The sequence below is a fragment of the Leekyejoonella antrihumi genome (genome assembly GCF_007845645.1).
GTDB classification, from domain to species: Bacteria; Actinomycetota; Actinomycetes; order Actinomycetales; family Dermatophilaceae; genus Leekyejoonella; species Leekyejoonella antrihumi.
Genome location: NZ_VCQV01000041.1, coordinates 1 through 41,150 on the forward strand (window position 1 = coordinate 1; position 41,150 = coordinate 41,150).

36 protein-coding genes, 1 tRNA gene and 1 rRNA gene are annotated in these 41,150 nt (G+C 65.3%); 18 read left to right on the plus strand and 20 right to left on the minus strand.

Annotated features, from left to right (window positions below; translation table 11 throughout):
* Both FGL98_RS21095 and FGL98_RS21100 read right to left on the minus strand, forming a co-directional pair.
* Window positions 1-120, minus strand: a 16S ribosomal RNA gene (locus FGL98_RS21095); the annotation flags it as partial.
* Between the two features lie 485 nt (window positions 121-605).
* Complete coding sequence (locus FGL98_RS21100; RefSeq protein WP_146320224.1) at window positions 606-1,982, minus strand: cystathionine beta-synthase; 1,377 nt, start codon at window positions 1,980-1,982, stop codon at window positions 606-608.
* Between the two features lie 105 nt (window positions 1,983-2,087).
* On the opposite strand from FGL98_RS21100, the gene FGL98_RS21105 reads away from it, so the two are divergent.
* Both FGL98_RS21105 and FGL98_RS21110 read left to right on the plus strand, forming a co-directional pair.
* Window positions 2,088-3,140: an SGNH/GDSL hydrolase family protein gene (locus FGL98_RS21105; protein ID WP_146320226.1), complete on the plus strand. Its 1,053-nt coding sequence runs from the start codon at window positions 2,088-2,090 to the stop codon at window positions 3,138-3,140.
* 92 nt (window positions 3,141-3,232) lie between these two features.
* Complete coding sequence (locus FGL98_RS21110) at window positions 3,233-4,456, plus strand: acetyl-CoA C-acetyltransferase (RefSeq protein WP_146320228.1); 1,224 nt, start codon at window positions 3,233-3,235, stop codon at window positions 4,454-4,456.
* Between the two features lie 105 nt (window positions 4,457-4,561).
* On the opposite strand, the gene FGL98_RS21115 is transcribed toward FGL98_RS21110, so the two are convergent.
* Complete coding sequence (locus FGL98_RS21115; RefSeq protein ID WP_146320230.1) at window positions 4,562-4,810, minus strand: hypothetical protein; 249 nt, start codon at window positions 4,808-4,810, stop codon at window positions 4,562-4,564.
* 44 nt (window positions 4,811-4,854) lie between these two features.
* The gene (locus tag FGL98_RS21120; protein WP_146320232.1) at window positions 4,855-5,802 is read right to left on the minus strand and encodes a Bax inhibitor-1/YccA family membrane protein; all 948 of its coding nucleotides are present in this window, start codon (window positions 5,800-5,802) and stop codon (window positions 4,855-4,857) included.
* 206 nt (window positions 5,803-6,008) lie between these two features.
* Between FGL98_RS21120 and FGL98_RS21125 the strand changes: the two genes are divergently transcribed.
* Entirely contained in the window at window positions 6,009-6,608 is a 600-nt protein-coding gene (locus FGL98_RS21125; protein ID WP_146320234.1) for a dihydrofolate reductase family protein, read from the plus strand.
* A 171-nt stretch (window positions 6,609-6,779) separates the two neighbouring features.
* On the opposite strand, the gene FGL98_RS21130 is transcribed toward FGL98_RS21125, so the two are convergent.
* From FGL98_RS21130 to eno, 5 genes are all read right to left on the minus strand, one after another.
* Window positions 6,780-6,853 (minus strand) — tRNA-Leu (locus FGL98_RS21130).
* Window positions 6,854-6,857: 4 nt separating this feature from the next.
* The gene (locus FGL98_RS21135; protein WP_146320236.1) at window positions 6,858-7,805 is read right to left on the minus strand and encodes a Ppx/GppA phosphatase family protein; all 948 of its coding nucleotides are present in this window, start codon (window positions 7,803-7,805) and stop codon (window positions 6,858-6,860) included.
* Window positions 7,802-8,332 carry a DUF501 domain-containing protein gene (locus tag FGL98_RS21140; protein WP_146320238.1) on the minus strand — a complete coding sequence of 177 codons (531 nt, stop codon included), beginning with the start codon at window positions 8,330-8,332 and terminating at the stop codon, window positions 7,802-7,804. The genes FGL98_RS21135 and FGL98_RS21140 overlap by 4 nt, the downstream gene beginning before the upstream one ends.
* Entirely contained in the window at window positions 8,329-8,847 is a 519-nt protein-coding gene (locus tag FGL98_RS21145) for an FtsB family cell division protein (protein WP_146320240.1), read from the minus strand. The genes FGL98_RS21140 and FGL98_RS21145 overlap by 4 nt, the downstream gene beginning before the upstream one ends.
* A gap of 20 nt (window positions 8,848-8,867) precedes the next feature.
* Window positions 8,868-10,154 carry a phosphopyruvate hydratase gene (eno, locus tag FGL98_RS21150; protein WP_146320243.1) on the minus strand — a complete coding sequence of 429 codons (1,287 nt, stop codon included), beginning with the start codon at window positions 10,152-10,154 and terminating at the stop codon, window positions 8,868-8,870.
* Between the two features lie 164 nt (window positions 10,155-10,318).
* Here eno and FGL98_RS21155 point away from each other — a divergent pair, with 164 nt between their 5' ends.
* Window positions 10,319-10,972 carry a GAF and ANTAR domain-containing protein gene (locus tag FGL98_RS21155; RefSeq protein WP_146320245.1) on the plus strand — a complete coding sequence of 218 codons (654 nt, stop codon included), beginning with the start codon at window positions 10,319-10,321 and terminating at the stop codon, window positions 10,970-10,972.
* A 274-nt stretch (window positions 10,973-11,246) separates the two neighbouring features.
* Window positions 11,247-11,828, plus strand: a complete 582-nt coding sequence (locus tag FGL98_RS21160) for a GAF and ANTAR domain-containing protein (RefSeq protein WP_222432317.1) — start codon at window positions 11,247-11,249, stop codon at window positions 11,826-11,828.
* Between the two features lie 37 nt (window positions 11,829-11,865).
* Here the strand turns inward: FGL98_RS21160 and FGL98_RS21165 are convergent, their stop codons facing one another.
* From FGL98_RS21165 to mfd, 5 genes are all read right to left on the minus strand, one after another.
* Window positions 11,866-12,225: a hypothetical protein gene (locus FGL98_RS21165; RefSeq protein WP_146320247.1), complete on the minus strand. Its 360-nt coding sequence runs from the start codon at window positions 12,223-12,225 to the stop codon at window positions 11,866-11,868.
* Between the two features lie 75 nt (window positions 12,226-12,300).
* Entirely contained in the window at window positions 12,301-13,434 is a 1,134-nt protein-coding gene (locus FGL98_RS21170) for a hypothetical protein (protein WP_146320249.1), read from the minus strand.
* 443 nt (window positions 13,435-13,877) lie between these two features.
* The gene (locus FGL98_RS21175; protein WP_146320251.1) at window positions 13,878-14,846 is read right to left on the minus strand and encodes a nucleoside triphosphate pyrophosphohydrolase; all 969 of its coding nucleotides are present in this window, start codon (window positions 14,844-14,846) and stop codon (window positions 13,878-13,880) included.
* Between the two features lie 24 nt (window positions 14,847-14,870).
* A complete protein-coding gene (locus FGL98_RS21180; RefSeq protein ID WP_146320253.1) occupies window positions 14,871-15,419 on the minus strand; it encodes a hypothetical protein in 549 nt (182 codons plus the stop codon).
* 53 nt (window positions 15,420-15,472) lie between these two features.
* The gene (gene mfd / locus FGL98_RS21185) at window positions 15,473-19,087 is read right to left on the minus strand and encodes a transcription-repair coupling factor (protein WP_146320255.1); all 3,615 of its coding nucleotides are present in this window, start codon (window positions 19,085-19,087) and stop codon (window positions 15,473-15,475) included.
* Between the two features lie 287 nt (window positions 19,088-19,374).
* Between mfd and FGL98_RS21190 the strand changes: the two genes are divergently transcribed.
* The 4 genes from FGL98_RS21190 (at window position 19,375) to FGL98_RS21200 (ending at window position 22,283) form a co-directional block, all read left to right on the plus strand.
* Complete coding sequence (locus tag FGL98_RS21190; protein ID WP_186526297.1) at window positions 19,375-19,947, plus strand: glycosyltransferase family 2 protein; 573 nt, start codon at window positions 19,375-19,377, stop codon at window positions 19,945-19,947.
* Between the two features lie 216 nt (window positions 19,948-20,163).
* On the plus strand, window positions 20,164-20,418 hold the full coding sequence (locus FGL98_RS21195; RefSeq protein WP_146320259.1) for a hypothetical protein: 255 nt from the start codon (window positions 20,164-20,166) through the stop codon (window positions 20,416-20,418).
* A gap of 47 nt (window positions 20,419-20,465) precedes the next feature.
* A complete protein-coding gene (locus FGL98_RS25555; protein WP_186526298.1) occupies window positions 20,466-20,621 on the plus strand; it encodes a hypothetical protein in 156 nt (51 codons plus the stop codon).
* A 747-nt stretch (window positions 20,622-21,368) separates the two neighbouring features.
* Entirely contained in the window at window positions 21,369-22,283 is a 915-nt protein-coding gene (locus FGL98_RS21200; RefSeq protein ID WP_146320261.1) for a hypothetical protein, read from the plus strand.
* Between the two features lie 30 nt (window positions 22,284-22,313).
* Here the strand turns inward: FGL98_RS21200 and FGL98_RS21205 are convergent, their stop codons facing one another.
* The 3 genes from FGL98_RS21205 to cysD form a co-directional block, all read right to left on the minus strand.
* Window positions 22,314-23,852 (minus strand): metallophosphoesterase, encoded by a 1,539-nt coding sequence (locus FGL98_RS21205; RefSeq protein WP_342779991.1) that lies wholly within the window; start codon window positions 23,850-23,852, stop codon window positions 22,314-22,316.
* A gap of 120 nt (window positions 23,853-23,972) precedes the next feature.
* Complete coding sequence (locus tag FGL98_RS21210; protein ID WP_146320266.1) at window positions 23,973-25,217, minus strand: sulfate adenylyltransferase subunit 1; 1,245 nt, start codon at window positions 25,215-25,217, stop codon at window positions 23,973-23,975.
* Between the two features lie 20 nt (window positions 25,218-25,237).
* Complete coding sequence (cysD, locus tag FGL98_RS21215; protein ID WP_146320268.1) at window positions 25,238-26,149, minus strand: sulfate adenylyltransferase subunit CysD; 912 nt, start codon at window positions 26,147-26,149, stop codon at window positions 25,238-25,240.
* A gap of 246 nt (window positions 26,150-26,395) precedes the next feature.
* Here cysD and FGL98_RS21220 point away from each other — a divergent pair, with 246 nt between their 5' ends.
* The 6 genes from FGL98_RS21220 to FGL98_RS21240 all read left to right on the plus strand — a co-directional run bounded on the left by FGL98_RS21220 (window position 26,396) and on the right by FGL98_RS21240 (window position 33,346).
* Entirely contained in the window at window positions 26,396-27,346 is a 951-nt protein-coding gene (locus tag FGL98_RS21220) for a sulfite exporter TauE/SafE family protein (RefSeq protein ID WP_146320270.1), read from the plus strand.
* Window positions 27,347-27,433: 87 nt separating this feature from the next.
* A complete protein-coding gene (locus FGL98_RS21225; RefSeq protein WP_146320272.1) occupies window positions 27,434-28,342 on the plus strand; it encodes a sulfotransferase in 909 nt (302 codons plus the stop codon).
* 251 nt (window positions 28,343-28,593) lie between these two features.
* Window positions 28,594-29,298, plus strand: coding sequence for a phosphotransferase (locus FGL98_RS27250; RefSeq protein ID WP_425461017.1), 705 nt, complete (start codon window positions 28,594-28,596; stop codon window positions 29,296-29,298).
* Window positions 29,299-29,324: 26 nt separating this feature from the next.
* On the plus strand, window positions 29,325-30,611 hold the full coding sequence (locus tag FGL98_RS21230; protein WP_146320274.1) for an O-antigen ligase family protein: 1,287 nt from the start codon (window positions 29,325-29,327) through the stop codon (window positions 30,609-30,611).
* Window positions 30,612-30,677: 66 nt separating this feature from the next.
* Window positions 30,678-31,394 carry an acyltransferase gene (locus tag FGL98_RS21235; protein ID WP_222432318.1) on the plus strand — a complete coding sequence of 239 codons (717 nt, stop codon included), beginning with the start codon at window positions 30,678-30,680 and terminating at the stop codon, window positions 31,392-31,394.
* Window positions 31,395-31,750: 356 nt separating this feature from the next.
* Window positions 31,751-33,346 (plus strand): tyrosine-protein kinase domain-containing protein, encoded by a 1,596-nt coding sequence (locus FGL98_RS21240; protein WP_186526299.1) that lies wholly within the window; start codon window positions 31,751-31,753, stop codon window positions 33,344-33,346.
* A gap of 389 nt (window positions 33,347-33,735) precedes the next feature.
* Here FGL98_RS21240 and FGL98_RS21245 read toward each other — a convergent pair whose 3' ends face one another.
* The 3 genes from FGL98_RS21245 to FGL98_RS21255 form a co-directional block, all read right to left on the minus strand.
* Window positions 33,736-34,449: an arsenate reductase/protein-tyrosine-phosphatase family protein gene (locus FGL98_RS21245; protein WP_146320278.1), complete on the minus strand. Its 714-nt coding sequence runs from the start codon at window positions 34,447-34,449 to the stop codon at window positions 33,736-33,738.
* A gap of 87 nt (window positions 34,450-34,536) precedes the next feature.
* On the minus strand, window positions 34,537-35,580 hold the full coding sequence (locus FGL98_RS21250; RefSeq protein WP_146320280.1) for a hypothetical protein: 1,044 nt from the start codon (window positions 35,578-35,580) through the stop codon (window positions 34,537-34,539).
* A gap of 414 nt (window positions 35,581-35,994) precedes the next feature.
* Complete coding sequence (locus FGL98_RS21255) at window positions 35,995-37,191, minus strand: DUF1972 domain-containing protein (RefSeq protein ID WP_342779992.1); 1,197 nt, start codon at window positions 37,189-37,191, stop codon at window positions 35,995-35,997.
* A gap of 236 nt (window positions 37,192-37,427) precedes the next feature.
* Here FGL98_RS21255 and FGL98_RS21260 point away from each other — a divergent pair, with 236 nt between their 5' ends.
* The 3 genes from FGL98_RS21260 to FGL98_RS21270 all read left to right on the plus strand — a co-directional run bounded on the left by FGL98_RS21260 (window position 37,428) and on the right by FGL98_RS21270 (window position 40,985).
* The gene (locus FGL98_RS21260; RefSeq protein WP_281289200.1) at window positions 37,428-38,918 is read left to right on the plus strand and encodes a flippase; all 1,491 of its coding nucleotides are present in this window, start codon (window positions 37,428-37,430) and stop codon (window positions 38,916-38,918) included.
* A gap of 37 nt (window positions 38,919-38,955) precedes the next feature.
* Entirely contained in the window at window positions 38,956-39,771 is an 816-nt protein-coding gene (locus tag FGL98_RS21265; protein WP_146320286.1) for a phosphatase PAP2 family protein, read from the plus strand.
* 110 nt (window positions 39,772-39,881) lie between these two features.
* Window positions 39,882-40,985, plus strand: a complete 1,104-nt coding sequence (locus FGL98_RS21270) for a glycosyltransferase family 4 protein (protein ID WP_146320288.1) — start codon at window positions 39,882-39,884, stop codon at window positions 40,983-40,985.
* Window positions 40,986-41,150: the final 165 nt, after the last annotated feature.

Genomic DNA, 41,150 nt, shown 5'->3' on the forward strand with positions numbered 1-41,150 from the left:
CGTGTTACTCACCCGTTCGCCACTAATCCCCCAAAGCAAGCTTTGAGATCATCGTTCGACTTGCATGTGTTAAGCACGCCGCCAGCGTTCGTCCTGAGCCAGGATCAAACTCTCCAAAAAAAAACCAAAAAACCCAATCCCAGCCGAAATCAACAAAAGCAAAAAATGCTATCCATCGAAATCAACCAAACAAAAAATCTGGCATCAATCACTCGACACGCTGTTGAGTTCTCAAGAAACGATCAGACACCACTACCAACGATCCCAAATCTGGGAGGGTCAACCGTGGGCTGGAACCATCTCGTTATTTACCACTCGACTCTTGGGCGTCAAACTCCGGTGGCCGCAACCACCAGACGTTCTCGCGCACTTGGCTTCGAGCGGATCCTCAGCCTAACAGAACCGGGTGGCTCCGTCCAACTGAAGGCGATCAGTCTTCCGCGGGAGGTTCCGGGCCGATTTCCCGGCCTGGCGCCTGCCCCGTTGGGCTGACAGGGAAAACAGTAAGGCACAGATGCCCGCAAAGACAAATCCGCTGGTCAGCGCCCTGCGAGTGCCGTGCAGACAGTTCGCCTCGTGCATCGTCGAGACCGGCGGGGTGATGCCTATTCGACCAGCATCGACAGCAGATCGGCTCGGGTCAGGACGCCGATCGGCTTGCCACCGTCGACGACCATCACGGCGTCCTGCGCGGACAACTCGTCGCGCACGTCGGACACCTGCGCTCCGGCGCCGATCAGGGGCAGCGACTTCTCCATGTGCTTGGCCACCGGATCGGCGAGATGCGCGTGCCCCGTGTAGAGGGCGTCCATGAGCTCGCGTTCACTCACCGAGCCCACGACCTCGCCGGCCATGATCGGCGGCTCCGCGTTGACGACCGGCATCTGGGAGACGCCGTACTCGCGCAGGATCTCGATGGCGTCCCGGACCGTCTCGTTCGGGTGCGTGTGCACCAGGGCCGGCAGCGCCCCGGTCTTGGCGGCCAGCACCTCCCCTACTGTGCGCTCACTACCCTGGTGCAGGAACCCGTAGGAGCTCATCCAGCGGTCATCGAAGATCTTGGACATGTAGCCGCGGCCCGAGTCGGGCAGCAGGACGACGACGGTCGCCTCGGCCGGCAGCGTGGCGGCATGTCGCAGCGCCGCGACGACCGCCATGCCGCAGGAGCCGCCGACCAGCAGGCCCTCCTCACGAGCGAGCCGTCGGGTCATGTCGAAGGAGTCCGCGTCACTGACCGCGATGACCTCATCCACGACGCTGGGGTCGTAGGCCTTGGGCCAGATGTCCTCGCCGACCCCCTCGACCAGGTAGGGACGTCCGGTGCCGCCGGAGTACACCGACCCCTCCGGGTCGGCGCCGATGATCGTCACCCGGCCGCCGACGCGGTCGGCGGACTTCTCCCGAAGGAACCGGCCGGTGCCGCTGATCGTGCCGCCGGTGCCGATGCCGGTGACGAACGCGGTCAGCGCCCCGTCGGTGTCCGCCCAGATCTCCGGGCCGGTGGTCAGGTAGTGGGAGTTGGGGCCCTCGGGGTTGGAGTACTGGTCGGGCTTCCACCCACCGGGTGTCTCCTTCGCCAGCCGGTCGGACACCGAGTAGTAGCTGTCCGGGTGGTCCGGCGCGACCGCGCTCGGGCACACGACGACCTGCGCGCCATACGCCCGCAGCACGTTGCACTTGTCCTCGCTGACCTTGTCGGGGCAGACGAAGATGCACTGGTACCCCTTTCGCTGCGCGATCAGCGCCAGGCCGACACCGGTGTTGCCCGAGGTCGGCTCGACGATGGTGCCGCCCGACCGCAGCTCACCCGACTTCTCGGCGGCCTCGATCATGCGCAGCGCGATCCGGTCCTTCACCGAACCACCCGGGTTGAGATACTCGACCTTCGCGAGGACCGTGCAGGCGACGTCCTGTGTGACGTGATTCAGCTTGACCAACGGTGTTCCACCGACGAGATCGGCGATGTGCTCGGCATACTTCATGTGAGCATGATCTCAGAGCGTGCGACCGGACGGGGACGCGACGGGTGGGGCGGGCCGACACGGATGGTGAGACGATCGACGTGCGAGCGTGAAGGAGCGTGAGGGATGGGCCGAGCACGACGTGCGCGCAAGATCGCTGCCAGGGCTGCGTTCGGCGGTGGGCTCGGCGCGGCCGGGCTGGCCGTCGGAGGCCTGGGCACCTGGGGGCTGCTGCGCGGCGAGGCCGCGGTCGCCCGCCGGCTGGTCGGCAACCCCTTCGACGGAGAACCCGACGACGACGGCGTCTACGGTGCGGGCCCGGGGGAATCGCTCCAGATGCTGGTGGTCGGTGACTCCACCGCGAAGGGTCTCGGCGTCGACGACCCCAGGCAGACCGTCGGTGCCATCATCGCCACCGCCGTTGCCGCCCTCGCGGGCCGATCCGTGCAGCTGACGAACCTGGCCGTCGTGGGAGCGGCCTCGGCGGACCTCGGCCAGCAGGTCGAGCATGCGCTGGAGCGGGTGCCACACCCGGACATCACCGTGATCATGGTCGGCGCGAACGACATCACCCAGCGGGTCTCCCGCACTGAGGCGGTGCGGCACCTGTCGGCCGCCGTGTTCACTCTGCGCGAGGCCGGCTCACCCGTCGTGGTCGGCACCTGCCCGGACCTCGGCGTCATCGAACCGGTGCCTCAGCCTCTTCGGCTCCTGGCCCGACGCTGGTCGCGTGATCTGGCGGCGGCGCAGACCGTCGCCGTGATCGAGCAGGGCGGGCGTACCGTGTCGCTGGGCGACCTGCTCGGACCGGAGTTCCAGGAGACCCCGAAGGTGATGTTCAGCGCCGACCGCTTCCACCCCTCGGCGGCCGGGTATGCCCGCGCCGCCTCGGCCCTGCTGCCGAGCGTGCTCGACGCGCTCGGCCACTCCAGCGCCGACACCGGCCGGGCACCCGACCTGCGCCGTGGCGAGGGGATCGGCCCGGTCTCGGTCGCGGCGACCCGAGCGGTGCGTGACCCGGGCACCGAGGTCAGCGGAACGGCCTACGACGGGGACGAACACGGCCGCCAGGGACGGTGGGCGATCCTGCTGCGGCGGCACCGCACCCCGATCCCCCGCCAGGGCGCCTCGGACGAGGTCGAGCAGCCTCCCCCTGCGGTGGACGAACCGCTGCCCTGAACGTCGCGCCGAGGGCCTACTTCGTCGTAGGTAGACTCGCAAGTGGTCCAGCGCACATCGCGGTGCGTCCCGATCCTCAATGGAGGTTCCCCATGCCCGAAGCAGTCATTGTCTCCACCGCCCGCAGCCCGATCGGTCGGGCGTTCAAGGGTTCACTGAAGGACCTGCGCCCCGACGACCTCGCCGCCCAGATCGTGCAGGCCGCACTGGCGAAGGTGCCCCAGCTGGATCCCACCCTGATCGAGGACCTCTACCTGGGATGCGCCGAGCCGTGGGCCGAGCAGGGCAGCAACATGGCCCGAGTCGTCTCGATCCTCAGCGGGCTGGACCACCTGCCGGGAGCCACCGTCAACCGCTTCTGCGCATCGTCCGTGCAGACCATCCGCATGGCCGCCCACGCCATCAAGGCCGGCGAGGGTGACATCTTCCTTTCCGGTGGCGTCGAGTGCGTCTCGCGCTACGCGGACTTCTCCGGAGCCGGCGGCTCCAAGGCCGACTGGCAGAACCCCCGCTTCGCCGATGCGACCGCCCGCACCGACGAGACCGCGAAGACCAACTCAACCTGGTCCGATCCCCGTGCGCACGGCGACCTGCCCGACATCTACATCGCCATGGGGCAGACAGCGGAGAACGTCGCGACCTACCGCGGCGTCTCCCGCGAACGCCAGGACGAGTGGGGTGTGCGCAGCCAGAACCGGGCCGAGAAGGCCATCGCGGACGGCTTCTTCGAGCGCGAGATCAGCCCGGTGACGCTGCCGGACGGCACCAAGGTGGCCACGGACGACGGGCCGCGTCCCGGCGTCACGCTGGAGAAGGTGCGGAGCCTGCAGCCGGTCTTCCGCGAGAACGGCACCGTCACCGCCGGCAACTGCTGCCCGCTGAACGACGGCGCCGCGGCGGTCGTCGTGATGAGCGACATCAAGGCCAAGGAGCTCGGGCTCACCCCGTTGGCGCGCGTGGTCGCCACGGGTGTCTCCGCACTGTCACCCGAGATCATGGGCCTGGGTCCGGTCGAGGCCTCGAAGCAGGCGCTGAAGCGCGCCGGCATGAGCATCAACGACATGGACCTCTACGAGATCAACGAGGCCTTCGCCGCGCAGGTGCTGCCGTCCGCCGACGACCTGGGCATGGATCTGGACAAGCTCAACGTGCACGGTGGCGCGATCGCCCTCGGCCACCCGTTCGGGTCGACCGGTGCACGCATCGCCACCACGCTGCTCAACGGCCTGCAGACCCACGACGGACAGCTCGGTCTCGAGACGATGTGCGTCGGTGGCGGCCAGGGCATGGCCATCATCTTCGAACGCCTGTCCTAGCAGCACTCCCTCCCGCCGAGTGGAGTAGACAACCTTCGAGTGGAGCACTTCGAGTGGAGCACATATTTGTGCTCCACTCGAAGTGTTTGTGCTCCACTCGGCGGGTCAGGCGATGTCGCGCAGTAGACCGGTCAGCCGCTCGTCCAGGTGAGCGGACTGACCGGCCTGCTGCGCGTCATACACCGTCACCACCAGCTGGTCCAGTGCGGTCGCCGGGCCCAGATCGGGTAGGTCGGTGCGCGACCGGCCGGCCGCGTCGGCCACCCGGTCCGCCAGCTCCTGGGCGAGCGCGTGCACCGGCGCGGACGCGCGCAGCGCGTGGTCGAGCGGTAGCAGTTGCCACCGTCGAACCACGCGCTGCAGTGCGAGCCGGAGCCGCTCGCTCGAGTCGTCGCCGCTCAGTTGCGCATCCGAGCAAACAGGCGCAGCAGCTCGATGTAGAGCCACACGACCGAGACGATCAGGCCGTGCGCCATGAGCCAGGAGTACTTCTGCGGCAGGCCGGCGTTGATGCCGCGACCGATGCTGTCGAAGTCGATGGCCAGGGAGTAGGAGGCCAGTCCGACCGCGATGATGCTGATCACGATCCCGAGTGGTCCGCTGCCGCCGACGCCGAACGGGTTGCTGAGGACGCCGGTCATCACCAGCAGGAAGTTGACCATCGCAAACAGGAAGTAGCCCATGATCGCGAAACCGAAGATCTTGCGGGATCGCTCGGTCACCCGGATGATGCCGAACTTCCAGCCGGCGAACATTCCGACGAAGACGCAGATCGTCGCCAGCACCGCCTGGGCGACGACACCGGGCCAGATGGTGTTGAAGAACTGGCTGACGGCGCCGAGGAAGAGTCCTTCGACGGCTGCATACCCGACGATCAGCGGCACCGACACGACGCGCTTGAACGAGATGATGAAGCCGATGGCCAGCCCGACGATCATCCCGCCGATCCACAGCCCCATACCCACGGGCTGGCTGTCCTTGGCGACGAACCAGGAGATCGCGCCGGTGACGAGCATGATGCCGAAGAGACCGAGCGTCTTGGTGACGACGTCATCCAGCGTCATCTTGCGCGACTGCACCGCGCTCGCCGACGGCTTCTGGTACATCGACTCCAGCGGGTCGCGGCCCTGCGGGTAACCCTGCGGCCCGCCATACTGCCGGCCGCCCTGGGGCGGCTGGTAGGCCTGCTGCGCACCGGTGTTCGGGTAGCCCTGCGGCGCGCCGTACTGCTGCTGCTGTTGCTGGTCGGGCGTCGCGTACTGGCCGTACTGCGGCTTGCCGATCGAGGCGTAGCGCCCCTTAGACAGGTCATCGTTGAACCGGTTGAAGACCGGGTTGTTCGCCATGGATCCCTCCGTTGCCGCCGGACCCCTTGGCCCGGTTTCTGCCTGAAGTCTAGGTCGGTGCTCTGTGCTTATCCAATGAAACCGCCGGAGCCGCAGAAAAGTGCCCTTGCCCGCGGCGGCGACCATGTGCTGCCCTGTTACCAGAGGGTCGGCCCCGCGACCGTGCCGAAACGGCCGCCCGCACCTCGCACCACTCGGGAGGACACATGCCGGGACGCTTCGTGTACTGGATGAACGTCTCACTCGACCTGCGGATCGAGCGCGATCCCGGCGAGCAGGGCGGCGGTGACTGGATGCGTATCGGGGAGCCGTTGCACCGCGAGTTCAACACGCGAGCACGCGCGCTGTCGCTCATGGTCGAGGGCCGCACGATCTACGAGACCATGGAGCGGTTCTGGCCGGGCGCGCGCGACGACGAGTCGCTGCCCGGCTACGCGCGTGAGTATGGCGAGATCTGGACCTCGGCGCCGAAGGTGCTCGTCTCGCGCACGCGAACGAGCGCGAGCCACAACACGCGGATCGTCGGCGGATCGGGCGATGCGATCGAGCAGCTCGCAATGCTGCGCGAACACACCGAGGGCGACATCGGCGTAGGCGGTGCCACCCTCGCGACGCACCTGCTGCGGGCGGGTCTGCTCGACGAGCTGCTGCTCTTCACCCATCCGGTGATCCTGGGCTCCGGCCGGCCGCTCTTCGACGACTACGTCGCCCCGGTGCGGCTCGACCTGCTCGAGCACCGGTCGTTCGACGAGGGCGTCACCATGCATCGATACGCCGTCCGGCCTCGACAGGGTGCACCTTCGTAGAGAGTTTGAGAACTCATGGCTATCCATCTGAGCGGACTTGGGTAGGACAGGTGGGCGATACGTCCGGGCCTCACCTGGGTCGGGCTGCGCCTTGATGACCGAGCGGGATGGGGCGGCACGTCTCCGGGAGCCGCAACCATCCACCAAGGGCTCCAAGCCTTCTGCGTTGGGTGCCCCCGACGGGACTCGAACCCGCACTTGAGCGATTTTAAGTCGCCTGCCTCTGCCGATTGGGCTACGGGGGCAGGCCTAGGGTACGACGAGCGAGCGCGCGATGCCGTCCAGGATGTCCTTCTCGCTCGACACGACCCGCTCGATACCGCTCTCGGCGGCGACGCGCTGCACGATGCAGCGCCAGATCAGGGCGCCGGACCCGATCACGTCGACCCGCCCCGGGTGCATGAAGCCGAGCGCCGCGCGCTCCGCCCGCGTCGCGTGCAGCAGCCCCTCGCAGGCGGCGACGACCTGCGAGACCGACAGCGCGCTGCCGTGGATGCGCTCCGAGTCATAGCGGCTCAAACCCAGCGCGTAGGCCGTGATGGTCGTCACCGAACCGGCGAGCCCGATCAGTGTGCCGACCTGGTCGAGCGGGACCACATCGGCAGCCTTGTCTATCGCGGCGTGAATGTCGGCCTCCGCCGCGGCGATCTCGGTGGTCGACGGCGGATCGGAGTGCAGGTGCCGTTCGGTAAAGCGGACGCAGCCCATCCGGACCGACCGGGCCCGCTCGACGTGGTCAGTGCCGAGCACGAACTCGGTGGAGCCGCCACCGAGGTCGATCACGAGGTAGGGCGCATCGACACCGTCGGTGCGCAGGTCGCCGGTGGCCCCGCTGAAGCTCAGGCTCGCCTCCTCGTCGCCACTGATCACCTCGGGCGACACGTCCAGGTCACCGAACGCCTTACGCACACCCGCTTGGAAGTCTGCCGAGTTGTCGGCGTCACGAGAGGCCGAGGTCGCCACGAAACGCACCCGTTCGGCCCCGAGCTCCCGGCACTGCGCCGCATACTCGTGGGCGACCCGCAGCGTGCGCTCCATCGACTCGGGCGCGATGCGACCGGTCGTGTCGACGCCCTGGCCGAGCCGGACGATCTCCATCCGGCGCAGCACGTCCGTGAGAGCGCCGGCTGCGTCAATGTCCGCCACCAGCACGCGGATCGAGTTGGTGCCACAGTCGATCGCGGCGACGCGAGTCACAGTGTGCTCTCCTCTTTGGCGTCTTCCAGCAGGTCCTCGCAGCACCCGCCGTCCCACCAGTGCGGCAGTGCGGCAAGCGCCTCATCACCGAGCGGGTTGACGCCGGGGCCGACCGCGAGGCTGTGCGCGACCAGCGCATGCAGGCACTTGACCCGATCGGGCATGCCACCGGCCGAGACCCCCTCGATCTCGCTCACGTCGCCGAGCTCGGCACGTCGGGCCAGGTAGTCCGCGTGTGCGGCGCGGTAGGCCGCGGCCAATTCGTCGTCTGCGCCGAGTCGCCGGGTCATCTCCGCCATCAGCCCCTGCGACTCGAGGGTGCTGATCGCGCCGGTGAGCCGGGGACAGGTGGCGTAGAACGAGGTGGGAAACGGTGTGCCGTCCGGGAGCCGTGGCAGCGTGCGCAGCACGGTCGGGCAGCCACACGGGCACCGATGTGCGACCGCCACCACGCCGCGCGGCACCCGGCCAAGCTGGGCCTGCACCCAGTCCAGATCTGCCTGAGCGACGCGCGGTTGACCGGTCACTGCGTCGCAGGGTGCTTGTCGGCGTTGACCGTGGACTGCCAGATCTTGCCGTACCAGGGCCGCTTCACAGAGACATCGTTGCCGGTGGTCGACGCGTCATGCGCAACATTGTTCTTGTCGACGTACACCGTCAGAGTGGACCCCGGCATGGCGAACCCGAGACGGGTGGCGGCCTGCTGCTCGATGTACTTCGGGTCCTGCCACTTCGTGCGCAGCGCCTGCTTGGCCGCGACATCGGCCCGCTGGGCAGTGATCTGCCGGTTGAGGTCGTTGATGGTGGACCGGCCCTGCAGGTAGGAGTGCAGCGTCGGCGTGATCAGGACCGCGAGGAAGACCACCAGGGCGCCGACGATCGTCATGCGTCGCATCGACCGCGGGCTGCGCTTGGCCCGGGCCGCGCGAACCCGAGCCACCGCACCCTTCTTGATGTCGGGACGCGTCGAGACCCGCGTGGACGGTCCACCGGACCGCGGCCGAGACGTCGGCCGACCCTTGGTCCGCATGTCACGTGGCATCGATGAACTCCCCTGTCCGCTCAGGCCTTCGGCGAGAAGCGCGGGAACGCGCTCGCCCCGGCATACCTGGCCGCATCGTCCAGCTCCTCCTCGATGCGCAGCAGCTGGTTGTACTTCGCGACCCGGTCGGAGCGTGCCGGGGCACCGGTCTTGATCTGACCGCAGCCCGCGGCGACCGCAAGGTCGGCGATCGTGGTGTCCTCGGTCTCACCACTGCGATGGCTCATCATGCACCGGAACCCGTTGCTCTGCGCCAGGTTGACGGCGTCGAGAGTCTCACTGAGGGAGCCGATCTGGTTGACCTTCACCAGCAGGGCGTTGGCAGTGCGGGCGTCGATGCCACGCTGCAGCCGCTCCGGGTTCGTCACGAAGATGTCGTCGCCGACGATCTGCACCCTGTCCCCGAGCTGTTCGGTGAGCAGCGCCCAGCCGTCCCAGTCCTCCTCGTCCAGCGGGTCCTCGAGAGACACCAGCGGGTAGTCCGCCACGAGCTGCGCGTAGTAGTCCGTCATCTCCTTGACGGACTTCTTCGCACCCTCGAAGGTGTAGCTGCCGCCCTCGGCGAACTCACTGGCGGCGGCATCGAGCGCAAGTGCGATCTGCGAGCCCGGCTCGTAGCCGGCCTTCTTGATGGCCTCGATGATCAGGTCGAGGGCTGCCCGGTTGGACTCGAGACTGGGTGCGAATCCGCCCTCGTCGCCCAGCCCGGTCGCGAGGCCCTTCTCCTGCAGCACACCCTTGAGTGTGTGGTAGACCTCGGCGCCCCAGCGCAGCGCCTCGCGGAAGGACTCGGCGCCGATCGGCGCGATCATGAACTCCTGGATGTCGACGTTGGAGTCGGCGTGCGCGCCACCGTTGAGGATGTTCATCATCGGGACCGGCAGCAGGTGCGCGTTGGGTCCACCGATGTAGCGGAAGAGCGGCAAGTCGGCCGAGTCCGCCGCGGCCTTGGCGACCGCAAGAGAGACGCCGAGGATCGCGTTGGCGCCGAGCTTGCCCTTGTTGTCCGTGCCGTCCAGATCGATCATGACCTGGTCGACCAGGCGCTGCTCGCTCGCGTCGTAGCCCAGCAGGTGCGGGGTGATCTCCTCGGAGACCGCGTCGACCGCGTCTTGGACACCCTTGCCCTGGTAGCGCTTCTTGTCACCGTCCCTGCGCTCGACGGCCTCGAACTGGCCGGTCGATGCACCGGAGGGCACGGCCGCGCGACCGACGACACCATCGTCGAGCGCAACCTCCACCTCGATCGTCGGGTTGCCGCGTGAGTCGAGAATTTCACGGGCAATGATTGCGTCGATACTGGCCACGAAAGCTCCTGCACAGGGGTATTGGAGGCGTACATGCCGACCTTATCCGCTCGGGCCTGTCCCCGCAGTGAGCGACCCGCGTCCTGGACGGCCGCATTCGAGAGGGTCGTCGTGCAGTCCGCGGTAAAGTTGGTGGTACCGATAGTCATGAAGGGCAGGTCACCGTGGTCGATGCGGCGACCGCCGCCCTCGGCGAAGCGTTTCTGGCGCAGGCGCCGCTCACCGGCGCCGCGTTCACCATGGGTGCATCGGATGTTGCCCGCGAGACAGTCTGGGCGAGCGACCCTGTTGCCCGCGCGATCGCTGAGGTGCAGTACTCACTTGGGGAGGGTCCGGCGACCACTGCGGTCGCAGCGCACCGACCGGTGCTGGTCAATGATGTGTCCGCGCCGGACCAGATGCAGCGGTGGCCGATCTTCGCCCAGCAGATCAGCGAGCTGCCGGTCCGCGCCCTGTTCGCCTTTCCCCTGCATGTTGGCGCGGCGACGATCGGGGTCTGTGACTGCTACCGCAGCCAACCCGGGCCGCCAAGTCGGTCCGACCTGAGGATGCTGCTCCTGGGGCTCGACCGGGTGACAGTGACCTTGCTGACGCGCACTGCCGACGCGATACGGGGCGATGCCCTGCCCGGTGACACCCACTTGAACCGTGCTGTGGTCCATCAGGCCACCGGGATGCTGGCCGTGCAGCTCCAGGTCAGCATCCCAGTGGCCTTCGCGCGCTTACGCGCGCACGCATACTCACGTGGCGAAGACCTCGAACGGGTGTCCCGCGGTATTGTGAGCAACCGGCAGGTTCTGGACCCTGAGCCGCCATGAGAGCCGACTTTTGTCGTCTGATCGAGTGGCATCTGCCCTGCCCGGCTCTAGAATGAGACCGTCGCGTCGGCCCGCGCGGTGACCGGCTGCAAGATGAGGTGATGGGCTGTGGCGAACAACGAACAAGTATCTGAGGTATTCGTTGACCTGACCGATGCGCTCGTATCGGAATATGACGTGACCGACCTGATCTACCGACTGGTCCAGCACAGTGTGACCCTGCTGGACGTCAACGCGTCCGGCCTACTCCTGACCGACCAGCGCGGCGGACTGCATGTCATGGCCTCCTCGTCCGAGCGCACTCGGCTGCTCGAGCTTCCAGCTGCAGTCCGACCAGGGCCCGTGCCTCGACTGCTACCGCACGGGACAACCGGTCAATGTGCCCGACCTGCGTCACCAGATGGAGCGCTGGCCGATGTTCGTACCGGCCGCGCTCGAGCAGGGTTACACGGCCGTGCACGCCGTGCCGCTACGGCTGCGGGGGGAGGTCCTCGGCGCCCTGAATCTCTTCAGCACGCGCACGGGCGCCCTCAGCCCCTCCAGCCTGAGCCTGGCGAGAGCGCTGGCCGACGGCGCGAGCATCGCCATCCTCTATGACCAGGCGGCTCAGCGACGGGACCTGGTCATCGAGCAGCTCGAAGGCGCGCTGACCAGTCGGGTCGTGATCGAACAGGCCAAGGGAATGCTCGCGGCAACCGGTGACCTCTCCATGGACGTGGCATTCGCACGGTTGCGCGGCTACGCCCGGCGCAACCAGGCTCACCTGACCGCCGTGGCGCGCGATCTGGCAGAGGGGACCATCGACCCGCAGTCCGTCCTGGAGGTGCCGGGCAAGCCGCACGATTCCGCGGGCTGAGCCGCCGCACGTCTGGGCCGACACTGCCTGACGTGCCCTACGCGGTCTGCCCCGTGGCTTCCGTGCCGCGATCGTCGGGGATGAGCCGACCCATCGGGTCGGTCACGGCCGGGCCGGAGTTGCGCCACCAGTCGGCACTGCGCTGTGTCGCGGTGCCGGCCAGCTCCCGACTCGTCGCCATCGCAGCGAGGTCTCGATGTGCGCTCATCCCGGCCGCATAGACCGCGTCCTTCGCGTGGGCGGGCTCCCTCGCCTCGCGCAGCAGGCTGAGCTCGGTCGGAACGCCGCCGGCGTGTGCCATGGCCCGCAGGATCCGTCCGCGGTCGCTGACCCGGGACGAGTCCAGCAGCTCCATCAGATCCTCGTGCTGCGCGGGCCCGGCGAGCTGCGTCAGCATCGTCAGGGCCGCCGTGGTTGCGCACGGCTGCGCCGTGTCGTGAAGGACGTCGATCGCGGTGTCGGCCAGGGCGTTTCAGTAAGGACTGGCGGACAGCATCCTCAGTGCCTGGCGGCGGCGCTCCACGAAGTCGGCGGACAGGCTCTCCCGCAGCAACCGCTCGAGCATCGGGTCCTCCAACCCGCTCGCGGTGGTGCCGGCCGCCACGTACCGGGCCAGCTGGGCGGGATGCTGCACGCGGGCGCCGGGGTCGGGATCCGTGGGGTCGCCGCCAAGAGCCGCAATGACCTGCTGGGTCAGCGGTGCGGACAGTCGCTGGGCCAGCACAAAGGCCGGCAGCCCGGCCACGACGCCGCGCCTGGCAATCTCCAGAAGTGTGTCGATCAGGGCGGGTATCAAGCGGGATGGCAGCGTTCCACTCACGATCTGGGTCAGCAGCGCGAGAGCAACGCCCCACTGCCTGGCCCCGTGGGTGTCCCGCAGGCCCCGCAGCAGCCGCTCGACCAGCCCAGGGTCACCGACGTCGCCGAGCACCGCGAGCACGTCCACCACCCCTTGCGCCCCATCCCGGCCGGTCTCCGCCTGAATCTGGTCAAAGGTGACGCGGCCGGTCTGCGGATCCTGGACCAGTAGGGACAGAGCCTGAATGCGGATGACGTGCGCGTGGTGCACCGACCGCATCGTCTGGTTGACCAGTCGGCCCAGCCAGTCATTCAGCATCGATGGTGGCAGCACGGTGCCGTTGGAACTGGTGAGCAGCTGGGCGATGGACAACCAGTCGAGGCCCGTGGCGATGCCACCTGCAATCTGCAGCTCGAGGTCGCCCAGCGCACGGCTGACGGCCGCTCGCGACAGGTGCGGTGCACCACGCGGGGGCACCGGGTAGCCCCCGGAGCTGCGCGTCAGCCCGTGACTTATCCCGATCAGCTGCCCCGGCGGCAGATCAAGAGCAAGCTCGTAGGCCCGGATCACCCGGATCGGCACCGCCTCACCGCCGGTTTCATACCGGCTCAGCGCACTGGGGCCAACCACGCAGCCGCGCTCGGCAAGGGTCGCCACGAAGCTGGATGCGGTGCCGCATCCAGCAGCCAACCGGTTGACCCTCAGCAACCACGCGACGCGCGCCTGCGCATCGATATGGCGCCCACGCAGGGGAGTCAGGTCATTGGGCATCGCCACGGGACGACCACGCGCCTGTGTCCACGGCATGTCTGTCGCTCCGGGTCTCAGCGTGTCGAGCGGCACAGTGAGTGCCGCCGATCGAGGCTGGACCTGAGGTGGGCGGCTCATCCGCTTGTTCGCGAGGTTGCTGCAGTCCGGCAGCGAGCCCGGTACTCGACATACGTGATGCGCCGGGCGACCAGGTCACAAAGATCGCGCAGCTCAGCCTGACTCAGCCGACTGGCACTCTCAGAGGCGAGGACGGCTGAGAGTCGCCGCTGCTGCCGCTCGCTCAGATCCCCGATGATTTCTTGCCACGCACGACTGCCCACCATGAACCTCCGGTCACGGGTGATGAACCAGAAAGGCTGCCGGGGTCTGGGGCTACCGATACGTGGCAATCGTATGTCGGAGTCGCGCCGGCAGCAACGCAACCCGGACAACTGGCAACTGCCATAGCGCGGGCCGGCCGCACGGTTCGCGTGCTCGGGCTACGGGGTCGGGTCGGACAGCTGCCGGAGCCGTCGGCGAAGTGCCGTATCGGCGGACTCGCCGGCCGATCTGCCCTCGGCGACGAGGCAAAGCAGGCGATGGCCAAGGTCGCCGCCGCCCTCCGGCTCCACTGGGGTCGGCGCGCCGGTCCGCTCCAGGCGGGCGAGGACCTTCTCGGCCATCAGCAGGGTCGACAGGCTGGCGGGTATGCCTGCGAGCAGCGGGTTCTCGACCTTGGCCCGGTCCGGCTTCTCCCGGGCCTTGATCTGCTCCCAGGCTGCCTCGACCTCCTCAGGCGTCGATGCGTCGCCGTCCCCGAAGACGTGCGGGTGCCGACGCAGCAGCTTGGCCACCAGGCCCGCTGCCACATCGTCGATGTCGAAGGGGTCACCCATGTCCTCCGCCGCGATCCGCGCATGGAAGAGCACCTGGAACAGCACGTCGCCGAGCTCTTCGAGCAGGTGCTCGCGGTCGCCGCTCTCGATCGCCTCGACGGCTTCGTGCGCCTCCTCCAGGAGGTACTTCACCAGGGACTCGTGTGTCTGCGCCGCATCCCAAGGACACCCGCCCGGTGAGCGCAGCGCGTCAACGACCGCCGCCGCGTCCAGCAGACGGGCGCCCGGCCGATCCCACGACCCGACGAGGACCTCCACCTCGGGCGGCTCCTCGAGCCGGGTCAGCTCCCCCGCGAGCGCATCGGTGAGGCCGGGGTCGCCGTCCGGCGACCCGATCCATACGACGTCGCCATCGCCGGCGGCCGCCACGAGCGATTGGGCACGCTGCCCCGGCGTCGGACTGTCCTCCGCGACGACCGACATGCCGGACTGGGCGATCGCCGCCGACTGCGGGTCCTCGACGTCGCCGGCGTACACCACATCTGCCGCGGACAGCGCCGTCCACGCATCACGCGTGAGCACGCCGGCTGCGACCCGCGGGCTCGTGGTCAGCAACGTCAGGGTGTGCCGCACGGACGACTCCGGTCCAGGACTTCGTCAGCTCTTGGGGGTGGCAGTGGCGGTGGACTTCGTGGCGGACTTGATCCAGGGCGCGAGATCCTGCGTCGGGCCCTTGCCCTTGACCCACTGGCCATACCGGGGGTTGAGCTGCACGTCGGCGGTCTTGAGGAGCTTCGCGACGGCCGGCTGGGCCTGAGCATTTTGAGCCAGCTTGGTGAAGAGCACGCTGCCGCGCGCCGTCGTGACTGTCGCACTGGACAGATCCATCGAGGCGGGGAACATCGCGCGCACCTGCGCCTCGGAGACCGCAATGCCGTACTTCTGACCGATCTGCTCGAGCTTCGGCAGCAGCAGCATGAAGGCCGTGGCCGACTCGCCGTCGAACCCCTGCGAGACCGTGCCGATCTGCTTGACCGCGGACTGCACCTGCGTGGTCGTGACGGTGGTGCCGTCAAAGCTGCCGGCGGTGTCACCCGAATGCATCAGCCCGCTGGTGCCGCAGGCGGACAACGACACGGCAATGGCCGCGGCGCCCGCCACGGCGGTCAGTCGCATCGACCGACGGGCATTCGAGCTCGACTTCACTACGGTTCCTCTCGTCACGGCATACGCGGTCACATCATGCCAGCAGTCACTGATCAGCTCGAGGCGGCCTGCGCCGCGGCGCCGATCTCATCCAGCAGCACCGATCGGATCAGTTGCTGCGCCCACTCCAGCACCTCGCTGTTTCGCAGCGGCCGGCCGCCGACGGGTGCCGTCTTGGGCGCGGGCACCAGCACGACCTTCTGGGCGGCCTTGATATTGGTGCCCTTGTAGATGCGCTGGATGCGCAGCGCCTGGCTCTCCCGCAGCTCGACCGGGCCGAAGCGCACATACTTGCCCTGCACGGCCACGTCGGAGATGCCGGCGCTGCGCGCCACGGTGCGCAGCCGGGCCACCTCGAACAGGTGCTGCACCGGCTCCGGGGGCTCGCCATACCTGTCCCGCAGTTCGGCGACGATCTCGGTGAGTGCCGCCTCGTCCTCGACGGTCGCCAGCTTCTTGTAAGCCTCGAGCCGCAGCCGCTCGCCCGGCACGTACTCGTGCGGCAGGTGCGCATCGACCGGCAGCTCGATCTTGACCTCCGACGGGCCGGTTTCCTCATCGCCCCGGAAGTCCGCGACGGCCTCACCGACCATGCGCACATACAGGTCGAAGCCCACCCCGGCGATGTGCCCGGACTGCTCCCCGCCGAGCATGTTGCCCGCGCCACGGATCTCCAGGTCCTTCATCGCGACCTGCATGCCGGAGCCGAGGTCGGTATGGCTGGCAATCGTCTGCAGCCGATCGTGTGCCGTCTCGGTCAGCGGCTTCTCCGGCGGGAAGAGAAAGTAGGAGTAGGCCCGCTCGCGGCCACGGCCGACGCGCCCTCGCAGCTGGTGCAGCTGGGACAGTCCCATCATGTCCGCACGCTCGACGATGAGCGTGTTGGCGTTGGAGATGTCCAGGCCGGTCTCGATGATGGTCGTGCAGACCAGGACGTCGGAGCGGCGCTCCCAGAAATCGACGACGACGTCCTCGAGCCGGTGCTGAGGCATCTTGCCGTGCGCCGTGGTGACGCGCGCATCCGGGACGAGCTCGCGGATGCGCGCGGCTGCCTTCTCGATCGTGCGCACCTTGTTGTGCACGTAGAAGACCTGCCCCTCGCGCATGAGCTCGCGCCGAATCGCTGCCGAGATCTGCTTCTCGTCGTAGGCTCCGACAAAGGTGAGCACGGGATGCCGTTCTTCGGGCGGCGTTGCGAGCGTCGACATCTCGCGTATGCCGGTCACGGCCATCTCCAGCGTGCGCGGGATCGGGGTCGCGGACATCGCCAGGACGTCGACGGCCGTGCGCAGCTGCTTGAGCTGCTCCTTGTGCTCGACGCCGAAGCGCTGCTCCTCATCGACGACCACCAGCCCGAGGTCCTTGAACTTCACCTCGCCGCTGAGGATGCGGTGGGTGCCGATGACCAGGTCGATGGCACCGCTCCTCAGGCCTTCGAGGGTCTCTCGGGCCTCACGGTCGGTCTGGAAGCGGGACAGTGCCCGGACCGTGACGGGGAATCCGGCATACCGCTCGCTGAAGGTCTGGAAGTGTTGCTTGACCAGCAGCGTGGTCGGGACGAGCACGGCAACTTGCTTGCCGTCCTGAATTGCCTTGAAGGCGGCACGGACCGCGATCTCGGTCTTGCCGTAGCCGACGTCGCCACAGACGAGCCGGTCCATGGGGACCGGCTTCTCCATGTCGGCCTTGACCTCGTCGATGCTGGACAGCTGGTCGGGTGTCTCGACGTAGGCGAACGCGTCCTCGAGCTCGCGCTGCCATGGGGTGTCGGGGGCGAACGGGTGGCCGGCGGTGGCCATCCGTGCGCTGTAGAGCTGGATGAGCTCGCCCGCAATCTGTCGGACGTGTCGGCGAGCCCGCGACTTCGTTGTCTGCCAGTCGGATCCGCCCATCTTGTTGAGCGTGGGCAGTTCGCCGCCGACATAGCGAGTGATCTGGTCCAGCTGGTCGGTCGGCACGAAGAGCCGGTCGCCGGGCTGGCCGCGCTTCGACGCGGCGTACTCCAGGACGAGGTACTCGCGGGTGGCGCCGGCGACGGTCCGCTGGACCATCTCGACGAACTTGCCGACTCCGTGCTGCTCGTGCACGACGAAGTCGCCGGGTCGCAGCTGCAGGGGGTCGACCATGTTGCGGCGCCGCGACGGCATCCGCCGCATGTCCTTCGTGGAGCCACCCTGGCCGGTGGAACCGGTTAGGTCGGTCTCGGTGAGCACGACCAGGTCACTTGAGGGCAGGGCGAATCCGCGACCGAGCACGCCGGTCGCCATTTCGACCATCCCCTTGGTCAGGTCGTCCAGGTCGCGGACCGGGATGTCGTTGTCGCGCAGCACCTCGCCTACCCGCCTGGCCAGGCCGGGTCCCTCGGTGATGACGAGCACCCGCTGGCCGTCCTGCACCCACGACTTGAGGTCGGCGACGGCGGACTCGGTGTCGCTGCGGTATTCGGGGACGTCCTTGGTGCGGATCGTGATCCGCTCCCCCGGTAGCTCGTCCAGGGAGAACTCCTGCAGCTCCTCGTCACTGGCGAACGATGAGAGTGACCACCAGGGGCGCCCGAGCTTCACTGCATGGTCACGCAGCTCGGCGAGACTCCAGTAGGACGCCGTGCCGAGGATCCCCGGCAGGTCGATCGGCACCTGGTTGCCGGCCGCGGCGTTGGACCAGCTGGCCTCCAGGAACTCCGCGCTGGTGGCGACCAGGTCATGCGCGCGGGTGCGCACCCGCTCGGGGTCGCACAGCACGACATGGGTCTGCTCACGCAACACGTCGAGTAACGATTCCATCCCCCCGCTGGTTGAGCCTGTCGAAACCCCCAACAGCATTGGCGACAGGGACTCCATCCCTTCGACCGCGATGCCCTCGGACACCCGGTGCAGCATCTCGGAGACACCGGGCAGCTGATCGGCGAGCACCCTGGCACGTTCCCGGACCGCGTCGGTGAGCAGCAGCTCACGACAGGGTGGTGCCCACAGCCCGTGCTCGGCGACCTCGAGGCTGCGCTGGTCGGCAACCTTGAACCAGCGCACCTCCTCGACCGTGTCGCCCCAGAACTCGACGCGCAGCGGGTGCTCCTGGGTCGGCGGAAAGACGTCGAGAATGCCTCCGCGCACGGCGAACTCGCCGCGGCGCTCGACCATGTCGGTGCGGGTGTAGGCCGCAGCGCTCAGCGCCTCGACGACGCTTTCCAGGTCGGCGTCGTCGCCCGCCCGCAGGGCCACCGGCGCCAAGTCGCCGAGCCCCTTGGCGATGGGTTGCAGCACGGCGCGCACGCTGGCCACCACCACGTCAACCGGGCCGTAGGCCGAGTCGCCCGCATCCGGGTGGGCGAGCCGACGCAGCACCGCCAACCGGCGACCTACCGTGTCGCTGCGCGGGCTGAGCCGCTCGTGCGGCAGGGTCTCCCAGCTGGGGAACTCGGCAATCCGGTCCGCAGGGAGAAATCCGCGCAACGCGGCGGCCAGATCGTCGGCCTCCCGGCCGGTGGCCGTGACCGCGAGGACGGGCACCTGCTTGCCCCCGGACCGCTCGCCCGCGAGCAGGCCGATCAACGGCGCCCGCGTGCCCGGTGCGGCAGCCACATCGACCACCTCGGCCACGCCGACGTGCGACAGCACCTGCCGCACCGCAGGGTCGGCCGCGAGCACGTCGAGCAGTGGATCAAGGCTCACAGGCCCTGCCTCCTTGAGATCTGGACAGCACAAATGCCCTCGATCTGGCGACCAAGGGGACTTCCAGCGTAACCGGCCCGGGTCGGTGGATCGTTCCCCCGTTCAGCGGCCGCCTACTCAGGCAAATACCTTTCCCCCTTCGCTCCCGCGCTGTCTACGGTCTAGAGCGCGAGGTCCGACATGGCCGAGGGCCCCGGGGGAAACGTGCTCATCGTGGTCCGAAAGGGGACAGATCTATGCGGAGTCGCTGGGCAGCTGCAGGGGGCTTGGGCGTCATGATCGCCGTCTTGCCGGCACGCAATGAGGCCGAGAGGATTGGCGCCGCCGTGGCGGGGCTCTTGCAGCAGAGCGTGCCGCCAGAGCGCGTGATCGTCGTGTCCGACAACTGCACCGATGAGACCGACGAAGCGGCACGGGCTGCGGGTGCCGAGGTGTGGCAGAGCGTCGGCAACACCGACAAGAAGGCCGGCGCGCTCAACCAGGCGCTGGCGAGGCTGCTGCCCGACCTAGACGACAACGACCTCATTCTCGTCCAGGACGCAGACTCGGTGCTGGGGTGTGACTTTGCCCGCGTTGCGCTCGAACGCATCCGCGCCGGCGTCGACGCCGTAGGTGGAGTCTTTGTGGCGAACTCACCCCAGAACCTGCTCGAGCACTTTCAGGCCAACGAATACGTTCGCTACTCGCCTGAGCTGTCACGCACCGGCCGGGTCATGGTCCTCACCGGGACCGCCGCCGCGTTTCGAGTCGGCGCTCTCCGCAAAGTTGCGATTGCGCGAGGCAGCGACCTTCCGGGACCGCCGGAGACGTCTACGACCGACATGCCATCACCGAGGACAACGAGCTCACCCTGGCGCTGAAGTCCCTCGGCCAGCGGCTTGCCTCGCCACGCATCTGCAGTGTTTCGACCGAGGTGATGCCGACTCCGGCCGACCTCATGAAACAGCGAATCCGATGGTATCGCGGGGCAATTGACAACCTGTGCGCGTATGGCCTGACGCGCGCCACCCGTCGCTACTGGGGCCAACAGCTGACGCTCGGGATCGGCGCGCTCGCCCCAATGGCTCTACGCCATGATGACCGCCCTTTCAGTCGCGACCGGCACCTTCACAATCCACCCGTGGTGGCTTGCCGTGGGCGCGCTGTTCTGGGTGGAACGGGTTGTGACAGCACGTCACTCGACGCGCACGGGCGTGCTGCTCGCCGCGCTCTTCGTGCCGGAACTGCTCTATGACGCGTTCCTGCAGGTCGCAGTCATCAGAGCACTATCGAAGTCGCTGCGTCGCGCCGACGCCGACTGGCGTCACGTCACAGCCCCCAGCCTGAGCTGACCCGAACAACGTTCGCCTTACCTCTGACTCACACAAGGAACAGCCTGATGTATACCCATGCCGTCACTGGAATTACGACCGCCGGAGTGACACTCTCCTTGACCGGAGGAAATCATGACGCCTGGCTCACCGTAGGAGCCTTCACGCTTGTCGCGGCAGGGACCGCGCTCACCCGGCTGCTGCCGCGGAGGCTGAAGGACTGACGACTGCACAGGGCCACAACGCCCCTTCCGATAACCGGCGCCAGGCCGCCGAGTCCCTTGGCGTCCGGGTGGGCGAGCCGACCGCATGCCGAAACGGTGACGGCTTAGACCCTGTCGGTGAGCACTGGTGCGTTACTCTGAGCGTCGCCATCACGTCGATCAGCAAGTGCTGGCCACGCCTGTGAGATGCCTCTATCGCGAACTTTGCCACGCGATGAACTCCTACCACCAGCGCTGCCAGTACGTCAAGAGTGCCTAGTCAGAAAATTTCTCCGCCGTTTTGCTCGTCGGCCTTTCAGGGCCAAAAACGCCGGAATGACAGGCAAACTGGTCGCGATCCCCACTTATTGCGTTCTAAATCCTGCCTTGCAATAATTCAATACTGTGTTGTACGTTTCCCCTGCTCGACATCCAAAAAGGGAGGATGACCAGCAAGGAAAGGTACGCATCGTGCGCTCGCCCATCACGACACGACGCCAATTTTTGACTCTGGCCGGTGCTCTCGCCGCCTCCGGCGCAGTCACGGCCCCAGCGTTCGCTGCGCAGCGTGTGAATCCACCCCGTCTCCCCGGCCAGGGCTTGTCGCCGGTCTCACCGGTGTTGCCGCCACCGGCACCACCAGCGTCGACAAGTCCCTACCGCCCGCTGTCGATCTCAGACCCCAGGGAGCTGCCGCACTTTCCATCGGACGCAAATCCGGTGCGTTGGCACTGGTCCCGCGCATCGCACACGACCATCCAGGAAGCGGTGGCCACGCTCCGCCCGAACGACGTTCTCGTCCTACCCGAGGACGAACAGCCGTATGAGGTGGACTCCAGCCGTGGCTTCCAGATGACCAGCCGCAACTTCCATTCGATGGCCTACCTGCAGAGGGGCCTAGTCGGACTTGGTCCGGGCGCAGTCGTCCAACCATCGGCTTCAGCGTTCGGTCGGGGTCGTCAGACCTACACCCAGGGCATGCAGGAAAAGATGATCGAGTGCCGGGCGGCGAGCGCGTACCTGGGCAACTTCACGATGTATGGCCGCGACTTCGGTGGTGTCGGCTACAACGCGACTCGGATGACCGGGACCGGAGCGACGTGGGAACGCATCTACTTCCGCGGCGCACATCGGGGGTGGCTAGCAGTGCCGCCGGGTGAGGCAGGTGCCATCACTGGATACAAGGGCTCCGGAATGCGGGTTTACAACTGTGAGATCGACTGCCGCGACCAGAGCGGCCTGTCGGTAGGCACCTCTCCGATGATGTGGAATGCGCAGTCAGATGTGCAGGTCGCGGACGCATACTGCCACCACACGTATGTCGGTATGCCAACCTTCTGGAAGGTAAATGACGCTATTGCGACCAACCTGATCCACACGAACGTCGCACAGGGCGCACCGTATTCCCCAGGGGTGAATGTCGAACAGTCGAGCGGCCACTTCCAGTTCAACGACTGCACCTTCATCATCGACTACGGCACACACAACCGCCGCTTTCACCTGCAAGCCGGCAAGCAGCCCTCGAGCATTCGCTTCGACATCCGCAATCCGACGATCGACGCAGGACCCTGGCCGGGCGACTTCTCGATTCAGACCTCGCCCGGCAGCCCGCAGCTGGTCTCTGACATCCACATCACGCGAGCGAACGGTTCAGCCTATCCGTTCCGCGTCGCCGGCCTATAGGCCGCGCGTCGGATAACCAGAACCTTGTGGTCAGGAGCTGGGCGGGACGCTGTCATGTGTACGTGACGGGTCACCTCGCTGATGCCGTGCCACCCAGAGCGCCGCGGCGCCACCGACACCCACAGCGGCGGCGCCACCACCGATGAGCCATGGAGTGTCTGAGCCCGAACCAACCGATGGGGTGCCCCGGACGAGGCGCACCCCATCGAGTTGGTGACCGTCCGCAGCAATCGCACGAACGTCGAGCGTGGCTGCCGTGCTGGATGAGGCCGGCGTAACATCGACCGTCAGCACCGACGGGGTAGCGGTCTTGGATGGCAGGGACCAGTCCTCATTCACGACCTCGCGGCCGCCGGCATACGCAATCCGCGTCTTTCCGGGTATGGGTATGAACCGAGCCTCTCCCCCCTCGCCGCCTCCACCTGCAGTGATGTAGGTCGTTCCGGTGAGGCTGTCGACCACACCCGCGCCATCGCCGACGACCTTGCCCCCGCGCAACGGTTTCACCCGCTCGTAGCAATGGTTATGCCCCGAGATCACCAGGTCGACTGTGTACTTGTCGAAGAGCGGCACCCATGCTTCGATCACGCCGCCCTCGCTCGCGTGGGTGTTGTTCGTGCTGTATGGCGCATGATGCATGAACACTACAACCTGGTCGATCCCCGACCCCTCCGCTCGGTACCGAGCGAGGGTCTGACCCAGCCACCGTGTCTGAGCTCCGCGGGTCCAACCTCTGTTGGCAGGGATCTCATACGAGACATCGTTGCTGTCGAGCCCAACGAACCCGACCGAGCCCACTCGAAATGCGCTCGCGACCGGTATCTCGAGTGGGCTTGCCCCGCCTGGCGCGACCCTGGTGAGATACCCGGCGTAGCCATGGGTGGTGAAGCCCGGCTCCATCTCGTGGTTTCCCGGGACACTCAGCCAGGGGATGTGTGAGGCGGCAGGATCGTTCTGCGCGAGCCAGGAGTCCCACAAGTGGGGCTTGAAGACGTCGCCTGGCCCCCCTTGTCCCGAACTGTCCGCGTAACAGAGATCACCACACATGAGATGCAAGCTCGGCGCCAACTGCTCCAGTCGCGCAAGCACACCTCGTGGTCGTCGTCCGGTCCCCTGGTCCCCGAAGGCCGTAAACCTGAAGGTCCTGCGATCGGCGAATGCGGTCTCCGCGCGGCCAGATCCAATCGTGCGACCATCGACGGCAATCTCGTAGGTGTAAGCAGTGTCCGGTTGAAGCCCGGTGAAGTCCGCGCGACAGTACCTGCGGCTCGAACCTCGCACAGTGCGAATGCGTGCCGGTTCCGCCGTAACCTGCTCGCGATTGGCCGCGATCAGCCGGACAGCCGCGGTGCGAATTGGCATCGCCGTCGCAAATTCAATGATGAGGGACGTCGTCGGATCACTGCCATAGGTGATGTGCCGGCCACGTATCCCAGGATCTCGCGTCGTACTGCTCTGCTGCCACAGAGTCGGCGAGAGCACAGCCGAGGCTCCGAGAGCAGCGCCGGTCACAAGGCTCCGGCGACTGACCTCGGCGTGTAGCCATTCATGCTGCTCCTGCATGTACATGCCACGCGCGAGCCGGTCGGGCAGGTCACCATATGGCGTGATCACGCCAGACTCCGTCTCCTAGAGAACCCAAGGAACTTCATTATCCATTCAGCACAGGCCGAACGTGCGAGGCGGGGATCAACCGTTGATCATGCCGGCGCCGACAGTGTTGCCGGTGGCTTCGTCGATCAGGATAAAGGAGCCGGTGGTGCGGTTGCGTTCGTAGGGGTCGACCAGCAGGGGCTGGGTCACCCGCAGCTGGACCCGGCCGATCTCGTTCAGGCCGAGCTGGTCGGCGCCCAGGTCCCGGTGCAGGGTGTTGACGTCCAACCGGTACTGCACATCCTTGACGATCGTGCGCGCCGTGCGAGTCGTGTGCTTGATCGCCAACTTCTGCCCGGCCCGCAACGGCGCGGTGGTCATCCAGCAGACCATCGCGTCCACGTCCTGGGTCTGGGTCGGCACGTTCTTGCTCCGGCAGATCATGTCCCCACGAGAGACATCCACATCATCGGTCAGGCGCACCACCACCGACATCGGCGCATACGCCTCACCCAGCTGCTCATCGAACAGGTCAATACCCGCCACCGTGGAGGTCATCCCACTCGGCAGGACCATCACCTCATCACCCGGCTTGAGCACCCCACCCGCAACCTGGCCCGCATACCCGCGGTAGTCATGATGCTCATCCGACTTCGGCCGGATCACGCACTGCACCGGGAACCGCACATCCCGCAACTCACGATCCGACGCAATGTGCACATGCTCCAAGTGATGCAACAGCGACGGGCCCTCATACCACCCCATCGCCTCCGACCGGGCCACCACATTGTCACCCTTGAGCGCGGAGATCGGGACCACCAGCAGGTCCGGAATGTTCAACTTCGACGCAAACGCGGTGAACTCCGCAACAATCCGCTCAAAGACCGCCTGGTCATAATCGACCAGATCCATCTTGTTGACCGCCAACACCAAGTGCGGCACCCGCAACAAAGACAACAACACCGCATGCCGGCGCGACTGCTCCGTCAACCCATGCCGCGCATCGACCAACACCAAACCCAGATCCGCCGTCGACGCACCGGTGACCATGTTCCGGGTGTACTGCACATGCCCCGGCGTGTCCGCAATGATGAACTTCCGCTTCGGCGTCGCGAAATACCGGTACGCCACATCGATCGTGATGCCCTGCTCCCGCTCGGACCGCAACCCATCGGTCAGCAACGCCAGGTCCGTGTAGTCATACCCCTTCGACGCGCTCGTCGCCTCCACCGACGCCAACTGGTCCTCAAAGATCGACTTCGAGTCCAGCAGCAACCGCCCGATCAGCGTCGACTTGCCATCATCGACCGACCCCGCCGTCGCGAACCGCAACAGATCCATGTCCGCTCCCACACGCGCCATCAGAAGTAGCCCTCTTTCTTCCGGTCCTCCATCGCGGCCTCCGAGAACCGGTCGTCCCCGCGGGTCGCGCCCCGCTCGGTCACCCGAGCGACCGCGATCTCATCGATGATCTTCTCCAACGTGTCCGCCTGCGACTCCACACACCCCGTCAGGGTCATGTCCCCCACCGTGCGGAACCGCACCGTCCGCTCCTCGACCATCTCCCCCGCCCGAGGCTGCACCGCGTCCGACGCCGACAACAACATCCCATCCCGCGCGATCACCTTCCGCTCATGTGCGAAATAGATCGACGGGATCTCGATCCGCTCCCGGGCGATGTAGTGCCAGATATCCAGCTCGGTCCAGTTCGACAACGGGAACACCCGCATGTGCTCCCCCGCATGCAACCGCCCGTTATACAACGACCACAACTCCGGGCGCTGATTCTTCGGATCCCACTGCCCGAACTCATCCCGATGCGAATAAATCCGCTCCTTCGCCCGAGCCTTCTCCTCATCCCGGCGACCACCCCCAAACGCCGCCGTGAACCCGCCCTCCTCGATCGCGTGCAACAACGTGCCGATCTGCAACCGGTTCCGGCTCGTCTTACCATCATCGACCACCACGCCGTTCCTGATGGCCTCGTCCACCGACGCCACCACCAGCCGGGCACCCAACCGGTCCACCCAGTTGTCCCGAGCCACCAGCACCTCAGGAAAGTCGAAACTCGTATCCACCTGCAACACCGGGAACGGCAACTTCGCCGGATGAAACGCCTTCTCCGCCAACCGCAACATCACAATCGAGTCCTTACCCCCCGAACACATCAACACCGGCCGCTCCAACTCGGCCGCAACCTCACGAAAAATATGGATCGACTCGGCTTCAAGCTGGTCGAGCTGAGTCAACCGGTAATCGGCGTGCGTGGACATGGCGAACGCGCCCTCCCTGGTGGCATCGGTTACTTGTGACGTTAGCCTCTGGCCAAGCGATCCGTCGACTTATTGCGCCGCCCCGAACGCCGGGCACCTCGTCCGCGTCCGATCCCGCTTGCAGATCGCTGTTTCGAACAAGGAAACTGCCCGCAATAACCAATCGCTCGCGTGCTGTTTGATCCATGATGCAGTTAGCGATCCGTGCGGCACCGTGGGAGGGCGCAACGTGAATCAGGCACGACCTTGAACTGGGCACTCACGCTGGCTTCGTTCGGCATCGGAATCGTCGTTGGCCTCACCGGCATGGGTGGGGGTGCGCTGATGACGCCAATGCTCGTGCTCTTCTTCAACGTTCCGCCCCTTGCGGCGGTCTCAAGCGACCTCGTCTCGGGCGCGGTCATGAAGCCGCTGGGATCGTGGGTGCACCTGCGTCGTGGCACGGTCAACCTGCGTCTGGTCGGGTGGCTGTGCGTTGGTTCAATCCCGGCCGGATTCGCCGGCGTGCTCATCGCTCGGGCCTTTGGCAATGGCTCCCAGGTCCAGCATGTCGTCCAACTGGCCCTTGCGTGCGCACTTCTGGTGGCGGCGATCGGCCTGATCGTTCGAGCACTACTTCGACTGCTGGAGCACGCTCGAGTCCGTGACGGTGTTGCGCCCCCTCTGCCAGCCGGTCAACCACGGGTCCTGGTCCGCCCACTGCCGACTGTCCTTGTAGGAGCGGTCGGTGGTGTCGTGGTCGGCATGACTTCCGTTGGCTCCGGATCCCTGATGATTATCGCGCTGATGGCCCTCTACCCCGGCCTTCGGGCCAACGAATTGGTCGGCACCGATCTTGTGCAATCGGTGCCGCTGGTGGCCTCCGCCGCTCTCGGCCACCTCCTGTTCGGCAGCGTCACGATGGCCGTCACACTGCCGCTGATCATCGGAGGCCTCCCCGGCACCTATGTCGGTGCGCATCTATCGTCGCGGCTCCCAAGCGGCCTTGTCCGCAGGGCTCTGGCGTTTGTGCTGCTGGCGTCCGCGCTCAAGACGTTTGAGGTCGACAATCTCATCACGGTCATCGCTCTCGGAGCCGCCGCGCTCGTCGCTCCGATCATCTGGATGCTGGTCCGCCGACACTATGGGTTTCCTGCCCTTGTCCCTCGCATCCGTCACGCCGACCCGGTGGACGCACATGCGCAGGTGCTTCACTAGTGCCGAGATATTGCGCAACCCGTATACATCGTGAACATCTCTACATGAAGGACTCCCGCCGTGCAATCTGTTGCTAGCCTCACGAGAATGACACTCGCTGGGGAGAGGACTCGCGCGTTCGGTAGCGCGGGTCGTGAGTCGCTGAAAACCATCACGCGCCAAGTCGGAGTGGCGACCAGTGCCCTCCGACCGCCGCCGGACTTCCTGATCATCGGCACCAAGCGCGGCGGGACCACCTCATTCTATTTTGACCTGCTGGATCACCCCGATGTGATGCGCCTCTACCCGCCGCCACTGCCACTGGTCAAACGCGAAGCGACCAAAGGTGTCCACTACTTCGACAGCAACTTCACCCAAGGAGAACGCTGGTACCGCTCCTACATGCCGACCGAGATCAGTCGAGAGGCGCACCGTCGGCGTCACGGTGTCCGCCCGGTCGCCGGTGAGGCCTCCCCCTACTATCTCTTCCATCCCGCGGCCGCTGAGCGCGCTCACCGATCCGTGCCCGATGCCCGAATAATCGTGCTGCTACGAGACCCGGTACTTCGTACGTATAGCCACTGGAAGGAGCGGCGCCGCGGGCATGCGGAACCACTCGATTTCCTGGATGCGCTTGAGGCCGAGCCAAGTCGTCTCGCCGGTGAACGCGACCGTCTCCTTGCAGAGCCGGGCTACACAAGTTATGCCTGGGAGCAACAGAGCTATGTCACACAAAGTCTGTATGCAGATGCGCTCCGACCGTGGTTCGATCGGTTCGGCCACGAACGGGTCTTCGTTGCCGCAAGCGAGGACTACTACGCAGATCCTGCAGCCGTTCTTGGGCAGGTTGACACCTTCCTCGGACTTCCACCTCGAGCGAGTTCAACCGGCATTGTCCGCAACGCCGCGCAAGGTGCGCCACTACCCGACAGCGTGAGAATGCGACTGGATGGGCTCTTTGCGGGGCCCAACGCTGCACTCGCGGCTCTCACCGGGAGAGACTTCGAGTGGTCCTGATAGTGCGCGAGAACCACGCTGGCTCCGGGGAACTGATGAAGGGCTTTCCGGCTGGAAGACCCGTCATCCTCCTGCCGTTCGGCGACCGGCGTGCAGCGGCACTCGGAATATCGTTATTTACAGCCTCCCGTCCTGCCATCGTGCGGGCCCAGCAAGCTGCCTTCACACTGACCAGGCGAGTAGGGGTGCGCGCCCTCCCGGGTCGATCGCGGCCATGGTCTCCACCATTTGAGCCCGACCTGTGGGAGGACATGCTCGAGCAGTGGAGAACAGCTCTTGGCGCGTTCGACGCGTACGCGATCTATCAACGGCGACAGACAAGTCGTGACGGGCTCACACTACTGTTGACACAACATGGCCGCCCAGTCGCGGTTGTCAAGGTCCGTGGCGACGGACGAACGCTGGAAACGGAGCAGCGCGCCCTCGAGGCGGCGACGGCGGCAGGAAGGCGCTACTTCCAGGTGCCACAGCCACTCGGAATGGCATGGCTACACCACGGCGGCGCGTGGAGCGCACAAGCGGCGGTCTTCGACGCTCCACACCGTCCCGTCTTCGACGCCCCCAGCGCACTCTTCGATGAGATCCGCGACGCGCTCCAGCCCGTGGTCTCCACGACGGGGACAGCAGTGCCGGCGCACAACGACATGACTCCGTGGAACCTACGTCGGGACCGCAGGGGCCAAATCTGGTTGTTCGACTGGGAGGACGTCGGGCCTGCACCAGTTGGCTTCGATCGCTCCCACTTCTGGGCGACCTCCTACGCCACCCGGCAATGCACCATGCCAGACGACCTTCCACGGTCGGGCGTCGCATACTGCCGGGAAATAGCGACCGCACGTCGCGACGACCCCACCACCGATCCCGCCGACGCCGCCACGGCGCGTCGCATGCTTGCAGGCCTTGACCGTGCTCCGAACACACGACCTAGCGAATCCGTCGCGGGAGACCAGACGTGATGATGACTCGGGAGGAGCGGCCCCTCATGGTCCGTGCAATCGCAAACCGTCAAAGCGTCCAAGCAGGGCGCTCCAATGGACGATTGCGCCTCGTCATCGCCTGGATATTGGTGGTACTCGCTCTACTTCCCTGGCGTAGCCAGACCTATTACTCTGGCGGGGTAGACCCCACGGTGGCGGTTAAGGCCGTTCTTCAGATTGTCGCATTGGTTCTCGCCCTCGGACGTGCCCTGCCCGGTCGCTTATATGCAGCGCTCGGTCCGCGAACCCTCGCAATCGTGTTTGCTTTCGTGCTGTTTGCCTGTCTCGGCGGATGGGCGGCGGGCTCGCCCGTCACATCCGCCATCCTCGGCATACGCATTCTTCTCATCGTGGCGACCGTTGCGCTACTTATGGTGTCTTACCCCCATGACGTGGCCCTAACCAGTGGAATTATGGTCCTAGCCGGGGTCGGAATGTTTTGCGGGCTCAGCGGACTTGGTAAAGTCGGCGCTACTGGGCGGCTCTACGGCGGCATATTGCCGATCAACCCCAATCAGATCTCTCTGATGATCAGTCCACTCGTAATTTGGCTAGTATGGCGGATGCTGCAGGCTCAAGCACGACTGGTGGAATACGCACTCCTCGTAGTGCTGTTCGCAACCACCTGGCTGACAGGATCACGGACCGGCCTCGTCGGTTTGATCATTGGAATCGTCATTGTTCTGATGTACGCACGGCGGCTTCCACTCGGTGGAATGCTCTCTATAATTTTCTGCATGCCTGTGTTGCTATGGATTGTCGGATTTACGGGTGTCATCGCGGGCTACGTCGGCAGAAACGGAGACGGGCACGTAATGACGCTCAGCTCCCGCACCATTGCGTGGTCGGCAGCCTTCAGTGCACCAACAGATTTCTGGTCACATTGGTTCGGCGGCGGCCTTAACGTGACTACGGTCTCGGTTACTGGCCAGTGGTGGAATCAGCAGGTAGTCGACAGTAGTTGGGTATCCGCCTACATACAAGCCGGGGTCGTGGGTGTCGCCCTTCTCGCGTTGTGGTCATTCACCTGCTTGACTGCATCCTTTCGTGCACCGCGCGCCACCCGCGGCCTCATGATCGCCCTTGTGGTCAACGCAATCATTCGAAGTGCCCTGGAGACAGGGCTGATCGGGTCATTCGTCCTTTTCGTCGTTATGCTCATACCGGCGTTGACCTGCGAAATTCGACCTAGGACCAAGCCCCCGGAGCATATTCGTCTCACCCAGAGTCCTATGCAACCCGACAGAAATGCCGCTAGCGCCGCCCCGGCCGAACTAAATGGCACCCGTTAGGACGTGAATTCTATGATCCGTGGAGGTAGTCTCACCGAGGCCCTGAATGCCAGAATGATCCGCGTCATGAGTAAACATGCCACCCAGATCAAAGGTAACGACTATCGCATTGATAGCAATGCGAGCCCCGGATATATTCTCACGCTAGCCACCGCAAGGGGGGGCATGAAACTACGCGGCACCATTGCATTCCCTGGCAGAGATTCGAAGCCGTTTATTGCATCTGGCGTCACCATTAAAGAGCGAAGCAAGATTCACTTCGGAAGTGGCGTCTCCATTGGCCCCAAATGCTACATCGATGCGTTGTCGACAAATGGAGTAAAATTGGGGTCCAACTCTTCGGTCGGACGAAATACTCGAATAGAGTGCACTGGAACAATTCAAAATATCGGAAAAGGCATGACTGTCGGTGAAAACGTTGGGCTCGGCACCGACTGTCTGTACGGCGCCGCTGGAGGCATCGAAATCGGCGATGATTCCATCATCGGAAACTTTGTGAGTTTCCATTCGGAGAATCATCAGATTTCAGATCTCGAGAAGCCTATTCGACTGCAAGGCGTGACGCGTCTCGGCATTAGCGTCGGGAGGGACTGCTGGATCGGAGCTAAGGCCACCATCCTTGATGGAGCTCACATTGGTGATGGCTGCGTCATCGCGGCGGGCAGTGTGGTGATCGCGGGAGAGTATCGGTCGATGACTATCTACGGCGGCGTGCCAGCGAAGGAGATCGGTTCACGCATCCGACCAAAGGATCGCAATGAGGGGCCCCCTCAATCTCACTAGGAAGCATCAACCACGCTGTCGTCACGTAGGTCATACCCGCACGATCGTCCCGCCGGGAGCACTACTTGATGAACATCGCGCACTCGGTTGGACAAGGCTAAGGTGATGTCGGGCACACGCTCAGGACGTCCTCATGCTGAGACGTCCGGTGAACGGTCCCGAGGCTCAGTTCGCCGGCGCAAGAGGGCTGATCTTGCCGGGTGCCGACGCCCGGCCAATAATGCGAGCATCAGGGGGTGCGTCGACGCGTTTGGTAGCACAATATGGGGGTCGGTGGGTAATCTGACTCGCCGGTGACAACAAGCATGTGCACCAGCCGCGGCATCGTCGCAAGAGGTTGGCTAAGGGAGGGGTGGATGACAGATGAGCCGAGTGCCGAACATGCTCCTCGCCGAGAATCCACCCACGGCATTCTGAGTGGGAGAAAACACAACATGACGTTGACGTATTACATGCGGATCCTGCGTAACCGCTGGCTTACCGTTGTGAACTTTGTGGTGCTCGGCGTCCTCGCTGGAGCGGGGATCACGCTACTGATGCCCCGCGTGTATTCGGCGGCGGCGACGAATTTTGTGAGCGCCTCGGCGGCGGGTAACCAACCCGACTCCCTTTACCAGAACTCACAGTTCACCTTGAACAATGTGCCGTCTTACACCGCACTTGTGCACAGCCCGTCCGTGCTTCAGCCGGTGATCGATCAACTTCACCTGAAGACAACGGTACCCGCGCTTGCAGCAGAAGTGACCGCGACCAATCCTACGAGCACCGTCCTCATCGTCGTAACGGCCACCAGTTCGAGTCCAAAACAGGCGTCGTCGATTGCGGACGCGGTGTCAACTCAGTTGGCGAAGTCTATCGAGAGCGTCGAGAAGCCCCGTCAGGGCGGCAGTTCACCGGTTTCGGTCACTAACGCACTGAAGGCGACCACCCCGACCGCGCCCGTGTCTCCGCGTCCGTCGTTGAACATCGCACTTGGTTTGATCCTTGGACTTACGATCGGTGCGAGCGTTGCCCTACTCCGCGACCACTTCGACACATCCGTGCACTCCAGCGAGGATCTGCAGAGGCTCAGTGGCGTTGCGCCACTTGGCGAAGTCCCCTACGAGGCGTCGATCGCCGAGCAACCGCTCGTCGCACTACGGCACGATTCGATCGCGGTGGAATCGTTCCGCACGATTCGCACCAACCTTCAATTCGTCGATGTGGACAACCCACCAAAGCAAATCGTCATCACCTCCGCTTTGAGCAACGAGGGCAAGACTGTGACGGCATGCAATCTTGCCCTGGCCCTCGCGCAGGGCCCGAGCAAGGTATGCCTCGTCGAAGGGGACCTTCGACTACCGAAGGCGGCGAGCTACTTTGGGCTCAATGGCGCCGTCGGCCTGACCAACGTCGTCACCGGTCAGTACCTGCTGGACGAGGTTCTCGTCCCGTGGAATCGTAGTCAGATCACAGTTCTACCTGCCGGCACAACCCCTCCGGACCCGAGCCAATTGCTTGGTTCACTCGCCGTTCAGGATATCCTTGCCCAACTGCGCGAGCGTTTTGACGTCGTGATCATCGATGCGCCCCCGGTGTTGCCTGTCAGCGATGCAGCGGTGCTGAGTGCGGCGTCCGACGGTGCCGTTCTGGTGGTGCGCCAGGGACAGACTCATCGTGACAGCGTGTCCGAAGCGATCGAGCGACTGCAGAACGCCCATGTTCATCTGGTCGGCACCGTCATCACGGGAGTGAAGGTGAAGCGCGGCCAGGAGCGATACGATTATGGTCAACGCCACCACGAAGGTGCTGTTGAGCAGACCTCTCTCACCAGGGCGTCGGTGGCACGCGGACGCCGAGCACTTGACAACGCGAGCAATCCGACCGCCACGGAGGCTAGCGCGAAACTCATCGATGACGACGAACTCGACCCCGCTAACCTGGCGCCGGCGGCCGGACAGCGCGAGGGCTAACATCTTGACCCGCGTCTGCGGTGGAACGGCGACCGCGGATGTGCCATCTACGGCCGTCACACCAGTGTCGATGACGCCAGTCTTGCTCCCGCACGACATCGATGCGGGTAGCCGGGCTGTGTGCCGGATCCCGGCCAGCCCCCGGGGGTCGTCGAAGCCAACTCGGCGACGGCGACCACATCGAGATCGACCCACAACCGCTCACCCAGCGACTCAGCCGCACGATGGTCGGCGGCGAACCCAGCAGGCGACCCGACCCTTCGAAGGTCGCGACCGACTTGTACCGTGTCGAGATCCGGACGGCGTCAGGATCTCGACACGGTACAAGTTCGAACTAGAAGACCCGGTCCGAGCCCACAACGGCTCGTCACCAAGGGGCGCAGGCTCGACTACTGGTCAGCTGGAACTGCCGAGCCATGCGCATTCCCGCTGACCTGCACCATCGCATCACTCAGTTGCGACGTTGCATCGGCGAGCAGGTCGACCATCCACCGGTGCTGTCGACGGCCATCCTGGTGGACATCCGGGACGTCGTATCCCGACCCCGATCCTGCCGCCTTCGTCCGGTCCTGTCGAACATGCAGCCCCAGACGCCGGTGCGGCGCAGGCACCGCAAACTTCCCCCGCGCAGCGTCCATCTCATCCACCAGCCATGAGAGGCTAGCCTCCGGATCATCCGATCGCGCAAGATGCCGTGCACTTCCCCGCAGGCTGTGATGCCTTAGCTCCGAGACAACGGCGGCGGCAAGCGCAGCGCCCTCTCGGATGGTGAACACCCGCGACCGTTGCCGCGGGGCAAGGCGCAGCACGTCCGCAGCTATGCTGCGGTCCGCAGCGAGGACCAGGTTGGCCTCCTCGATATCCGCCAACTGAATCGCATGTGGGGCTCCCTGCAACATCGGGGAAGCGTCGGCACCACGTGCGCCAACCTGCTTGGCGGCCAGCGCACAACGCTGGTTCCCTTTCGATGCGCGAGCCGCGCTGCTAGACGCAATAACGATGTCGCCGAATGCGTGGTCGCGAACGGCATGCCGTAGCAGGACCGCTGCTGTGGGAGATCGACAGACGTCAGCCGCACATACAAACAGCACAGTGAATGACACCGACTTCGGCCCCCTTTCATGTCTGGCCCGATTGGGCGAGTCTAATGCAGCAACCTAGAGGGTCCCTGGGAACTTGCTTATAGGTGTTCAGCTTTCCAGGGTGAGAAGACCCCATGGAGGGACACGAACCACTCCACCTGACGACCTCGCCCGGACGCCGGCGGGAGCGGCATCCGAACTGCTGGTCGCAATCGTCGAGACGCTCGTCACGACGTGAGTCGCCCGCCCGACGATTGCGGTGGTGTTGACAAGGACAGACTTCGACGTCGGATTGATCACCATGACGCGCACCGGCGCCGGTTCACGACAGGCAACGCCTACCAGTTGAGGTGCCGTGGCATGACGTGTCACCGACGATGTGCCTACAGCCTGTACCGACTGACAACCGCTCAGCGTGCCCACGAGCAGCTGCAGCATCCTGCCCGCCGCCGTCAAGTAGTAGCGGAACGGCCCAGCCGAGGAACCATTTGTCGAAATTGCCCGGATCGCCGCGTAGCTCGAGCCGACAAACCCCACAAGGTCATGGAAGTCGGCGAGATCGACCCGCGGATCCTCGACCATGCGGACGGCGAGTTCTGCCCCGCCGATTGCCCGAGCCCAAGGCAATGGCTGTTGAGCCTCTGCCGGCGTGTAATTCCACTCAGTGACCCAGATCGGAATGTTTGTTGGCAAACTTGGCGTAATCCGCCTGAGCGCGGCGCTCCACTGAGTTAGGGGTGCGGTCGCGACCTCCGCTGGCGTGGAGTCTGCCGCCTGTAGGTAGACGTGAAGTGCGGCCGCATCCGCACCACGAATGGTTGCGAATAACTCCTTGTTCCAGAGCTTTCCGCGTGGCCCCTTGGCCGAAGTGGGGTCGTTAACGGGCACGGCGATCTCCACACCTGGAAATTCGCGGTGCAGCGTCGCGATCCACGTGTTTGCCACCCTCGCGTAGACTGCACCGTCGGCGAATAAACCTCGGTACTGCCACGCCCACAGTTCATTGCCCAGCTCAACGCGCTTCACGGGTAAACCATCTGCTTGCGCTGCATGCAGCATGGCCAACTGGTCCCCCAGAGTCGAACTGACCAGGTTAAGATCGAACAGACCCGTCGCTCCGGCCGCCTTCGTCATCCCGATGAACTGCGGCAACGTTATCGGAACCTCAGGGTGCCCAGCCACGTATCCGCCACCACCAGTCGCGCTGGACCGAACCAGTCGACCCTGCCTCCAGTTCCAGAGGTTGGCACTGGTGCCACCGAAGAGGCGAAGGTTTCCTGCGCGAAGAGACGAGACCGCGCGCGTGAAGCCGGGATCTCTCCAGACATAGCCAGACGCGTCCGCGCTGATGCCTTCAGCATTGACGCCTATGAAGTCTGGCGCAATAGGTCTTGGGACACCCGAATAGCGAAGGGCCGTGCTGGCAGTCACGATCTGATTCGTGGTGGTTGGCCGGTCGCTACAACTTGCCGCCGAGAGTGCGACCGCAATAACGGCGAGCGTCCCGATGACCCGACCGCCCCGATGTGCCACATTCGTCTCCTGCAGACTGTTGTGTCGCAACCGCTAGTCCCATTGTGACGCCGACCGCCGACGGCCGTCGAAGCGGCCACGTTGGCTTTCGCCGTTTGCCAGTTTGAGGGACAACTGCTCGTACTGCTCGGCCACAGCGTCCCATGTGTACTCTGATGCCGCCCGCTGCTGCAGCACTTGGCCGCGTGCGGCAAACTCCTCGGAATTGGCCTCCGCTGCGACCAGGTGAGCAGCAAGGCCGTCCGCGTCTCGAAAGAGTAGGCCGGCAGGGCCGAGTACGTCCCGGTTGAAGCTTACGTCGTAGGCGACAACGGGGGCGGCGGCTCCCATAGCACGCAGCAGTGATGGGTTCGTGCCGCCCACTGAGTGCCCATGCACGTAGGTCAGCGAGTTTGCATAAAGCACGTCGAGCAGGTCTTGGTCCCAGACCCCACCGATCAGCCGTACCCGATCCGAGCGCGCCGCCAACTCGCGAACCCGGGTGTCATATTCAGCCGGATACGGCGTGGAGCCAACGACAACCAGTGGATGGGTCGCGCTGCTTCTCAGATAGCCCTCGATAGCGAGGTCGACATGGTTTTCCGGCTCAAACCGCGCGACGACCAGATGGTAAGCTCGCGGCTCACAGCCAAGTTCCTCGAGGCGAGTCATCTGCGAGTGACGGAGGATCGGCGCCCCGTAGGCGATCTGCTCGGTCGTCGCGCCAAATTCGTCGATGTAGTACGTGGCAATCCCCTTGGCGTCCGCGATCAGTGCGTCCGACCAGCGCACCGCCATTGATTCTGCGGACCGATAGTACTTCTTTCCGGCCGGTCCCCATTTGCCCCGCCGCCATTCCAGCCCGTCGACGTGCGTGGCGGTCGGCACTTGGCGAAGCCGCAGCAAGGGCAGGAACACCGAGTTCGCCGCGTTGAACACGAGGGCGACGTCATGACCCCGGTGCCGCAGCACATGCGCCACAGAGAGCCCTGTGTGACTAAGCGTTTCCAGCGAACGCCGCCGAGCCGCGGGGAAGTACACGAGTTGCATTCCCGCGTACCGCTCCGGCCGTGGGTCGCCCTTCCGAGAACGGCAGTAGACCGTCACGGTATGCCCACGTGCGGCGAGCCGCCGACCAACCTCTTCGACTGCCGTCTCAAAGCCACCATAGGTCGCAGGCACTCCACGAGTTCCGATCATCGCGATCCGCAACGGCTGGGGCGCCATGCATTCACTTGCTGACCCACCCATGAACTTCCTCCCCACCTCGACGCACTGAATCAAACCAAGTCGCGCCTTCTCGATTTGAGGGTTAGTTGCCACGCGATGGTTGTCATGAATAACTCTACAGAACTTCTGTAGATCGCAATCCGACTCGGTAGAGTCAACCTGTGCCGACGCTCGACTCTCAGCCCGGGCGTGGATCCGAGGTTGCCCCGGTCGCTGATCCGCAGTCAGCTCCGGACACCACTGTGCCCGCCACGACTGTGCCCGCCACGCCTCCAGCATCGGCGTCGCTTAGGGGAGCCGCGCGGGGTGGAAGCGTCAACATCGTTGGAGCCGTCTGTAATCAGGGCGCCCTGCTTGTGACGACTGCTGTCATTGCCCGGTTCCTCGGCAAGACCGCTCTCGGTGAGTACGCCCTTGGTCTCGCCGTGTTGGCCATCGTCGGCATCGTCGGGCTCTTCGGATTCCAGATGACACTCACCCGATTCGTCGCGACGCACCTGGCGGACTCAGACTACGGGCGCCTGCGTGGCACGATCCGCCTTGGCGTGGGCTTCAGCGTCGGGCTGTCCACGGGGCTCGCCATCGGAGTCGCCATCTTCGCAGCGCCAATCGCGAGCCTGCTGCACGACCCCTCGTTCGCCGGCGACCTGAGACTGGTCGCGCTGGCGCTGCCAGCAGCGACGATCCGTGATGCCTGCCTCGCGGCCGTCCAAGGCTGGCGAACACAACGAGCCTTTGCGGTCATCACCTGGATCTACGAGCCACTGACCCGCCTCGTCCTGACTGTGCTCGCACTCGCCCTGGGTCTTGGCATCCACGGAGCGTTCGTAGCCATCCCCATCGGCGCGTGGACCGCAGCCCTGCTGGCCGCCACTATTCTGCTACGACGTGTACGGCAGACACCTCCTGCGACGCCAGTCTTCAGGGCCGGAGCGATCTTCAACTTCTCGACGATCAGCCTCGGCACCGGCCTTGCGTCGGTCGGACTCATCTGGGCCGATGTGCTCATGCTCGGAGCCATGAGCACGACCGACTCTGTTGGCATTTACAACGTGTCCACCCGTCTGGTCAACCTTGCCGTATTCGTGATGGTCCCGATCAACGCTGCATTCGCTCCGCAGTTCGCGCACCTGCTTCACCGCCAGCAACTCGATTCCCTCAACCATATTTACACGGCGGCGACAACCTGGATCCTTCGGCTGTCACTGCCCGCCTTCGTTCTGCTGATCATCTTTCCCGGTGAGCTGTTGCAGATCTTTGGGACCGGCTACGGCGTGGGCGCCGCGGTGACCGTCATCCTGTCGATCGGTCAGCTCGTGAACGCCGGTACCGGACCGTGCGGCACACTGCTCAACATGGGGGGCAAGGTGGGTCTCAATACGATCAACAACGTGGCGGTACTTGTGCTCAACATTGCCCTCAACCTCTGGCTCATTCCGCGTCACGGCATCATCGGCGCCGCAGTCGCGTGGTCGCTCTCCTTGACGCTGGTGAACCTGGCTCGGGTGATTGAGCTTCGGGTGATCCTGCACGCCATGCCCTTCGGTGTAAGCACCGTCAGATCGTTGGCGGCTGCTGCGGCCGCCGCCGCGGCTGGACTCGCCATCCGGCTTGCTGTACCGGGCCAGATGGAGCAGGTCGTGCTGGGCGTCATTGCCATTGCTGTCGTCTACCTCATCTGCCAACTCACATTTGGACTCGACCAGGAGGACAAGTCCCTCGTCACGGGACTCGTCCGGAGAGCTTGACCCCTCATCATTGGCAACCCTCGGAAAGTGAGAATCCATGGTCCAGTCCACAGTCTGGTTCATCGTGCTCGTGCTCAGCGTGGCCGCTCTCCTCTGCGCCGTCGACCTGTCGACAGAACGAGGTTTTGGGCGACGCTTCAGTTCGGTGCCCAGAAGGCTGATCACGGCCGTGGCGAGCGGAGTGCTACTGATCGCGCTCGCGCTGATCTGGCGGGTGCATGCCGTAGCGGCGGCGGATGGTCACGTGATCGCCAAGTTGGACAAGTCGCGCGGCGCCGCACTAACCGGAATCATGAATGTCGTGACGACAATGGGAGACGCGATACCGAGCCTGCTCATCGCGTCCGCTCTCGCCCTGATCGTCTACCGGCAGCGACAGAACCCCCTCGCTGTACTGATCCCGCTCGCGGTCCTGGTCGAACTACTGATCCAGGCAGGCATGACAAAAGCGTTCCACGACATCACCGTCCACCAGGTGACAGCGAACCTCGTCATTGGCGGGACAGGGACGATCCCCTCCGGCTCAGTCGCTCGGCTGTACGCAGTCTTTCTGCTGACAAGCCACCTCTGGAACCCGAAGGATCCCGCCGGGAAGGCGCGCATTGCCACGTTGGGTGCCGTCCTCGTGCTCATTCAACTCACCACGCGGCTCTTCCTGGCACGGCACCTGCTGGCCGATATCGTCGGCGGGCTGCTCCTTGGCCTTGTGCTCGAACGCATCGGCACCGTCGTGATCATGTGGCGCGCCTCATCCCCCAGGCTGCGCAACAAGCCTGCGGCGAGCGACGCCGGTGACATAGACAGCGGTCGGGCTCCGGATGAACGGATCGTCCCTCGCGACCGCCTCATCTAACCTGCAGCCTGGCACTCGGGGAGTACCTCTCACAGTGATCTGAGACCTGCTGCCGGTCCCACCGGTGCCCGCAGCGGGCACATCCGAACAATCTGGAGAGCATCGTCACCATGCATCAACAGCGCATGATCTTCCTGCACTCGTCCGACGAGCTGTACGGCGCCGATCGCATCCTCCTGGAGCTCCTCGTTGCCCTCCCACCCGGGACGGACGCGGAAGTATGGCTACCCACGGACCTCAAGCATCCCGCGCGGCCGCTTTGCGAACGCCTTCATGCGGACGGGCGCACGGTCCGTCACGTTGACCTCCCGATTATGCGGCGCGCCTACCAGACTCCATCCGGGCTCGTGGGACTGACCCGACGAGCGGAGTCGCTGCGCCGCGAGCTGCGCCGAGCAGACCCGCACAGCGTGTACTGCACGACAAGCGCAGCGTTTCTCTGCGCACCCGTCGCCCGACTCGCAGGAGTGCCGCGGGTATTCGGCCACGTCCAGGAAATCTGGAGCCGAGCGGACCGCGCCGTTCTCGGCGCGCTCGCGACCGCGTGCCACGAGTTGCTCGTCATCTCCCAGGCCGTGCGCGTGTCGCTTCCCGCTCGTCTGCAGTCACGGACGACGGCGCTGCTGAACGCAACTGAGGCACCACGCGAGGTCGTGCCACTGACCGATCACAGCGGATCGCTGACCTTCGTGATCGCAAGTCGATGGAACGGGTGGAAGGGCTATCCGACCCTTCTGCGTGCGTGGGATCTGGCGGATTCACCGGGTCGCCTGATAATCCTTGGCGGGCCACCGCCCAGCGGCGATCGGGTGGACGTACCGCGCCTCGTCGCCGAACTTGATCGACCGGATTCCGTGACGCTGGTGGGCGAGGTCGACGACAGCTCCTCCTACCTGACGGACGCCGATGTGGTCCTCGTACCATCTGATCGGCCGGAACCGTTCGGCCTGGTCGCCATCGAAGCCTTCGCGCGCGCGCGTCCAGTCATCGCAAGCGCGGCCGGTGGGCTTCTCGAGATCGTGACCCACGCGGAGAATGGCTGGCTCTTTCCGGTCGGAGATGCGGATGCATTGGCACGAGTGCTCTTGACGCTCAGCCGGCCTCAGGTCACGACCGCCGGCATCGCAGCGCGTCGCACCTTCGAGGACCGCTTCACGATCGGTCGGTTGCGTGACGAATGGCGCCAAGCAGTATTCGGATCGCAACTCAACTAAGAGGTTCCGCGGATAGGCACGGTGTGATCGGCGTGTCGTGATGTGGTGCAGGCACAAGCCTCGGTAGAAGACGGGTTGTCGAGACTCGCCCAACGTCACCGGGAGGGCTTGTGCCTGCCGTGGCATCTTCCATCATCGAACCGATCTGGGACCAGTTCGCCGCGA

Bases quoted from the DNA above. Each gene is read 5' to 3' on its own strand.
- FGL98_RS21100 (WP_146320224.1), bottom strand. From the start codon at position 1,982: ATGAAGTATGCCGAGCACATCGCCGATCTCGTCGGTGGAACACCGTTG.
- FGL98_RS27250 (WP_425461017.1), top strand. From the start codon at position 28,594: ATGCTCGAGCAGTGGAGAACAGCTCTTGGCGCGTTCGACGCGTACGCG.
- FGL98_RS21125 (WP_146320234.1), top strand. From the start codon at position 6,009: ATGCCGGGACGCTTCGTGTACTGGATGAACGTCTCACTCGACCTGCGG.
- FGL98_RS21210 (WP_146320266.1), bottom strand. From the start codon at position 25,217: ATGGATCTGTTGCGGTTCGCGACGGCGGGGTCGGTCGATGATGGCAAG.
- FGL98_RS21110 (WP_146320228.1), top strand. From the start codon at position 3,233: ATGCCCGAAGCAGTCATTGTCTCCACCGCCCGCAGCCCGATCGGTCGG.
- cysD (WP_146320268.1), bottom strand. From the start codon at position 26,149: ATGTCCACGCACGCCGATTACCGGTTGACTCAGCTCGACCAGCTTGAA.
- FGL98_RS21255 (WP_342779992.1), bottom strand. From the start codon at position 37,191: ATGGGTGGGTCAGCAAGTGAATGCATGGCGCCCCAGCCGTTGCGGATC.
- FGL98_RS21225 (WP_146320272.1), top strand. From the start codon at position 27,434: ATGACACTCGCTGGGGAGAGGACTCGCGCGTTCGGTAGCGCGGGTCGT.
- FGL98_RS21165 (WP_146320247.1), bottom strand. From the start codon at position 12,225: ATGCTGACGCAGCTCGCCGGGCCCGCGCAGCACGAGGATCTGATGGAG.
- FGL98_RS21240 (WP_186526299.1), top strand. From the start codon at position 31,751: ATGACAGATGAGCCGAGTGCCGAACATGCTCCTCGCCGAGAATCCACC.
- FGL98_RS21205 (WP_342779991.1), bottom strand. From the start codon at position 23,852: ATGTACATGCAGGAGCAGCATGAATGGCTACACGCCGAGGTCAGTCGC.
- FGL98_RS21160 (WP_222432317.1), top strand. From the start codon at position 11,247: ATGTCATGGCCTCCTCGTCCGAGCGCACTCGGCTGCTCGAGCTTCCAG.
- FGL98_RS21270 (WP_146320288.1), top strand. From the start codon at position 39,882: ATGCATCAACAGCGCATGATCTTCCTGCACTCGTCCGACGAGCTGTAC.
- FGL98_RS21195 (WP_146320259.1), top strand. From the start codon at position 20,164: ATGACCGCCCTTTCAGTCGCGACCGGCACCTTCACAATCCACCCGTGG.
- FGL98_RS21120 (WP_146320232.1), bottom strand. From the start codon at position 5,802: ATGGCGAACAACCCGGTCTTCAACCGGTTCAACGATGACCTGTCTAAG.
- FGL98_RS21145 (WP_146320240.1), bottom strand. From the start codon at position 8,847: ATGCCACGTGACATGCGGACCAAGGGTCGGCCGACGTCTCGGCCGCGG.
- FGL98_RS25555 (WP_186526298.1), top strand. From the start codon at position 20,466: ATGTATACCCATGCCGTCACTGGAATTACGACCGCCGGAGTGACACTC.
- FGL98_RS21170 (WP_146320249.1), bottom strand. From the start codon at position 13,434: ATGCCGTGGACACAGGCGCGTGGTCGTCCCGTGGCGATGCCCAATGAC.
- FGL98_RS21105 (WP_146320226.1), top strand. From the start codon at position 2,088: ATGGGCCGAGCACGACGTGCGCGCAAGATCGCTGCCAGGGCTGCGTTC.
- FGL98_RS21265 (WP_146320286.1), top strand. From the start codon at position 38,956: ATGGTCCAGTCCACAGTCTGGTTCATCGTGCTCGTGCTCAGCGTGGCC.
- FGL98_RS21230 (WP_146320274.1), top strand. From the start codon at position 29,325: ATGGTCCGTGCAATCGCAAACCGTCAAAGCGTCCAAGCAGGGCGCTCC.
- FGL98_RS21235 (WP_222432318.1), top strand. From the start codon at position 30,678: ATGAGTAAACATGCCACCCAGATCAAAGGTAACGACTATCGCATTGAT.